The organism is Ruegeria sp. BHSC276 (assembly GCF_059612945.1).
On sequence record NZ_JBXWRP010000003.1, the window covers coordinates 1 to 56,298 of the forward strand.

Consider the following 56,298-nt stretch of genomic DNA (forward strand, 5'->3'; position numbering starts at 1 on the left):
CACACGGAATATACCGGTGCCGCGGCCGCGCAGCGGAGATGTTCGTCGCGGCGCTTGCAAGAGTATTAGCGCCAGAGCACGCGTTAGCCCAATCCTGCGCGGGTATGTAGGACGACGCGTGTGCCGATCGGAACCTGTGTGTAAAGCGGGATGACATGTGCATTGGCCAAGCGCACGCACCCATTCGAAACTTCCCGCCCAAGACCACGAACATCATGCGTGCCATGAATCCGCAGAAGACTATCCCTGCCATTCGACCGGTAGAGATAGAACGCACGCGCTCCCAGAGGGTTGTCGGGCCCGCCCGGCATTCCGGCGGCGTGGGGCCCGTAGAGCTCAGGATTGTCCCGTAGCATCGCAGCGGTCGGGGTCCACGCGGGCCATTCCCGCTTATCCCCGACGTAGAAGTTACCGCTGAAATACCGGCCAGGTCGTCCGATGCCGACCACGTAGCGCGTTGCTCGACCACCGGGATGGGTCCAAAGCAGGGTAAAAGTGTCCGGAAAAACGTGAAGCTCACCCGGGGCGTAACCAGAAGCATCGACCAGACGCGGTTCATACTCTGAAGGCAAGGGCAACTCGCTTGGATGGGTCAGGTCAACCTGCTCTAATGGCGGAGCACAGGCAGGGGCCACAGACAGCAGTCCCATTAAGAAGCTCCGACGCGTCACTTTTGTTTTCACACTCATCGCACTTTCTGACTATGCGTCCCGCCAACCCATTTGTTGCAAACTTACGGCAGTGTGATCATCTATGCACTTCATTCTCGTTGCGAAGTCGATATTGTCACGTTGAAATGGCATTTTGCTGTCTCTCTTGTGCCTCTGTTTTTGGCACGTATTCAGTTCAGCGTTTTGCAGATCAAACTAACGAAGTTTTCGAAACATAAAGTTGGTAGAGACGGGAGACTTGGTTAAATTGCCATAACATTCGGTGGTGCGATGTATAGTTCCCCCTTCCGGCGATTGAAGCCATTGAAGCTTAGTGCTTTGACCTGGGCCTGCCTGGTTGCTGTTGTGATATTACTCGCAGCTGAAGTTGCACATGCGCAGACGTCACTCGCAGAGGATACGCTCGATATCGTTTCCGCAGACAAAGAGCGAGAGTTTGGGTTTCGCGCAGGCTCTTTCATTCTGGCGCCAATCCCGTTCAGCAATCCCACAATCGGCAATGGCCTCGCTGGAGGGGGCGCATGGTTGTTCAACGCGGACAGCGGGTCCAAAACGTCATCGATTGGTCTCGGCGGATTCTACACGGATAATGACAGCAGCGGTTATGCCCTCGGCGCAAATCTGAAGCTGAACAACAACCGTTATCTGGTTTCATTCCTCGCTGGTCATGTGGATTTGAACTACGACTTTACCGCGGGCTTTTTTGACTTCCCGATTGATCAGACGGGTGACCTCTACAAGTTGGAGCTCGCGTACGGGTTTACGTCGGAGTTGTCGATCGGGATCGGGCTGCAATATGCCGACACAGAGCTATCCACTACATTTGGCGGGGTGTTGCCGCCGGAGTACGCTCTGTCGGCAGATCTTGAGGTTTTCAAGTACGGACTGATCGCGGAATGGGACCGACGGGATTCCGACATCTACCCTACAAGCGGTACGCTAGTGACGCTTGACACATACCAAGGAGAGATTACTGGAGATATCGGTTCCGATTACAGCAAAGCTGTATTGCAAGGTTCCTACTTTCGCCGTGGCTTTCGAGCGGATGACGTGCTTGGAGTGACGGCGACCGGGTGCCTGGCATCGGACAAAGCACCCTTTTTTGACGCGTGTTCGATTGGGCTGACAGACGGTTTTCGGGGCTTCTCAGTTACGGAGTATATTGGTGACAGTCTTATTTCGGCTCAGGCAGAATATCGCGGGCGCATTGGTGACAGCCGCCTTGGATATGTCGCATTCGCAGGGGCTGCATCGGTGGGTGGTACGAAGACGTCTTCGGCCGGCATTCATGGTGCAGTCGGCGTGGGCGCGCGCTATCGGTTGTCCAAGAACTTCCCCGTGGATTTCTCTGTCGATGCGACACTCAATTCCGACGGCGAGACTCTATATTACATCTTCGTTGGGCAGGCATTCTAAGATCACAGATTTTAGCCTCGCTAGTGGCGCAAAGCCCGATAATCTCTGTGCTTGACTTTGGACTTTGAGGAGAAGCGCGGCGCTGGCATCGCCACGGCGCACGCGAAGTTCTCAAAGTTGTTGTAAATCAATGTCCAAAACAGTCGGCTCGCGTATCATTTCCGACAGGGTTCTTTGAAGTGGGGGGACATGCTGATCAGAGGACTTGTTGGGATCTGCATCGCGATCCTGATTTTCACTGTGGCTACCGGGCCTGCGGTTGCCGAAGCAAATGAAATTGTAGCCGACGCTTCAGTTGGCACTGATCCGTCAGGCCAGCTTAGAGTTGGCGTCGGAATCCGCGTGGAGCAGATAGTTTTCGTCGATCAGAAGTCTGAAAACTTTTCGACTGTCGCCAACATCCGCCTTCAGTGGCACGACCCCAAACTGGCGTTCAATCCGGAAGACTATGGGCGGGATTACAAGCCATTCACCGTGGACCAATTTAGGAAAACCGCCGCGGAATTGCCGACAATTGTACCCGGGTTCGTAATCCACAACCAGCAGGAACGCCGATGGGAGCAGCAGGCAATCATAACCGTGAACAGTGACGGAACGGCAAACTACTATGAACGCGCAACCATCACACTTCAGGCCCCGCATTTCAATTTTCGAAAGTTTCCGCTGGACACACAGCCCTTCTACTTGGGAATCACGTCCTTGCATCCCAGCGACGTTGTTGAATTTTTCCCTAAAGCACTCCGCCGAAAACCTGAATCGTTGGGATTCCCTTGAAGCGTGATGTGTGATTCATCCTGTTTGGGAGGATGGATCATGTCAGCACCATTACCGGAAGCGCTTCGGGCGCGGTTTCAGCGGTTGATTGAGGAAGGGTTAAGCGGGCGTGCGGCGGCGTTGCGTCTGAAGCTGTCACCGGCGACCGGCGCGCGCTGGTCCCTGTCGATCCGGCGAACCGGGCAGGCCCGCGCAGCCCCACAAGGCCGTCCCAAGGGCAAGGGAAAGCTTGATCCACATCGCGCCTTCTTCTCGGAGATCATCGCGCAGGACGGCGACATCACGATGCTTGAGCTGGCGTCTGCTTTGCAGGACGCGACCGGCGTACGCGCCCACCCGAACGCGATCGGCAAGTTCCTTCGCAAGCTCGGTTATACGCACAAAACGTATGGCCCGCCCCGTTGGCAAGTCGATTGCGTCTGGCGTTGACAGGTCGTGCGCTAACGTATCCGGCATAGTGGCACGTTGGCCCTCGCCATGATGGATATCCGCGCGTCCTGGCCCTCATAAAAGACGCGGCGTCGAAGCGCCGTTTTTTGAACCAGGGTTCCGGGGACGCGGGTGTTCGACCCTTCCGGCCATCAGCCTCCTTTCGCCAACCTCGCTGCGCCGCGTGGGATATCGCGGCAAATCCTTTCGTTTACGCTGTCACGCTTTGCCCCCATGCCGGCTCGAAGTCGACGCCATGGCGCATGCTCGCCCAGGCGATGCGGGCGAGCTTGGCCGCGAGCGCGACGATGACCACGTTGCGGTGCACGCGCGCCAGCAGCGCTCGAAGCCAGGCACCCAGTGCCGTCTCTTGGCGCGACAGGCTCGGGAGTGCCGCCCGTGCGCCGTGGATAAGCAGCGTGCGCAGGTATCGGTTCCCTCGCTTGGTGATGCCGAGCAGCCTCGGCTTGCCGCCGGTCGTCATCTGCCGCGGCACCAGACCGAGCCAGGCCGGCATGTCGCGCGCCCGACGGAATGCCTCGCCGTCTCCGACCGCAGCAACCAGGGCTGTCGCGCCGAGCACACCGATCCCGGGGATCGACGTCAGTCGGCGCGCCGCTGCGTCGGACCGCGCATGGTCGGCCAGAGTGTCATTCAATCCATCGATCCGCTTATCAAGCGACTGCCACTCGGCGCGCATGTCTTCGATCAGCGTCACAATACGGGGCGACAGCTCCGACGGCGGTTCGGCAAGAAACGGGCCAAGCTCACGCTCGAGAACCTTGCGCCCCTGCCGGAAGGTATGCCCGCGTTCAAGCAGGATCGCGCGAAGCTGGTTCAAAAGCGCCTTGCGCGCAGTGATCAGACGGGAGCGGACCCGGTGCAAGGTCTGCAGGTCGAGCCGATCCTGGCTTTTCATCTCGACGAAACGCATCGTCGGTCGCGTCGCCGCTTCTGCGATCCCGGCCGCATCGTTGTCATCGTTCTTCTGCGCGCGGACATAAGGGCGGACATATTCCGGCGACATCAGTCGCACCTCATGCCCGTTCGCGGCGAACTGGCGACCGACATGATGCGCCCCGCAGCACGCCTCCATGGCAACGGTGCAAGCCGGAAGTTTGCCTGCAAGATCGGCAAGCGTCGCCCGCCTGACGCGTCGGCGCAGAACGATCTGCCCAGTCTCATCCAGTCCAACCACGCTGTTCAGGTTCTTGCCCAGGTCAATTCCAAGGGTCACAATAGTCATCGGTTCGCTCCTTCCTCTCTGAAACAACGGCACCATAGCCTGGTACCGGCGGGAGGGGCGGGCCATTCCATAAAAGTCGCTGGAGGCCGCCGAGCGTCGTCGATCCAAGGTAAGGCGGCAACGGGAAGACTGGTTCAGGCGCCGTATTCCAGCAGTGACGGCGCAGCCCGAACGCGTTGTCTTTATTGATGAAACCTCAGTGAAGACGAACCTGACCCGGCTCAGAGGATGGGCGCCGCGTGGGGATCGGTTGGTCATGGACGCCCCGTTCGGTTCGTGGGGCACACAGACCTTCATCGCAGGCCTCACCGCCGATGCTCTGATCGCGCCCTGGGTGATCAAGGGTGCCATGGACGGTCCGGCATTTGCGGCGTACATCGAGAAGGTGCTGGTCCCGGAACTGGCGCCTGGCACCGTGGTCGTCCTCGACAACCTCGCCACCCACAAGAACGCCGCCGCGGCCAGGGCGATGCGAGACGCCGGTTGCTGGTTCCTCTTCCTGCCGCCCTATAGCCCCGACCTCAATCCCATCGAGATGGCCTTCTCGAAGCTCAAGGCCCACCTCAGACGGATCGGCGCACGGACCTTCACAGACATGTTCGAGGCCATCGCCCAGGTCTGCGATCTCTACTCCCCGCAAGAGTGCCGGAACTACTTTAAGGCTGCCGGATATGTCTCAAGTTAATGGCGGGATGCTTTATGACCGCATTTGGACAGTCAGCTTCAGCGCATTGTGGTAAACGGGACTGCCGTCGGCCCTGAACCGGTAGTCGATTGGTGGGGGGTAGACACTCTTCGGCGATTTGCTTGCCGACCATCAAGCGCCAGAAATGACATTTCCTTCCGCTGGCTTGACATGCACCTCGACCTGCGGGAACGGTATCGATATCCCGTTTGTGTCAAAGGACTTTTTGGCCGCCGCTGTCAGTTCCCAGTACACACGCCAATAATCCGGGGTCGCGACCCAGGGTCTGCAATACAGATTTACCGCATGCTCGCCGAGCTCGCCCAGAAACACGTCCGCTTTTGGCGACTTCAGGCAGGCTGGGTGATTTTCGACAAGGTTCTTGAGCAATTCGATCGCACGATCGACATCATCTGAGTAGGAGATGCCGAATACCAAATCCACCCGCCGGGTATCCGAGGCGCTCGCGTTTGCGATCACGTCAGACCAGACTTTCGAATTGGGAATCTGAATGATCTGATTGTCCGGCGTCCTGATCTTCGTCGACATGATTGACATGCTGTTCACAGAGCCGGCTTCATTTCCGATGCGCACGAAATCGCCCAGATCGAAGGGCTTGTTCAACATGATCATCAGCCCGCTTACGGCATTGCCGATCGTATCCTGTAGCGCAAATCCAAGAATGAAGCTGACGCCGCCGAATACAGCGAGTGCGGGGCTGATACGAATACCATTGACCGATAGCAAAACCAGAAGACCCATCACCAAAGTCAGCCAAAAGGCCAGTTGCGCAATAAAACTTTTCAACAATTCAGAGGCATTGTCCGACTTGTCGATCCGCCTGGTGGCGTATCTTCTCGCAGTAGCTGACACGGCGAACAGCCCGATGATAGAACCTGCAAATAAAAGAACATCAAAGGCCACGCGGACTCCCCCGGACGGCGAGAAAAGCCAATCCTTGAAGAACAATACCAGCGTCTGCAACTCGGTGGTTCTGGTGAGATCGCTGGTCATATACCAAAGATACCGGCGATGTGGATGGATTTCATTCGGATCACCGCCGCGATCAGACCATGCATTCAGGATCCGCCGATATTTGGCCAAAAGTTCGAAAGTGATTTCCGAGTTCACGACGAGCTGTTGCCTGATGGCTTTCTGCTGATCGCTGTCAGCCTCTTGCAAGGACATGTTCAGGTCGATCCCGTGCAAAAAGACCTTCTGAATCTCCTGTTCGGTTCTGAGGGCCAGATTCTTCAGATCCGGCGCTCTCAGAAGCGCGAGAAAGATCCGGATATCCTGCGGTTCCCGGTCCGGGTCCAGAACGCGTTCGAAAAGACTTGTCATGTCTTCGCTCGTCTGGGCTTGTGCCGGAAAACTGCCGGATAAACATGAAGCTATCAGGATTGCGGCGGCGAACAGGAACCCGGCGCAGGGGAGGCGCAACTTCGGAAGACGACGACACGAAGGCGCCTGCCGAGACTTGAACGATGGCAAGACAGAGATTGCCGGTCCCTCGATTGGCCTTTGCATCATGTCATTTCAACAGATCGGATGCTATTCCGATCGCTTCGATCACGATCAACGTATCGCGCGCGGCCCGATACACCCGGTCATCGTACCGCACGTAGCCCTGCCCCTTCGGCGGTGGTGGAAATCCCCAACGAGCGTAGTCGTCAATCCAGGAATAGCCGGAAGGCAGCTTGTCGCCCTTACCGTAAATCTTCTTGTATTGCCCCGGAGGCATCTGCCCCGACTTCTTCGCAAGACCCGGGGGCGTTTTTGTGTTGCCCGGCTTTTTTTTCGTATCGCCCATCGCTCCCGATGTCACAGAGAGCAGAAGAGTGATCATTAGTAATAGTCTGATGGCCATCTTGCCTTCTCCCACCAGGCGACCGCGGCGGATTGTTATAAGAAACCGCCGCGACCGAACGCCTTCTTCTCCAGCCTCAGCTGGACATTGCTGCCGTGCAGGCTTTGGCTTCCTCGACAGCGGCGTTCAAACCGGTCAGATTGACTTGGAAGGCGTCATTCTTCTTGGGAAAGACGGTCATCGTACCTTCCTGCATGAGCGCGTTCACCATGTTGTCGTCCTTGATGACAAAGTATGCACCCCTGTAATCACCTTGCAGTTTCTTGCTCTTCATGCCGCGCGCTTTGCCGTCAAAGGTGAAGCCATTGATGTCGACATCGAACTTCTCCTTCTTCCTGATCTTCACGTCCGCGAGCGTGAATACACCCAAATAGCCATGCTTCTGATTCTTGGTGAGCCCAACCTGCACGACGTGGCCGGCGTCGTCGGAACGTTCGACATAACAGGCTTCGCGTTCCGCATCCGAGAACACGTTCCAGCCTTCAACGGTTGAATGAAATGTTATCATGTCCGCCGAACCGGGCAGTTCGCTGGCAAATGTTGTGTTCGCTGCCATCAGTGTCGCAGCGGTCAGCGCGATTGTCTTGGTCAGTTTCATATCACTTTTCTCCTTGTTTAAATGGTTGAGAACGTCATTCCGTGTTCTGCAAACTGTTGGTGTAACTCATGAGTGATTTCTCTGAGTTATCGAAAGGAGCAATCTGCTGCACAACGCCTCAGTTGATCGCGTCTCGCGTCGCGATATCGACGGCCCCGGCCAGCAGCATGTCCGGGTCGGCCTCACACACCTCCTCTAGGCGATCGATGAACTCGACCCTGAGCGTTTCACGCTGCGCCTCATCCGGTATTTCTTTCAGCACGTCGAACTCGCGGTTGAACAAGGACACCGCAACCATGAGTCCGACGATCTCAGCCACAGCTTCTTCATCGTCAGGATAGTTGGCAAGGATGCTTTCACAGCTATGGTGCATGTGCGGCATGGCAGCTTCGAGCATGCGATCCATCTCTTCGTCGGCAAGCGCAGGGGCGCCGTAGGCGATCACGCCTGCAAAAACGGTCCCGGCGCATTTTGAAAATAGTGACATGATTTGTCTCCCATTTACGTTTTTATCAATTTCGTAAGCAGTTGGCGGAGAGTGCCTAGCGTTTCTTGTTGTAACCGGCGATTGCGCCCACGACGGCACCACCGGTCGCTCCCTTGCTGCCGCCGACGATGTACCCGACGCCAGCTCCGATCGCTGCGCCACCCATGGTATTCTTCGTGCGCTTACTTAGTGCGTCAGCCGGTGTTGGTAAAACCGCGCCGGTGGCAAGTGCCGCAATGAGTAGCAAAGCCAGATGGTTGCGTGTTCTTAGCATGGTTGTTTTCTCCTTGTTCCGTTTCCAGATTCTAAATGCGCTCACCTATCTGGCCAGGTATGTCTCAAAAAGAAGGTGTGAAAACTTGCCGCCGACGAGTGCTCCAGAAGCCGTCTTCAACAGACGAATGAAACTGACCGGGTTGCAAAAATGGCGGTGAATGCTTTGTACATCCACTCATTAAAGCACACAGAAATTCGACAAACTCACTTCGCGTAGCCCCCACACCAAACTGATCTAATGGCTTACGGGTACGCCAGTTAGCGATTGTTTTCATTGATCTAAGTCAATGCTGTTTATTGCGTTGAAGTTAACCTAACCGAAGTTGATGCCACTTCAGAGACTGCGATGAAGTTTTCACCATACATTTTGGCGATTGGGTTATGGTCTGTAGCCGCCATGGCCGTAGCGCAAAGCGATGCAGAACTTGCCCGGGAAGCCGATTTGGCACAGAAACTTGCAAATCCGCTTGCCGCTATCGTTTCTGTTCCTTTCCAGTTGAACTTCGACGATAACCTCGGCCCTGACGGCGACGGGAAGCGCACGATCCTGAACTTTCAACCGGTTGTCCCCTTCAGCCTCGACAATGGCGCGACCATCGTTACCCGAACAATCGTGCCCTATATTTGGCTTGATGACGTGATCCCGGGCACGTCGCAGGAGGGCTTCGGCGACATCCTGTTTTCGGCCTGGTACACGCCCGCTCCGCGTAATGGGGTGACCTGGGGCATCGGGCCAGCCGTACAGATCCCGACCAAAACGGACGTCTCGTCCGATACGTGGGCAGCCGGTTTAACGGCGATCGCGCTCAAGCAATCCGGGCCCTGGACCTATGGCGGGCTCGCCAATCACCTCTGGGATATTGAGAGCAACCCGACAACGGAAATCAGCAAGACCTTTGTTCAGCCGTTTGTCGCGTATTCCACACCGAGCGCTTGGACTTTTTCGGTGACGAGCGAGTCGACCTACGATTGGGAAGCTAGTGACTGGAGTATTCCGATAAATTTCAGCGTCTCCAAGTTGGAACCGATCGGGCGCGTACCGGTCAACTGGCAGGCGGGCGTAGGATACTGGGTTGAAAGTCCTGATGGCGGCCCCAAAGACTGGCGCTTCCGCCTTCAGGCTCAGGTCGTCCTTCCACGCTGAGAAATTCCAACCGGTTGAAAGTACCTCCGGATCCAAAACGGCCCCTCATTGTACTGCCTCCGACAAACGACTTGATGTGAGTCAATGACGAAATGGACACAAAGACTTAGCGTCTTCTCGTAGAACCGCCGTCCGTTGAGGACGCTTTAAAGACATTTGTTGAATGAATGCATTCAAGGAATTTGGGAGGGAAAAATGGCTCGGCCGATCAAGTCCTGTTTCACGAATTTTTCTGTGGCCGCCGCAACGTTTGGCGCGGCGTCTCTTAGCCTTTTTTTGCTGAGCGCAGCCTATGCGGATAGCCTTGGAACCACGAGCGACACCGTGGAAGCTTTAGTTGAATCCCGCGAAGTCCCGGTCACCATCGATAATTTCGTGCGCGCGGCAACGGATATCGAACTCGACAAGTATGTCTCGCTCGCGGGCGGCGTGAATCGCTTCTTCCATTTCCGTGATCCGACGCCGGTGGAAAACCAGCCGACGATCCGGATGAACCGAGACACGCTCTATAGCGTTGCCGTCATCGACATCAGCGAAGGGGCGACCCTGACGCTGCCGGATGTGGGCGATCGCTACATGTCTGCGATGGTCATCAATCAAGACCATTACATCAACGAGGTGTTTCACGGCGGCGGCACCTACACTCTCGACATGGAGACCTTCGAAACGCCCTACGTCATTGTCTTTATGCGCACGCTCGTGGACGCCGCCGACCCGGACGACGTGGCCGAGGTGAACGCTCTTCAGGACCTGATGTCGCTGGATGCGGCATCAGCGGCACCCTTCATTCCACCGGACTATGATGAAGAAAGTTATGAAGCGCTAGTCGCCTCCATTCTGAGCATTGGACCGTTCGTGCCGAACAGTTTCCATATGTTTGGCGATAAGGAAGATGTTGTTGCCGTAAGACACTTTATCGGAACAGCAGGTGGTTGGGGCGGGCTTCCCGAAACGGAAGCACTGTACCTGAACGTAGATCCGGGCCTGCCACCGGACGCATTCAGGATCGAAGTGCCAGCGAACGTTCCTGTGGGCGCGTTCTGGTCAATCAGCCTGTACAATGCCGAAGGGTTCTACGAACCCAACACACTCAACGCCTACAATATCAACAGCGTCACCGGAACGCGCAACGAAGACGGCTCGATGACTGTGCATCTCGGCGAATGCGAGGACGGCCGCGTCAACTGCCTGCCGATCATGGAGGGCTGGAATTACACGGTCCGGCTCTACCAACCGGAGGCGAAACTCCTCGACGGAAGCTGGACTTTCCCGGCCGCCGAGCCTGCAAACTGAAAGGAAGAACAATGATCAGGAAGCTTTTGGTAATTGGATTGCTCGTGCCTGCTCTGGCTGCCGCTCAGGATGTCACCATCGATACCCTGATCCGCGCGGAAACAGACCACATGTTCCGCGCCAACATGGCCGCCAATGGAATGGAAATTGGGGAGCTTATCCACCATCGGGAACCGACGACACCCGACAATCAACCGGTCATCCGGATGAACCAGGACACGCTCTACTCGGCCATCCTCTTGGATCTGTCCGAGCCTGTGGAAGTAGAGATGCCCGACATCGGTGTGCGGTACATGTCCATGCATGTAGTCAACCAGGACCACGACATGTTTGTTGAGGCGCAGCCCGGAACCTATACGCTGACCGAAGAAGATGTGGGCACTCGGTTTGCATCCATTACGTTCCGAACTTTTGTCGACGTCACCGATCCTGAAGACATTGAGGCTGCTCATGCCGCTCAGGATCAGATCAAGATCAGCGGTGGCGGCTCCGGCCCCTTCGATGCACCCCGCTGGGACCTGGAAAAACTTGCGATGGCACGACGGGCGATCAACGATCTCGCCACGCTTGGTTTCGAGGCGTCCGATGCGTTCGGGCGCAGGGAAGACACGCAGCCCGTCGCGCGTCTCATAGGCGCCTTGGCGGGATGGGGCGGTCTGCCGAAGACTGCGGCTTCATACATCATCACCAGCGCCGGCGTAAACGACGGTGAGACACCCTACGTGCTCAACGTCAAGGACGTGCCCGTGGACGCCTTCTGGTCCATCACCGTCTACAATGCAGAAGGTTACCTGCAAGAAAACGACCTCGGCGTGAACAGCTACAACAACTTCTCCGCCGAACCGAACCAGGATGGTTCATTCACTATCCATTTCGGCAGTTGCGACGACGGACGGGTGAACTGCATCCCGATCACTCCGGGATGGAACTACGCCGTGCGGATGTACCAACCCAGCGAGGAGATTCTTGACGGAAGCTGGACCTTCCCGAACGCACAACCAGCGGGCTGAAACCCTCCGAAGTCCGGAATAAGCTTCTGCGGGCATTGCAACTGGAATTGCATCCTGCGACGTGCATTTCTGCACCTGGTGAGATGCTTGAAGTATTTGTTCGGTTCGTCAGCATGCGTGACATCGGGCACGGGCGTAGCGAACTTCTAGTCCGGATTTCAGTATGTCTGACGACATTGAATGTCCGGTTGAGCGAACAGCCGCTTTACTCGCTGCGTTGCAACTGAGGCTCCGTTCGATGTTAATGCTGGATCTGCGAGCTTCGGAAACGGATCACTTCCGGAATGGGCTCGACTCGGTCATCTGACTATTTTTATCAGATGACTGCTTTTCTGCGTTAAGCAGCCATTCTTCCACTGGACTTGCGGTCATAATGGAGCGGTACTGTCCATGTCGCGACGCACCCAATACTACGCCGCGCCTTCGTCGCCCGGGTTTCCGGGCTCTCCTCGGTAGCAGGTTCACTTTCAACCTGCGTGAACCAAAAGGAGAAGACCAAATGGCAACATCACCGAAACGGAAAACCAAAAAAGAAGAGCTTATTCAGATGCTGACCCGGAAGACTGGGGCGGATGTGGCTATGATCAGCGACAAGCTCGGCTGGCAGACGCACACGACGCGGGCGGCGCTGACGAGGCTGCGCAAGATTGGCTACGAAGTGGTGAGCGATAGGCCGGGCGAAGGCAAGCCCAAGCGCTACCGGATCTCGGCCACGCCCGCCAAAATTGGCGATGCTGAAGGGGCCGGGGCAACAGATGCCCGGTAAGCCGGACCCGGATCGCCCGCTGGCGATCGCCGCCTGGCAGGAGGCTTTCGGGTCTCCTCCGCCGCCGTACTTGTCGGTGGCGTTTATGCGCAAGGCGGTGGCTTATGACGCGCAGTGCCGTTCTTCGGGCGGTCTGCCGGCGGCGACACGGCGCAAGCTGCGACAAATCGCAGAAGGCAAACGGATTAACGTTACCACTGGCGGTGACCTTCGGTTCGGCGCGCACCTCGTACGGGAATGGAACGGACGGACCTACCAGGTCGAGGTGACCGAGGACGGCTATCGTTTGGACGGCAAGGACTGGCCGTCGCTCTCCGCAATCGCAAAGCACATCACCGGTACCACATGGTCAGGTCCACGGTTCTTTGGCCTGACCCGCCCGGCAGGAAATCGCAGATGAAGAATATTCGCTGTGCTATTTACACCCGCAAGAGCTCGGAAGATGGACTCGAGCAGGAGTTCAACTCGCTTCATGCCCAGCGGGAGGCTTGTGCTGCGTATGTCGCCAGCCAGAGACATGAAGGCTGGGTGCTGGTGCAAGACCAGTACGACGACGGCGGTCTCTCCGGCGGATCGTTGGAACGCCCGGCTTTGCAGCAGCTATTGGCGGACATCGGAGATGGAAAGATCGATCAGATCGTCGTCTACAAGATCGATCGCCTGACACGATCGCTGGCGGATTTTGCAAAGATCGTCGATATCCTGGATGCCGCCGGTGCTTCCTTCGTCTCGGTCACCCAATCGTTCAACACGGCAACCAGTATGGGACGGCTGACGCTGAACATGCTGCTCAGTTTCGCACAGTTCGAGCGGGAGGTGACGGCGGAACGGATCCGGGACAAGATCGCAGCCTCCAAGCGTCGTGGGCTCTGGATGGGCGGGCAGGTGCCCATGGGGTATGATCCGCATGGGCGGACACTGAAGGTCAATAAGTGTGAGGCCGAGACGATCCGGACCCTTTATGCGCTCTATGAGCAGCATGGCACAATCCGGCAGGTAAAAGAGCAGGCCGATGCGCTGGATTTGCGTACCCGGCGCAGAATACTGTCATCGGGTGAGGCCCGCGGCGGTGGCACCTTCGACAGAGGGCATATCCATCACGTTTTGACGAACCCGGTCTATGCCGGGCGCATCCGGCATCGCGACAAGGTGCATGATGGTCAGCACGACCCGATCATAGCGCCCGACCGATGGGATGACATCCAACTGCGCCTGCAGGGTACGGCCTCGCGTCTTCGCTATCGAAAGACGCCACGCCGCGTGTCGCTGCTGTGCGGGAAAATTTTCGATGAAACCGGAGACCGGCTGACGCCATCGCATTCGAAAACGAAGTCGGGGACGCGGTTGCGCTATTATGTCTCGCACCGGCTGATCGCGCGCAGCGGGGAGGAAAACCTCGATGGCTGGCGCCTGCCTGCAGATCATCTTGAGGCACAGACCAGCACTCTTACCCGTCGCCATCTCGCAGAACCAACCTTCGCGAGCCATGTTTGCCAGCAGTCCGACGCCAGCGAGATCGCCCACGTCCGAAGCAAGCTGAAGGATCTGACCAACGGGCCGAATGTCAAGGACATCCTCTCGCTGGTCGAACGCATCGAGATTGCGCCGGGAAAGATTTTGCTCAAACTAGATATCAAAGGCGTGGCGGCGATGCTGGATACCGACGCCGATGCTTTGGACGCAAACGCCCTGCAGATCGAAGCGCCGTTCCAGCTACGTAAGCGTGGCGTAGAGACGAAAATCATCCTGGCCGAAACGAACGGAAATAAAGACGAAACCCTCATCCGCAACATCGCACTTGCGCATCACTGGCTGGAGCGGATCAAGGCTGGGGAGACCTTCGGCGACATCGCGAGGACCGACGACATCTCCAAACGCCGCGTCCAGCACATGATCGATCTCGCCTTCCTCGCGCCAGATCTCGTGCGAGATGTACTGGAAGGCAAACAGCCCCTCAGCTTTACGTCCGACTGGTGCAAATCGCGGACCCTGCCATCTGATTGGCAGGACCAGCGCGCGCTTCTCGCGACTCTCTGATCCACCAAACCCACACCTGCTACCGCGAAAACGCCGAGCGCAGACTTTCGGAGATTTGCGGCCGTGTACCAACACGGTCCACGGTCTGCGCAAGCGCGCCAAGCTGCTAACCCACGGATAACACGCGAGTATTCAAAGCACACCTTGCACGGTCTGGATTTAGGGGAGTGGTTGGCTGGGGTGGTAGGATTCGAACCTACGATACACGGTACCAAAAACCGCTGCCTTACCACTTGGCTACACCCCAACGGTGAGCGGCTACTTACGATTGTTGTTGGCGGGGTTCAAGGGCTTTCGAAGAAAAAATTCGGGCGAATAAAAATTTTTTTGCACCCTCCTCATCAGGTGTGCAGCAGTGCTGCACTAACCCTGTTTTCGGCTTGGCGGTTTGGAAAGCTCGGGCTCGATCCTGAACGCCATCAATGTCCGAATGGGGCAGTGTATCATATGGGTTTCAAGTACGCGCAGGGTTGGATCAATGGCGGCGAGATCGCGGCGGGGGTGTTGAAGATTTGCGCCAATGACGGGCTGCGTTTCGTGACATTCATGCTGTCGCCCTGCCGTCGGCATGCCAGCCTGGGGACGGCAAAGGGAAGGATCCAAATGAAGGTGCTGAGCACGCCGGACCACAGGTTCAGTGACCTGCCGGACTGCGGCTTTGTACCCAACTACCTGATGGTGGATGACACCGAAGGCAGCGAATTGCGAGTCCACTATCTGGACGAAGGGCCGAAGGCTGCGTATCCGGTACCAATGATGCACGGAGAACCATCCTGGTCGTACCTGTATCGTCACATGATCCGGCCCGTCGCCGCAGCCGGACTCCGGGTCATCGCGCCCGATCGTGCAGGCTTTGGAAAATCGGACAAACCTGTCGAGCGGACCGATTTTACCTATGCGCGCCACGTGTTTCGGTTGAGGCAGGTGTTGCGTCGCCTCGATCTGCGTGACACCACCCCGTTTCGTCAGGACTGGGGCGGGCTGATCGGGCAGCGACTGTGGGCCGAAATACCGGATCGGTTCGCGCGGATCATGGTCGCGAACGCGGCGCTGCTCACAGGCGACCAGCCTCTGTAGCGCGGCGTTCGCCGCGTAGCGCCGGTTCAGCCAGGAAACGCCTGAGTTTCGCGCCGGGCGAAACGTCCATGGCGGAGCGGTGTCCAATCTGTCCGAGGCCGAGGCCTCCGACTATGACGCGCCGCTCCCGGATGATGGCTACAATGCCGATGCGCACCAGTTTACCGTGCTGGTGCCAGACCGGCCGGACGACCGGGAATCCGAGTCGAATCGCAAGGCCTTGGCCGTGAAACGAAATTTACTGACGCCGGTCCTGACGGACTTTGGCGCCGAAGACCGGATATGGCCGGCGCGGACCGCGTGTTTCAGGAACTCTGTCCGAGTGCCGCAGGACAGCCGCATCTACGTCAGCCCAAAGCCGGGCATCCTCTGCAGGAGGATGTACCCGAAGCGCTTGTTAAAACCTTATTGGGTTTTGTCCGGCGCACGTCCTGATCCCGGTTATTCGCGGATTTCGTTCGGGTCCACGCCCCATAGGTTGCTTTTGGGCGCCCAGCCGCCATAGCCGCCGGCCGAAATGCGACACCAGTCAATGTTGCAACTGCCTAGGCGGGCCACCACGCCGGATTCGAATTGCGCATTGATCAGTGCGCCCGGATCGGGGCTGGCGCGCACCGGCAGCATGTCGGCTTCGACCAGGACGGTGCGAACGCCTGACAGAAGGGCATAATGTACCCAGCCTCCGGCGCCGTCGCGGTCTTGAACTTTACGCCAGTTGCCGTATTCGGCCACCACCTGCAGCGGCATGCCGCGCCTTTTGAACACCCAGTCGATCCGGTGGGTCAGCGACGGGCCGCGGCGCACGTTGGCCTCGGCGGCCTTCATCGAGACATAGCGTGGAATCGGTAGGTTGGTGACCTGGCCGCGGACCTGCTCCGCATGGGCGGAAGAAACGCCGAGACCACTGAACAGCGCCGTCACAATGCCCAGAAGCGGGCGTTTCAGCCGGAAAAAAGCGCTCACTGCCTGCTCATACGCCTGTCGATCGTGATTCAAAAAGGTGGGGATGATGCCCCAGGGGTTCTTGTGCCCCAACTGATCCTGCGCCACGATGCCATGGCGCGCGTCGGATTGCAAAGCGGTAGGAGGGCTGAGGTGCCGAGAGAACGTCTGAGTGTTGTTGTAACGCGACGGTTGCCCGAAGTGGTGGAAACACGACTGAGCGAGCTGTTCGATGTCAGGTTGCGGGACGATGACACGCCCATGACGCGCGACGAACTGGCGGCCGCCGTGAAAGAGGCCGACGTGCTGGTCCCGACGATCACCGACTCGATCGATGCGGGGCTTTTAGGCCAGGCCGGCGAGCGGCTGCGCTTGATTGCGAATTACGGCGCCGGGGTTGACCACATCGACGTCGCCACCGCCAGGCAGCGCGGCATTTTGGTGTCCAACACCCCCGGGGTGCTGACCGATGATACGGCCGACATGACCATGGCGCTGATTCTGGCGGTGACACGCCGCATCCCCGAGGGGCTTTCGATCATGCAGAAAGGCGACTGGGCCGGCTGGGCGCCGACCGCCTTGCTGGGCGGCCGCATCGGTGGGCGGCGTCTGGGGATCCTGGGCATGGGCCGTATCGGGCAAGCCGTCGCGCGCCGTGCCGCGGCATTCGGCATGCAGATCCATTACCACAACCGTCGTCGCCTCCGCCCAGAGATCGAACAGGAGTTGCAGGCCACCTATTGGGAAAGCCTGGACCAGATGGTCGCGCGAATGGACGTGATCTCGATCAACTGCCCTTCGACCCCGTCCACCTTTCACCTGATGAATGCGCGGCGGTTGAAGCTGATGAAACCCAGCGCGGTGATCGTGAACACGTCGCGTGGCGAGGTTCTGGATGAAAATGCGCTGACCCGGATGATCCGCGCGGGCGAGATCGCGGGCGCCGGTCTGGATGTCTATGAACACGGAACCGACGTGAACCCCCGCCTGCGTCAGCTGCCGAACGTGGTTTTGCTGCCGCATATGGGGTCGGCCACGCTGGAAGGCCGGATCGAGATGGGCGAAAAGGTCATCATCAACATCAAGACCTTCGAAGACGGGCATCGCCCGCCCGATCAGGTCGTGCCTGCGATGTTGTGAGTTTGCTCCCGGCCAGTCATCGCGCGGCCGGGATTTTTTTGGGGCCCGCTAGGCGCGGCCCACAGTAAGATTTTTTTCGGGAGGACTTGAGGATGCGTGTTTTGTTTTCTGGATTGACGCTTGCGGCGCTGGCTTTGGCCGGCCCTTCGATCTCACAGGAAGCCGCCGATGCCGTGGCCCCCGAGGCCGCCTCGGAAGGTCAGGTTCAGGCGCTGACCGAACGGGCCCTGGCCGCGCTCGAGGCCAAGGCGGCCGGTCGGCCGGTTTCGGCGCAGAACTGGATGGTAGCCGCAGCCAATCCGCTGGCGGTTGAGGCGGGTGCCAGGGTGCTGCGCAACGGAGGCTCGGCGGCTGATGCCATGATTGCAGTACAGGTGGTGCTGGGCTTGGTCGAGCCTCAATCGTCAGGCCTGGGCGGCGGCGCATTCCTGGTCTGGTACGATGCGGCCACGCAGTCTTTGACCACGCTTGACGGGCGGGAAACCTCGCCGCGCGCTGCCACGCCGACCTTGTTTCAGGACGAAAATGGCGAACCGTTGAAGTTCTTCGATGCCGTTGTGGGCGGCCTGTCGGTCGGCACGCCCGGTACGCCTGCGTTGCTGGAGGACGCGCACCGGCGCTGGGGGCGTACGCCGTGGCCCGGCCTGTTCGAGGATGGCATCCGCCTGGCCGAGGAAGGCTTCGTGGTCTCGCCCCGGCTGGCCAGTCTGGTGGCCGCCGATGCCGAGCGTCTGTCGCGGTTCCCGGCCACGGCCGAGTATTTCCTGCCGGGCGGAACGCCCATTCAGCAAGGCCAGCGGCTGACCAACCCCGACTATGCCCGGACCCTGCGCATTCTGGCACGCGAGGGGTCCGCCGGTTTCTATGGCGGCGAGATCGCGGCGGATATCGTCAGCACCGTCCTAAACGCACCGGGCAACCCGGGCGTCCTGTCGGGGGTGGATCTGGCGCTGTATCAGGTGCTCGAACGCGAACCGGTCTGCGCCGAATATCGCGCCTATGAGGTCTGCGGGATGGGGCCGCCGTCCTCGGGTGCGCTGACGGTGGGGCAGATCCTGGGCCTTTTGAACGGGTTCGATCTGGCGGCGCTGGGTCCTGACAGCGCCGAGGCCTGGCGGCTGATCGGCGACGCCTCGCGCCTGGCCTTCGCTGATCGGGGCCGGTACATGGCCGATAGCGACTTTGTTCCCATGCCCACGCAGGGGTTGGTCGATCCGGACTATCTGTCGGGGCGCGCCGCATTGCTGACCGGCCCCGCGGCCCTGACCGAGGTGGCTCCGGGAATGCCCGAATTCGATCACGCCCTGAACTGGGCCGACGATGTTTCGATCGAACTGCCCTCGACCTCGCATATTTCCATCGTCGATGCCGCTGGCAACGTTCTGTCGATGACGACGACCATCGAGAACGGGTTCGGCTCGCGCCTGATGACCAACGGGTTCCTGCTGAACAACGAACTGACCGATTTTTCGTTCCGCACCCACAAGGACGGCGTACCAATCGCCAACCGGCTGGAGCCGGGCAAGCGCCCCCGGTCGTCGATGAGCCCGACCATCGTCCTGCAGGACGGAGAGCCGGTTCTGGCGATCGGATCGCCCGGCGGCAGCCGCATCATCGGCTATGTCGCCAAGTCCATCATTGCCTGGGCCGACTGGGGCATGGACGCGCAGCAGGCGGTCGCCCTGCCGCATCTGGTCAACCGCTTCGGCACCTATGACGTGGAGGCCGGGACCGAGGCCGAGGGGCTTGCCGATGCGCTGGCCGGGCTGGGGTTCGAGGTGAACGCGCGCGATCTGACATCGGGTCTGCACGCAATCGAGATCCGCGACGGGTTGCGCGGTGGAGCGGACCCCCGGCGCGAGGGCATCGCGCTGGGCGAGTGATCACGTCGCAGGGGCCGGGGATTGCCTGCCGCGCGCGGGCAATCTAGTCATTGAAACGCTTTGCGCAGAGTGGATCAGAAAAGGGGTATGCCATGGGCCGTGCAGCCACATTGGAGAGAAACGCGGCGGGGATCGAGACCGCAATCGGCATTCTCAAGCAGCGTTTCGGCGACCGTTTGCAAACCGGCGCCTCGGTGCGCGAACAGCACGGGCACACCACGACCTGGATCGAGAACCAGAGCCCGGATGCGGTGGTCTTTGCCGCCTCCACCGAAGAAGTGGCCGAAATCGTTGAAACTTGCGCCGCGCACAAGGTGCCGGTCATTCCGTTCGGAACGGGCACGTCGCTGGAAGGGCATGTGAACGCGCCGGCGGGCGGAGTCTGCATTGATCTGGGCCAGATGAACCGGATTCTGGCCGTGAACGAGGGCGATCTGGACTGCATCGTCCAGCCCGGTGTCACGCGTGAACAGTTGAACACCCACCTGCGTGACAAGGGGCTGTTCTTTCCAATCGACCCCGGCGCGAATGCCTCGCTGGGTGGCATGGCCGCAACGCGGGCATCCGGCACCAACGCGGTGCGCTACGGGACGATGAAGGACAATGTCCTGAGCCTGGAAGCCGTCATGCCCGACGGCCGGATCATCCGCACCGGCCACCGCGCAAAAAAAACTTCGGCCGGGTATGATCTGACCCGGCTGCTGATCGGCGCCGAAGGCACGCTGGGGGTGATCACCCAGTTGACCTTGCGCCTGCATGGCATCCCCGAGGCGATCACCTCAGCACGGTGTTCCTTTCCGTCCGTCGATGCGGCCTGCCAGGCGGTGATGGCCACCATCCAATACGGTGTGCCGGTGGCGCGGATCGAACTTCTGGACCAGCTGTCCGTCAGGGCCGCCAATGCCTATTCCGGCCTCGATCTGCCCGAGACGCCGCTGCTGCTGCTCGAGTTCCACGGCTCAGACGCGAGCGCCGCCGAACAGGCCGAGACTTTCGGCGACATCGCCGACGAATTCGGTGGGACCGGGTTCGCGGCAACCGCAACCGTGGAAGAGCGCAACAAGCTGTGGCAGGCGCGGCACGACATGTACTGGGCCTCGTTGCAGCTGCGGCCGGGCGCGCGCGGGATATCGACCGATGTCTGCGTGCCGATTTCGCGCCTGGCGGAATGCGTGACCGCGGCGCAGGACAAGGCGGCAGAGCTTGGCCTGTTGGCGCCCGTCGTGGGCCACGTCGGCGACGGCAATTTCCACACGCTGCTGCTGATCGACATGGACAACCCGGACGAGGTCGCCAAGGCCGAGGACTTCGTCGGCTGGCTGAACGATCTGGCCATCTCGATGGAGGGAACCTGCACGGGCGAACACGGGATCGGGCAGGGCAAGAAGCCTTACCTGACGCGGGAACTCGGGCCGGCCGTCGATTACATGCGGGCGATCAAGGCCGCGCTGGATCCGCACAACATCATGAACCCGGGCAAGATCGTCTGATCTGAACCGGATGGTCGGTCTTGGCAAAGGCAGTCGGGAACAGGTGAAAGAGGCGCGGCGCTTCATCCGCCGTTGGGTCCCCGAACCACCCGTTTTGCCGAGCATTCTCCGGCGCTGAGGGCGCGCAGGTCGGTTTTGTACCGTTTTGCGTCGGATGGACTTGGCGGTTTGCCATGCGCTTGGGCATAAACCTTGCCAAACAGACTCAATCCGGAGAGCGGGCACATGAAAACCCAAGTCAAAGCATTGATCGTTGGCGGCGGCGCCATCGGCACATCGATTGCCTATCACCTGGCCAAGGCGGGCTGGGACGATGTCATGCTGATCGAACGGGACGAACTGACTGCGGGGTCCACCTGGCACGCGGCGGGTCTGCTGCCGCTCTTCAACATGTCCTACGCGACGACCCACATCCACAAATACTCGGTGGATTTCTACAAGACGCTCGAGGCGGAAACGGGTCTGAATGCGGGCTTCTCGGTGGTGGGCAACCTGCGCATGGCCCAGACGCAGGAGCGTATGGACGAATACATGCTGTATGCCTCGACCGCCGAAACCTGCGGTGTGCCCTACGAATGGCTGAGCCCGGCCCAGATCAAGGAGCGGTGGCCGCTGGTGCGGACCGAGGATCTGGTCGGCGCGATCTATCATCCGACCGACGGCTACATCAACCCGGCCGACGTGACCATGGCGATGGCCAAGGGCGCCCGTCAGCGCGGCGTTATGATCGAGCGCAAGTGGCAGGCCGATGCCTTTGAATGGAAAGGCGACCACTGGGACGTGACCCTGACCAAGATGGTCGAGAAGGGCGGCAACCTGGTGCCGTCAGACGAGCAGATCGTCGTCTCGGCCGAGCATGTGGTGACCGCCTCGGGCAACCACGCGCAGCGCACGGCGCGGATGCTGGGGATCAAGATCCCCGCGATCCCGGTCGAGCATCAGTTCATCGTCACCGAACCCGACGCCGAGCTGGTCAAGTTCCGCGAGGCCGGCAACCCCGAGCATCCGGTTCTGCGCGACGCCGACGCCAAGTGGTATGTGCGCGAGGAACGCGGCGGCTGGATCCTGGGCCCTTATGAGCGCAACGCGCCGGCCCGGTTCGAGTATGGCGTGCCCGACAGCTTCCGCGCCGACCTCTTCCCGCTGGATCTCGAGCGGATCGAAGAGGAATACATGAGCATGATCCACCGGATTCCGTCCACGGAAACGGTTGGCCTCAAGGACGATTTCAATGGCCCGATCTGCTATACTCCCGATGGCAACCCGCTGGTCGGCCCCGCGCCGGGTCTGCGCAACATGTGGCTGGCCGAGGGCTTCTCGTTCGGTATCACCGCCGCCGGCGGCACCGGTTATTACCTGGCGCAGTTGATGGTCGAGGGCGAGGCCGAGATCGACATGGCCTCGCTGGACCCGAAACGCTACTCCAGCAACTGGATGACCACCGAGTTCGCCGCGCGCAAGAACGAGGAGTGCTACGAGCACGTCTACATCCTGCACCATCCGGACGAAGAGCGCGAGGCCTGCCGCCCGCTGCGCACCGCCCCGGCCTATGACCGCCAGAAGGCGCGCGGCGCGCAGTTCGGCTGGGTCAACGGCTGGGAGCGTCCGAACTACTACGGCCCGCTGGATGCGCCCGAGAATTTCGACCACGACGCCCGCAGCTTCCGCCGCGGCGGCTGGTGGCAATATGCCGTGGAAGAGGCCAAGGCGATCCGCAACGGGGTCGGCCTGATCGACGCCACCGCCTTTACCAAGCACATCGTCAAAGGGCCGGGCGCCACGCAGTTCCTCGACTGGTTCACCTGTAACAAGCTGCCCAAGGTCGGGCGCATCAACCTGACCTATGCCCTGACCGATCACGGCACCACCCGCACCGAGTACACCATCGTGCGCCTGAAGGAGCACGAATATTACCTCGTCTCCGCCGGTGCCTGGACCGAGTATGACGCCGACTTCCTGCGCAAGGCGGCCGAGGACAAGATGGCCGAGTTCGGCTATATCGAGATCCAGGACGTGACCACCCAGTGGGGCGTCTTTGCCATCGCCGGGCCCAAGTCGCGCGACGTGCTGAAAGAGGTCATCAAGGACGCCGAGCCCGAAACCGCCCTGTCGAACAAGCGCTTCCCGTGGCTGTCGGCCCGCCGGATCGAACTGGGCATGTGCCCGGTCAACGCGATCCGCGTGGCCTATACCGGCGAGCTGGGCTGGGAACTGCACCACCCGATCGAGATGCAGAACTACCTGTTCGACCTGCTGGAGAAAGCCGGAGAGAAGCACGGCATGAAGCTGGTCGGCGCCCGCGCCCAAAACTGGCTGCGGCAGGAGAAATCCTATCGCGCCTTCGGCACCGATCTGGGCCGCGACGCTACCCCGCTCGAGGCCGACCTGCCGCGTTTCGTCGATCTGAACAAAGAATTCCACGGCAAGGACAAGCTGATCGAGACCGGCGTGCGGGTGAAATGCTGCACCCTGCTTATCGACGGGCCCGAGGATGCCGACCCGTGGGGCCGCGAGGCGCTCTATACGCCCGAAGGCGAGCGTGTGGGCCGTCTGACCTCGGGTGGTTATTCGGTGGCCTTCGAGAAATCGATCGGCATGGGCTACGTCAAGCCCGAGCTGGCGGTGGAAGGCACCAAGCTGAAGGTCAAGATGTTCGACAAGCTGTGGGATGCGGTCGTGACCTGCGACAGCCCCTACGACCCGAAGAACGAAACCATCCGCAAGGACGGCTGATTGCTCCCCCTGTCAGGCGGCGCGCCCTGAATGCGCCGCCTGCGGCGGCCCATGCCTCCGGCGGAGGTATTTTCAAACAGAAGAAGCAGCCGGATCGAGAAATGATCCAGCCCCCCGCCTGTGGCAGGGGGCCTTCTCCTGTTGCGGTCATCGGCGCCTCCGCCTGTACCGCATCTCCAGACTTTCAGAGAATGGTAAACAAAACCCTTCTTCTGTTCAAAAATACCTCCGCCGGAGGCAAGCCTGCCTTGGCAGGCTTTCCGAGCGGGGCACCTGGCTCAGTCCGAGGTCAGTTCATCGAAACATTCCAGCGCCTTGGCCGCATACATCATTGACGGCCCGCCGCCCATCTGGATGCTCATCGCCAAAACATCCGCGACCTCTTCGCGGGTTGCGCCCGCCTTGATCAGGGCTTCGACATGCAGAGAGATACAGGGCTCGCACCGCACCGCGACCGAGATGCCGAGGGCGACGAATTCCTTGGTCTTGTAGTCAAGCGTTCCGCCTTCCTTGACGGACTTACTCAACGCGCCGAAGGCGCGGGCCGTGTCGGGGACCGCGCCGTTCAGGTTTCTCAGCCCCGATCTTGTGGCAGAGAGTTTTTCTTTCCAGCTCATGTGTAGCTACCCTTTTCAAACATATCGTTGTTGGCATGTGTATAGGGTTTTGGAGCTGTCTCCTTGATCTCGATCAGGTGGCCGGTTTTTCGGCGACAAGGGCCAGATTGTTTGCAGGCATCTCCACGACCTGCACCAGTTCCAGCCCTGCGTCCTGCATCAGGTCGATCGTGTCGAAATCGTCCTTGTAGCCGATTTCGGGATCCTGCGCGGTCAGGGTGGCGTGGAATCTGGCATCGCCTTCGCTGGTCAGTTCCCCGGCCCGCATGAACGGGCCATAGAGGACGAAACGCCCGCCCGGGGCAAGGGCGCGGGCGGTCTCGGCGATGATGGTCTCTGCCTCGGGCTGGCTGATGAGGTGCAGCAGGTTGATCAGCACGATCAGATCCTGCCCACCGTGCCGGTCCGCCCAGCCACGCTCGGTCGCGTCCAGCGCGATGGCCGGGACTACGTTCGGCAGGTCGCTTGCATAGTCGTCGATGCTGGCGCGCCGCGCGGCGTCGATCTCGGTCGGCTGCCATTCGAGCCCGGGCAGCCGCTCGGCAAACGCAGCGACATGCTGACCGGTGCCGCTGGCCAGCTCCAGCGCGCGGCCTCGGTCGGGGGCGACCTCGGATAGCAGAGCGCACAGGTGTGCGACGTTCCTGCTGGCAGCCGGGGCGACCAGCCGGGCGCCATCGCCCGGAGTGGCGACGCTTGCGCACGGGGGAAGGGGGCGCCGGGTCATGATCGCAGTCGCGCAGGGGACAGCGCCGTGACGATCTCGGGCGGCAGCTCGGGCGTCAGGCCCAGCGCCAGGTCGGCGACCAGCCGCGCGGCCGCAGGTGCGGTCTGAAACCCATAGCCGCCTTGCGCGGCCGACCAGACAAAACTGGCATCCGCCGGATCGGGCCCCAAGACCAGCGTGCCATCGGGCGCAAAACTGCGCAGACCGGCCCAATTGGTCTCCACCCGCAAAACCGGGCAGATGACCATTTCCTCGTAACGCGCCAACCCTTCGGCCAGCACCATGTCATCGGCCCAGGCGTCCTGTGGGGCAACGGGGTCGGCGTCGGCCGGGGACACCAGCAGCTTGCCGGCGTCGGGCTTGGCATACCAGGTCTCGCCCGCGCCCAGCATCATAGGCCAGTGGCGCAGGTCATGGCCGCCGGGCGCGGGCAGGCGCGCCATCGAGCGACGCCGCGGCGTGATCCCGATCGGGTCGATCCCGGCCATCGTTGCCACCTCATCCACCCATGCGCCTGCCGCGTTGACGATGGTCCGGGCTTCGAATTCCTGCTCTGCCGTCACGATCCAGTGTCCGGCCTTGCGGATACCTGTCACCGCCTGCCCGGTCAGGACCGTCCCGCCATTGGCGCGGATCGTGCGGGCGAAATCCTGCAGGACGCGGTCGGTGTCGATGTCATGGGCGGCCTCGCTAAGCGCGGCGCGGGTCACCGTTTCAGGGTTCAGAATAGGGACATGCGCCAGTGCCTCTGAAATCGGGATTTCCGTCATGTTCAATTCGGCCACGTCCAGGGCGAACTGTTCGGCCTGATTCTGCTTGGCCAACAGCATCAGACCGCGCGGCGTCAGGTATCCGCTGTCGGCAAAGAACCCGGCACTGGCCCTGTTCAATGCAACCACCGAAGCGGGGCCATACCCCTCCTCGAATAGCGCGGCCGAGCGCCCCGAGGCGTGGTAGCCTAACGCGTCTTCGGCCTCGAGAACGGTGACCGAGCCGTGTTCCGACAGGCGGGCGCCTGCACTCAGCCCCGCGACGCCGCCGCCGATGACCAGAAAGTCGATCATGTGGCCTCCTCGAGCCTGTCGGTGGCGGGTGGCGGCGATACGCTGAGCGCGGTGATGCGGGCATAAAGATCGGGGGACATTTCGAAGGTCAGCGCGGCCAGCGACGGGTCCAGTTGTTCGCGGCTGCGCGCCGAAATGATGGGGGTCGGCGCATAGGGGCTGGCGGAGACCCAGGCCACCGCCAACGTCGCCGGATCGACCCCGGTTTCGGCCGCCAGATCGGCCAACCGGGTCGCGGTTTCGGCCATCCAGTCGGCCCCGTAGCGGCTGGCATAGCGTTCATCTTCGGCCAGCCGCCCGCCGCCGCCGCGCGCATACTTGCCGGTCAGCAGACCGCCGCCCAGAGGAGAATAGGAAAACACAGCGATTCCCTGATCGGAACACATGGGCAGGATCTCGACCTCGGCCTGACGCTTGACGAGGTTGTACATCGGCTGCAGCGCGTCGATCGTCAGATCGAACTGCGCGGCGATCTGTGCGGCTTTCATCACCTGCCAGGCGGCAAAGTTTGACAGGCCCACATAGCGGATCTTGCCGGCCTGTTTCAGGCGGGCGAAACACTCCATCGTCTCGGCCAGATCGGTTCCGGGGTCGAACCGGTGCAGGTACAGCAGGTCGATCACGTCCTGCCCCAGTCGGGCGCGAGAAATGTCAAACTGGCTTTCGATATTCGCCGCCCCCGCGCCACCCGTGTACCCGACCTTGGTCGCAATCAGCAGATCGTCGCGCTCGGGCGCGATCATCTGGCCCAGCAAGGTTTCCGAGGCGCCATCGGTGTAGACATATGCCGTGTCGAAATGCGCGATCCCTGCGGCCCGGCAGGCATCATACATCGCTCGGCTCTGGTCCGCATCGGCGCGGCCGCCGAATTGCATCGTGCCGAAGGCAAATCCGCGCAAGGGTGCGCCGTTCAGGGTGGTAAGGTACTGGGTCATGTCTGCGTCCGATTGGTGATCGTTTGGACGAAACGCCGGAACAATCCGTCCCCCTTGTTTAAGCGGGGTTGAATTTGCGCATCAACCCATCCAGTCCTTTTCTGCAGGATTTTCCGGAGGCGGATTGTACCGGCGCAGATATTCACCCGATGGCCACGGGGCATATCCCCTCGTATGTGACAGAGGCGGTTGGAAGCGACTTTCTGTTCACCTTCATTGTGTTTTTCACCGTCGGCGTGGTCGTTCTGATCGGGGTCGGGTACCTGACCCTGAATTCGGTGCCGGAAAAGATGGCGCATGAAAACAACCACCCTCAGTTTAAATTGGTTAGGATTCTGGCGCTGCTGGCACTGTTCATCCACGACGGCATCTTCTGGATTGCGGCGATCCTGATGGCGGGTTTCCAGTTTCCGAACTTCGCTGCTCCCCTGCGTTCGATTGCCGATGCCATCCGGTCATTGGCACCGGGCCGCGGCCAGCCACCCGACCCAGAGGCCCCGCGGCACCCGTGACCGCCCTGGGGACGCGCACTGACGGAGCTGCGGCCGATGCTTGAAACACTGATGTGCGCGCTGGTCACCGTGCTGCGGGATTTCCTGTTCCGCAGGTTCGTGCAGGGCAAGCGGATCGGGCATGAAATCACCCTGTTCACCATGTGGTACGAGCTGCGCTGGGACCTGACCACCTGCGCGATCCTCGCGCTCGTGATCACCATGTTGTTCGACTTTCATCCGGTCAGCAAGACCGCGGTGTCGTATTTCCGCACGGTGACGATCCTGCCAAAGCTGGGCGGGCGGGTGTCCAAGGTCTATGTGACCAACAACCAGATCGTCACCGCGGGGCAGCCGATCTTCCGGATCGAGGATTTCACCCAGAAGGCCCAGGTCGAGGCGGCGCATGCGCAGATCGCCCAGATCCAGGCCTCGTTGAAAGTGGCCGAGAGCGACTTGGCCGAAGCCGAGGCTGGCATTGCGGCGGCCAAGGCTGCGCTGGATCAGGCCCTTGAGGACCTCGAGCGCAACACGACACTGCGCGACGAGGGCTCCAGCGCCGTGCGGCTGGCCGAGATCGACCGGCTGGAAAACCTGGTGGCCGAGCGCCAGGCCCAAGTGCGTGCGGCCGAATCGAAGAAGGCCGCTGTCGTTCAGCAGATCGAGGAATTGATCCCCGCCCAACTGTCCAGCGCCAATCCGCAGTTGGACGCGGCGTTGGGTGAGTTGGACAAGGCGGTCGTCAGTGCCGGCGTGACCGGCCGGGTCGAGCAGTTCGGGCTGCAGGTCGGCGACTATGTAAGCCCGCTTCTGCGTCGGCGGGCATTCTGGTGCCCTCAAACTCGGGGCGCGACAGGTTCCAGGCCGCGTTCAACCAGATGAGCGCACAGGTGATCGAGCCCGGCAAGATCGGAGAACTGGGCTGCATGACCAAGCCGTTCACGGTGATCCCGGCCGTGGTGGTTCAGGTGCAGGACGTGATCCCATCGGGGTAGATCCGGCCCACGGACGAGTTGCGTGACGTGCAGGTCAATACCAATCCGGGTTCGATCCTCGTCTATCTCGAGCCGCTGTATGGCGGCATGGCCGACACGCTCCCGCCGGGCAGCAACTGCCTGGCCAATGTCTATACCGACAATCACCACAAGCTCGAGGATGAAAGCCTAGGGTTCTGGCAGAAGGCGTTTTACCACGTGGTCGACGCGATCGGTGCCTTGCATGCGGCGGGCCTGCGCCTGCGGCTGATCCTGATGCCGGTTAACACATTGGTGCTCAGCGGGCACTAGCCGCGTGCAGCGACTGCGCGCTCGCGCCATTGTGTCTGGCCAAAATCGGGATCGCAGGCTAGGAGCCGCGCATGTTCGATGCACAGATCCGACCCATTATTGATCCGGTGCTGAACGCGCAGGGGCGTGTTCTTGCCCGGCTGGGCTTTACCGCCAACCAGATCACGCTGATCGGGTTGGGGCTGGGGCTGGTGGCCTGCGGCCTGATCGCCGTTGGGGAAACGGCGTGGGCCTTGCTGCCGCTGCTGTTGTCGCGCTTGGCGGATGGGCTGGATGGCGCGGTGGCCCGCGCGCGCGGTGGGACCGATTTCGGCGGTTACCTTGATATCACCTGCGATTTCCTGTTCTACGGCGCGGTCCCGTTCGCATTCGTCGTCGCCGACCCTGCGGCCAACGGCTTTGCCGGGGCCTTTCTGCTGCTGTCCTTCTACGTTAACGGCACCAGCTTTCTGGGCTTTGCCCTGCTGGCCGACCGTCACGGACTGCGGTCCGAGGCGCGGGGGAAGAAGGCGCTGTATTTCACCGGCGGCCTGCTGGAAGGGGCAGAGACGATCGCTTTCCTGGTTCTGCTTTGCCTGCTGCCGCAGGCATTCGCGCCCATGGCTTGGGTGTTCGGGGGGCTGTGTTTCCTGACGGCGGCGTCGCGGGTTCTTCTGGCCTGGCGCAGTTTTCGGGACCAACTGTAAATAAAAAAGCCCGCCAGATGGGGCGGGCTTTCCGGTGCTTTTCCGATCCGGCTTACTGCGGAATTTCGCCTTCCAGGCCTTCGACATAGAAGTTCATGCCGGCCAGCGTGCCGTCATCGGCCACTTCGCCTTCTGCCAGCCAGGCGCTGCCGTCCTGCTTGTTCAGCGGGCCGGTGAAAGGATGGTATTCACCCGATGCGATCGCGTCCTTCAGAGCCAGAGCTTCAGCCTTGACGTCGGCCGGAACGGCATCGGAGATCTCGCCGATCTCGACCATGCCTTCCTTGATACCGTCCCAGGTGTTCACCGACTCCCAGGTGCCATCCATCACAGCCTGGGTGCGCGCGATGTAGTAAGGCGCCCAGTTGTCGATGATCGAGCTGACGCGCGGCATCGGAGCATATTCGCTCATGTCCGAGGCCTGGCCGAAAGTGATCACGTTGCCGGCTTCTTGTGCGGCAGCCTGCGGTGCGGTCGAGTCCGTGTGCTGCAAGATCACATCGGCGCCCTGTTCGATCAGAACCTTGGCGGCATCAGCCTCTTTCGCCGGATCGAACCAGGTGTAGGCCCAGACGATTTTGAACTCGACATCCGGGTTCACCTTCTTGGCGTGAATGAAGGCCGAGTTGATGCCGCGGATCACTTCGGGGATCGGGTACGAGCCGATATAGCCGATGATGTTCGACTTGGTCATCTTGCCGGCGATATGACCTTGGACAGCGCGACCCTCATAGAAACGCGCCGAGTAGACCGACACGTTGTCGGCGGTCTTGTAGCCGGTGGCGTGCTCAAATTTCACGTTCGGGAATTTCTTGGCCACGTTGATGGTCGGGTCCATGTAGCCGAACGAGGTGGTAAAGATCAGGTCGGCCCCTTCCAGCGCCATCTGGGTCATGACGCGCTCGGCATCCGGGCCTTCGGGCACCGATTCCACGTACACGGTTTCGACCTTGTCGCCAAAGTGCTTCTCGACAGCCTGACGGCCCTTGTCGTGCTCGTAGGTCCAGCCGCCATCGCCCACCGGGCCGACATAGACGAACCCGACCTTTGTCTTGTCCTCGGCCACGGCGCCCGTGGCAAGGCCAAGTGCCATGACGGCGCTTGCCAGAAGTGAAGTGAATTTCATTTAGTTACTCCCCAATTTGGTACAGTTGGCCCCTAGTGCGAGGCGTGGAAGGTCCGGCCAAGTGAGGCAGGTGCCCTGCTCTTGTCGGCCGAAAGGATCACGAGCACAAGGATCGTTATGATGTAGGGCGACATTGCCAGATACTCGACAGGGATGGCAACGCCCGCTGCCTGCAAATTCAGCTGCAGAACGGTGATGCCGCCGAACAGATAGGCACCCAGCAAGGTGCGCCACGGTTTCCAGCTGGCGAACACCACCAGTGCCAGCGCGATCCAGCCGACGCCGGCGGTCATGCCTTCGGTCCATTGTGGTACCCGGATCAGGCTGATATAGGCCCCACCCAGCCCGGCGCAGGCGCCGCCGAAGAGGATGGCCAGAATGCGGATCCGCACCACCTTGTAGCCCAGCGCATGGGCGGCATCGTGGTTTTCCCCCACCGCGCGCAGGATCAGACCCGCTCGGGTGTATTTCAACATCGCCCACACCCCTGCGGTCAGCGCGATGCCCACATACAGGATCGGATCATGCTGGAACAGGATGGGGCCGATCACCGGCAGGTCGCTCAGGACGGGGATGTGGATGTCGCCCATGCTGGGCGGCTTGATGCCCACATAGCTTTGCCCCAACAACGCGCTGAGGCCCAGGCCGAACAGCGTCAGGGCCAGGCCGCTGGCCACCTGGTTGGCCAGTGCGAACTGGGTCAGCAGCACGAACAGCAGCGACAGCAGCGCGCCGCCGATGGCCGCCGCCACGAAACCCAGCCAGGGCGAGCCGGTCTCGACCGAGATCGCAAAGCCGCTGATCGCGCCCACGATCATCATGCCTTCGACGCCAAGGTTCAGTACGCCAGCTTTCTCGACGACCAGCTCTCCGATTGCGGCCAGCAACAGCGGGGTGGCCGCCACCATCAGCGAGGCGATCAGCAGAATGGGGTTGATTTCACCAAGGTTCATGGGTCACGCCACCTCGCTGCGGGCCGCACGGATGCGGTAGTTGGTCAATAGGTCAAAGGCCAGCAGGAAGAACAGCAGCATCCCCTGAAACACCTGAATCGCGGCGGCGGGCAGCCCCAGCTGAGACTGCGCGATCTCGCCGCCGATATAGGTCAGCGCCATCAGGCCGCCGGCCAGAAGGATGCCCACCGGGTGCAGACGGCCGAGGAAGGCCACGATGATGGCGGTAAACCCGTAGCCCACGTTGAAGTCGATGCTCACCACGCCCGCGGGGCCGGACACTTCGAACATGCCCGCCAAGCCCGCCAGGGCACCCGAAAGCCCCAGGCAGAACAGGATCAGCCGGGGCGGGTTCACGCCTGCGAATCTTGCTGCGCGGGGGGCCTCGCCCGTCAGGCGGATGTGAAAGCCCAGCATGTGCCGGTTCAGCAGGACATAGGCAAAGATCACCGCAACGAAGGCCGCGACCACACCCCAGTGCATGCCCGATCCTGCGATCAGTTCCGCGTTGTGCGCGGCGTCATAGGATTGCAGGTTGCGCGAGCCCGGAAAGCCGAACCCCTCGGGGTTTTTAAGCAGCCCCAGCGAGACCGAGGCCAGGAATTGCTCGGCCACATAGACGAGCATCAGCGAGACAAGAATCTCGTTGGTGCCAAAGCGCACTTTCAGAAAGGCCGGGATCATCGCCCAGATCCAGCCCCCAAAGGCCCCGGCGAGGACCATCAGCGGAAATACATACCAAGCATCAAGCGGATAGAAGGCCAGCCCGATGCCCGCGCCGAAAATCGCCCCCATGATGTACTGACCCTCGGCGCCGATGTTCCAGATCCCGGCGCGAAAGCCCAGCGACAGCCCGATGGCGATCAGGACCAGTGGCGCGCCTTTCACCAACAATTGCGGCCGGTAATAGAATGAGAACTCGCCGAACAGGGGCTCCCAGAAGATCGTGCCGATCGCCTCGACGGGGTTTTTGCCCAAGATGGCGAACAGCAGCCCGCCGAACACCATCGTGGCCACCACCGCCACCAGCGGCGTGGCGTAGGACCACGCCTTGGACGGCTGTGGGCGTTTCTCCAGCACGATCATCCCGTGATCCCCCTGCCTGTTGCGTTCTTGTTGATGTGCGCCGGTCGAAAGCCGCGCCGAGGCCTATACATGCGCCACCTCCATGCCATGCGCGCCGCCCATCATCAGGCCGATCTCTTCGACGCTCAGGTTGGCCGTGGGCCGCGGCGCGCTCAGTCGCCCCTCGTTCAGCGCGGCGAAACTGTCCGAGATCTCCATCAACTCGTCCAGGTCCTGGCTGATGCAAACCACAGCCGTGCCCTGGGCCGCAAGGTCCAGAATAGCCTGACGGATCGCGGCGGCTGCGGCGGCATCGACCCCCCAGGTCGGCTGGTTCACCACCAGAACCTCGGGGTTTTGCAGCACCTCGCGGCCGATCACGAATTTCTGCAGGTTGCCGCCCGACAGCGACCGCGCGGCGTTCTCAGGGCCGGGCGTGCGGACGTCGAAGGTTTTGATGATCCGCTCGGCGAAATCCCGGGCTTCGCTCCATTTCAGAAAGCCCCGGGTTTCGAGGTTTTCCCGCACCGACCCGGTCAACAGGGCGTTCTCGGTCAGGCTCATGTCCGGTGCCGCCGCATGGCCCAGACGTTCCTCGGGCGCGGTTAGTACACCCAGCTCGCGCCGTGCAGTGGGCCCCAGCCGGCCGATGGGCTGGCCGTTGAATTTGATGGCGTCGGCCGTGGTCAGGATTTCGCCCGACAGCGCACCCAGCAACTCGTCCTGCCCGTTGCCGGCGACGCCGCCGATGCCCAGAACCTCGCCCTTGCGCACGGTCAGGTGCACGTTTTTTAGCGCCGTGCCGAACTCGGACGGAGACGGCACCGACAGGCCGGTCACATCCAGCGCCACCGGGCCGAACGCGCGCCCCGCGCGTTCCGGTGTCTGCAAGGCCGAGCCAACCATCCGTTCGGCCATGTCGCGGGCCGAGGTCTCGGACGGTACGCATTCGCCCACATTCTTGCCCAGCCGCAGGATGGTGGCGTGGTCGCACAGCGTGCGGATTTCTTCGAGCTTGTGCGAGATGTACAGGATCGAGGTACCCTCCGAGCGCAGCTTTTTCAGCGTCTCGAACAGGATCTCGACCTCCTGCGGCGTCAGAACCGAGGTGGGTTCATCCATGATCAGCAGCTTGGGGTCCTGCAACAGGCAGCGGATGATCTCGACCCGCTGGCGTTCGCCCGCGGACAGGTCGCCCACGGTCCGGTACGGGTCGAGCGGCAGGCCGTAATTCTGCGAAACTTCGCGAATACGCGCAGCCAGGTCGCCCATGGGAGGTGGGTTTTCCATGCCCAAGGCGATGTTCTCGGCCACGTTCAGCGCGTCGAACAGCGAGAAATGCTGGAACACCATCGCGACGCCGTCGGCGCGCGCCGCGCGCGGTTCGCTTGGGGCGTAGGGCTGGCCGCGCATCAGCATCGTGCCGCTGTCGGGCTTGACCAGCCCATAGATCATCTTGACAAGAGTGGACTTGCCGGCGCCGTTCTCGCCCAGCAGGGCATGGACTTCGCCTTCCGCTATGTCGAAGGACACATGGTCATTGGCCACGACGCCGGGATAGGCCTTAGTCAGTCCCTGCAGGCTCAGAAGTGGAGTGGTCACGCGCTCTGGTCCTTCTTCAAGTCATTCTGCCGGGCGGGGCGCAGGATATGTGCCGCCACACCGATTGCGATCATCTGCGGGTGCTTGCCCAGGGCCGGGTCCCCGATGGGGCAGGTGATCCGGCTGATCTGCGCCGGTGAATGCCCCAGCGCGGCAAGGCGCGAACGGAATCGCGCCCATTTCGTAGCCGAGCCGATCAGCCCCGCAAAGCGGAAATCATGCCAAAGCAGCCGGTTGCACAGTTCAAAGTCCAGATTGTGTGAATATGTCAGCACCAGGTGCTCGGCATCTGGCGGAGCGTGGTGCACCAGATCCGCCGGATTGGCTGCCGGCACTGCGGTAACACCCGGCGGAACCATCTCGGGAAAACGGTCGGGCGCGGTGTCCACCCAGGTGATCGCCAGATCGGGCAGGGGGGCCATCACACCGACCAGCGCCCGCCCGACATGTCCGGCCCCCCAGATCCACAGCTGGCTGAGGGGGCTGTGCACCGGTTCGATCATCCAGCCGTCGATCAGTTGGGGCTCGGGGCGCTGGCCCTGGTTGCGGGCCTGTGCCAGCAGCCGTTTCACCGAAAGCGGCATCGGAGCATCCGTGACGGGGCGGGCGATCACCTCGCGGTCCAGCTGCGCGACAGCTTCCGCGTCATAGACCTCGCTCAGCAGCTTGACGGCGCCGCCGCAGCATTGCCCAAGGTCCGGCCCCAGCGCATGTCGGGACAGGCGGGACCGGTCTTGCTGGGTCCGGGCCGCCTCGGCCGCCTGAAACTCGAGCGTGCCGCCGCCGATCGTGCCCGACTGCCCGCCGTCCCAGACCAGCATCGCGGCGCCGACCTCGCGCGGGGACGACCCGCGTATCGCCGCGATGACCACGCGTGTCACCTTTCCGTGTTTTTCGACTGCCTCCCTCAATGTCTCCAGGTCAAATCCCATCAGGTGCCTCCACGCAGGCGTTGAATGGCACGCCAGACTTCTTCGGCGGTGGCCGGAGCGTTCAGACCCGGGTATCCATCGCCACAGGCCGCAACGGCATTCGACAGCGCCAGCCAGGCCGAAATTCCCAGCATGAAGGGCGGCTCGCCCACCGCCTTCGAGCGATAGATCGTGTCCTCGCGGTTCGCGCCATCCCAGAGCGCCACGTTGAACACGCCCGGCCGGTCCGAACAGGCGGGGATCTTGTAGGTCGATGGCGCATGGGTGCGCAGCCGGCCCTTGTCGTCCCACACCAATTCCTCGGTCGTCAGCCAGCCCGCGCCCTGCACATAGCCTCCTTCGACCTGCCCGATATCCAGCGCCCGGTTCAGCGAGGCGCCGGCATCATGCAGGATATCCGCCCGCAGAATCCGGTTTTCCCCGGTCAGGGTATCCACCGCCACCTCGGTCACCGCCGCGCCATAGGCGAAGTAATAGAACGGACGCCCCTGACCCTTGATCCGGTCCCACTCGATCTTGGGCGTCTTGTAGAACCCGGTCGCCGACAGGCTGACGCGCCCCTGATAGGCCAGCGCCGCCGCCTCGGCAAAGCTGTAGCTTTCCTCGCCCACGGTAACCCGGCCGTCGGCAAAGACGACCGCCGATGGGTCGGCCTGATGCCGCTGGCCCAGATAGGCGGCCATCCGGTCGCGGATCGTGTCGCAGGCGGCCTTAACGGCCATCCCGTTCAGATCGCTGCCCGACGACGCCGCCGTGGCCGAAGTATTCGGCACCTTCGCGGTATCGGTCGCGGTGATCTTCACCGTCTCCAGCGGAATACCGAACCGCGCGGCCGCCACCTGCGCCACTTTCTGGAATAGCCCCTGACCCATCTCGGTGCCGCCATGGTTCAGATGCACCGAGCCATCCTGATACACATGCACCAGCGCCCCGGCCTGGTTCAGATGGGTCAGCGTAAAGGAAATCCCGAATTTCACCGGCGAAAAGGCGATGCCCTTCTTGACAACGCGGTTCTCGGCATTCCACGCCGCGACCGCCGCCTTGCGCGCGGCATAGTCGCTCGACGCCAGCAGGGCTTCGGTCATCCCGTGCAGCTCGAAATCCTCGACCACCTGCCCATAGGGCGTGGTATTCCCCTTCATCTTTTCGGAAATACTCCGGGGGGAGGCCGCAGGCCGGGGGGCAGAGCCCCCCTCAGCCGGAGCCGCATAGTAATTCCGCCGCCGCAGCTCGACCGGGTCCAGCCCCAGCACATGCGCTGCGTGATCCATCACCCGCTCGATCCCCACCATGCCCTGCGGCCCGCCAAAGCCGCGAAACGCCGTCGCCGATTGGGTGTTGGTCTTCAGCCGATGGCTCTCGATCCGCGCGTTGGGCAACAGATAGGCGTTGTCGGCATGCAGCATCGCCCGGTCGGCCACTGGCAGCGACAGGTCCTGCGCCCAGCCGCAGATGGCGTAATGCTTGAACGAGACACCCTGAATGCGCCCCTCCGCGTCGAACCCGGCCTTGTAGCTGATGCGGAAGGCATGCCGCTTGCCGGTGATGATCATGTCGTCGTCGCGGTCATAGCGCATCTTGCAGGCCCGCCCGGTCGCCCGCGCCGCGATGGCGCAGGCCACGGCCAGCGCATTACCCTGACTTTCCTTGCCGCCAAAGCCGCCGCCCATCCGCCGGGTCTCGACCCGCACGGCGTTCATGGGAACACCCAGCGCCTCGGCCACCTTGTGCTGGATCTCGGTCGGGTGCTGGGTCGAGGAATGCACCAGCATGTCCCCGCCCTCGTTCGGCACCGCCAGCGCGGCCTGACCTTCCAGGTAGAAATGCTCTTGCCCGCCGATCTCGAACGTGCCTTCGATCACATGCGACGCCTGCGCGATGGCGGCGTCGGCGTCGCCCTTGGCGTAGATCCGCGGGCCGTCCTCGAACCGGCTGTCCGCGGCCAAGGCCTCCTCGATGGTCAGGATCGGCGTTTCCTCGGCATAGTCGATCCTGCCCAGCCGCGCCGCCTTGCGCGCCGCCAGATGGCTGGTGGCGACGACCAGAAACACGGGCTGGCCCACATAGTTCACCGTCCCGTTCGCTAGCAGCGGCTCGTCATGGACCGAGGGCGAGACGTCATTGGCAAAGGGGAGGTCCTCAGCCGTCATCACCATCACGACGCCCTCGGCGGCCTTCACCGCCGACAGGTCCATCGCCGTGATCCGGCCCTTGGCGATCGGGCTGAACCCAAAGGCCAGGTGCAGCGTGCCTTTGGGCGTCGGAATGTCATCCACGTAACGCGCGGTTCCCGACACATGCAGATGTGCTGCGTCATGGGGCAGGGGCTTGGTCACGCTCATGCCGACACCTCAAGCACGTTGGTCAACTCGCCCTGATCCTCTGCGAAATACCGCTCCAGCATCGCCCTGGCCGTCTCCAGCCGGTATTCGGCCGAGGCGCGCATGTCGGTCAGCGGGGTGAAATCCCCGTCAAACGCCGGCAGCGCGGCCTGAACGGTCTCATGCGTCCACGCCTTGCCGACCAAGGCGGCCTCGACCGCCGCGGCCCGCTTCGGAATGCCCGCCATGCCACCGAAGGCGATGCGCGCCTGCGCCACGACGCCATCCGAAACGGTGACATTGAAACAGCCACACACGGCCGAGATATCCTGATCGAACCGCTTGCTCAGCTTGTAGCATTTCAGCCGGTCCGATTGACGGGCAAAGCTGACCGCCTCGACGAACTCGCCGGGCGCGCGGTCCTGCTGGCCGTAATCGACAAAGAAATCCTCCAGCGGGATCGACCGCCGCGCGTCCCCTTTGCGCAGATGCAGCGTCGCCCCCAGCGCGATCAGCGCGGGCGGGTTGTCCCCGATGGGCGAGCCGTTGGCGATGTTGCCCCCCACGGTGGCCGCATGGCGCACCTGCACGCTGGCATAGCGCCGGATCATCTCGGCATAGGAGGGGTGCAGATCGGCCATCGCCGCGCCCATGCGGTTCATGTCCACCATCGCACCGATGCGGACCTCGTCTTCGGTGATCGAGATCTCCTTCAGATCGTCGCAACCGCCCAGAAAGATCACCGGGTCCAGATCGCGCAACTGCTTGGTCACCCACAGGCCCACATCAGTGGCGCCGGCCACCAGAGTCGCCTCGGGATGGCTGGCATAGACCTCGGCCAGCTCGTCGGACGAGCGCGGCATCATCGGCGAGGCGGGTTCGACCGCCACCGGCGTGTCCCTGATCCAGACCGGCACCGGCTGGTCTTCGACGGCCTTTGCCGCGCGGATGATCGGGGCATAGCCGGTGCAGCGGCACAGGTTGCCGGCCAGTTGCGTGTCGTGATCGGTCGCGCCATTCGCATGGCTGGCCACCATAGACATCACGAAACCCGGCGTGCAGAAGCCGCATTGCGAGCCGTGATGTTCCACCATCGCCTGCTGAACCGGGTGCATCTGGCCATCCGGCCCGCTCGCGCCTTCGACAGTGCGCACCGCCTTGCCATGCAGCTGCGGTAGAAACAGGATGCAGGCATTCAGCGCCTTGGCGCCGCCCTCATCCGTCACCATCACGGTGCAGGCGCCGCAGTCGCCCTCGTTGCAACCTTCCTTGGTGCCGGTCAGGCCGCGGTCCTCGCGCAGCCAATCCAGCAATGTGGCCGTCGGATCGACATCCGCCAACTCCACAGTCTCTCCGTTCAGAAGAAACGTGATGTTCATTATAGAAACCCGTCGCGTTACCCCGTTGCGCCCATGGGTGCCCTCTCTCGATGCGACGTAGAGAAAGAAGCGGGCTTGTAGCTTGCCGAAAGATGTTAGAAACAGCGCCGGACGGCTGGCAAGAAAAACCGCCCCTGGAATGCACCATTCCTATTCGTCTTGACAGGTGTATCGACCGCCTGATCCGGGCACGACTTTGAAACAAAACACCTTTTTGCCATTACTCCCCGATCTCAAGTGAAGCACCTTCTGAAAAACCCGAATAATCGCTGATTATTGTTTGAGCAACCCGCCGGTATCCTTCTGTCTTTTGCCCGCGCGCCGAGTGGGATAGCCTGCGCTCATGAGCAGTTCTCCACGATTCATCCACCTCCGTGTTCATACCGAATATTCCCTGCTGGAAGGCGCTGTGCGGCTGAAAAAGCTGCCCGGTCTGTGCGAGCAGATGGACATGCCCGCCGTTGCGGTCACCGATACCAACAACATGTTCTGCGCGCTGGAGTTTTCCGTCACCGCCAGCGGCGCGGGCATCCAGCCGATCATCGGCTGCCAGGTGGACCTCAGTTATGTGACCGCACAGCCGGGCGACAAGCCGACGCTGCCTGCGCCCGTGGTGCTGCTGGCCCAGTCCGAGACCGGGTATGAGAACCTGATGAAGCTCAGCTCGTGCCTCTATGTGGACAAGGGCGGGCAGCTGCCGCAGGTCACTCTGGATGAACTTCAGCGCCATTCGGCGGGCCTGATCTGCCTGACCGGCGGCCCGGACGGCCCCGTGGGCCGCCTGCTGCAGCAGGGCCAGCGCCCGGCGGCCGAGGCGCTGGTGGACCGGCTGGCCGCGATGTTCCCCGATCGCCTGTATATCGAACTGCAACGCCACCCCGGCGAGGATGGCCAGCCCGAGGCCGAACGCCTGACCGAGCGCGGCCACGTGGAGATGGCCTATGCCAAGAACCTGCCTCTGGTCGCCACCAATGACGTCTATTTCCCAACCTCGGACATGTACGAGGCGCACGACGCCCTGATCTGCATCGCCGAGGGCGCCTATGTCGACCAGCAAGAGGGCCGCCGACGCCTGACCGCGCAGCACTATTTCAAGTCACCGCAGGAAATGGCCACGCTCTTCGCCGACCTGCCCGAAGCGATCGAGAATACGGTCGAGATCGCCAAGCGCTGCGCCTTCATGGCCTACAAGCGCAACCCGATCCTGCCGAAATTCGCCGATGACGAGGTCGAGGAACTGCGGCGTCAGGCCAACGAGGGGCTGCAGAAACGCCTGGCGGTGATCCCCCATGCCGTCCCGCCCGAGGAATACCAGAAGCGTCTGGATTTCGAACTGGGCATCATCGAAAGCATGGGGTTCCCCGGCTACTTCCTGATCGTTGCCGACTTCATCAAATGGGCCAAGGAGCACAACATTCCGGTCGGGCCGGGGCGGGGCTCGGGCGCGGGCTCGCTGGTGGCCTATGCGCTGACGATCACCGACCTTGACCCGCTGCGCTACAGCCTGCTGTTCGAACGCTTCCTGAACCCCGAGCGGGTCTCGATGCCCGACTTCGACATCGACTTCTGCATGGACCGCCGCGAAGAGGTGATACGCTACGTTCAGCAGAAATACGGCCGCGACAAGGTGGGCCAGATCATCACCTTCGGTGCGCTCTTGTCCAAGGCGGCGGTGCGTGACATCGGGCGGGTGCTGCAGATGCCTTACGGCCAGGTGGACCGCCTGTCCAAGATGATCCCGGTTGAAGGGGTCAAGCCGGTCTCGATCGAAAAGGCGCTTAAGGACGAACCCCGCCTGCGCGAAGAGGCCCGCAACGAAGAGGTGGTGGACCGCCTTCTGACTTACGGCCAGCAGGTCGAGGGGCTGTTGCGCAACGCCTCGACCCACGCCGCCGGCGTGGTGATCGGCGACCGGCCGCTGGACGAGCTGGTGCCACTCTATCAGGACCCGCGCTCGGACATGCCCGCGACCCAGTTCAACATGAAATGGGTGGAACAGGCCGGTCTGGTCAAATTTGACTTTCTGGGCCTGAAAACCCTGACCGTGATCCAGAACGCGGTGGACCTGATCCGCAAGTCGGGCCGCGACCTGCACATTGCCGCCGACGGGAGGCAGCTCTATGACCCGCCCGAAGGCGCGGTGAACGAGATCAACGCGATCCCGCTGGACGATCCGGCCACCTACAAGCTCTATTCCGCGGCCAAGACCGTGGCGGTGTTCCAGGTTGAAAGCTCGGGCATGATGGACGCGCTCAAGCGCATGAAACCCACCTGCATCGAGGACATCGTGGCGCTCGTGGCGCTCTACCGCCCCGGCCCGATGGAGAACATCCCCACCTATTGCGAGGTCAAGAACGGCCAGCGCCAGATCCAATCCGTTCACCCGCTGATCGACCACATCCTGGAAGAAACCCAAGGCATCATCGTCTACCAGGAACAGGTGATGCAGATCGCGCAGGTCATGGCGGGCTACAGCCTTGGCGGCGCCGACCTGCTGCGCCGCGCGATGGGCAAGAAGATCAAAGAGGCGATGGACGCCGAACGCCCGAAATTCGAGGCTGGCGCGGCCAAGAACGGCGTGGACGCCAAGAAGGCCTCCGAGGTGTTCGACCTGCTGGAGAAATTCGCCAACTACGGCTTCAACAAATCCCACGCGGCGGCCTATGCGGTGGTCAGCTACCAGACCGGCTGGCTCAAGGCGAACCACCCGGTCGAGTTCATGGCCGGCGTCATGAACTGCGATATCCACCTGACCGACAAGCTGGCGGTGTATTTCGAAGAGGTCCGCAAGGGGCTGGGCCTGCCTTACGTGCCGCCCTGCGTGAACCGCTCGCTGGCGACCTTCGACGTGGTGGATGGCCAGCTGGTCTATGCTCTGGGCGCGCTGAAAAACGTGGGCGTCGAGGCGATGAACCTCGTGGTGCAGGGGCGGGGCGACAAGCCTTTCGTCAACCTCTTTGACTTCGCCCGCCGGGTCGACCTGAAGAAGGTCGGCAAACGGCCGCTGGAGATGCTGGCCCGCGCGGGGGCCTTCGACGAACTGGACAAGAACCGCCGCCGGGTGTTCGAAAGCCTCGAACAGCTGGTGCAGTATTCGGCGGCGATCCACGAGCAGAAGAATTCGAACCAGGTCTCACTGTTCGGCGAGGCGGGCGACGATCTGCCCGAACCGCGCCTGTCGAAATCGCCCGACTGGTTGCCCGCCGAACGCCTGAGCGAGGAGTTCAAGGCCATCGGCTTCTACCTCTCCGGCCACCCGCTGGACGACTACATGCCCGCCCTGAAACGCAAGCAGGTGATGACGCTGGACGAGGTCACCGAAAAGGCACGCTCGGGTCCGTTGATCGCCAAGATGGCCGGTGTGGTCGCCGGACGACAGGAACGGAAATCGGCCAAGGGCAACCGGTTCGCCTTTGCCCAGCTGTCCGACCCGACGGGGGCATACGAGGTGACGCTGTTCTCGGAAACCTTGGAGAAATCACGCGAGTATCTGGAAACCGGCGCGCAGGTCGTGCTGACGGCCGAAGCCACGATGGAGGCCGACCAGCTGAAGCTGCTGGCGCGCTCGGTCGGTCCGGCGGATTCGGTGGTGGCCGAGGCCGGGGCAACGGGTCTGCGCATCTTCGTCGATCAGCCGCAGGTGGTGTCCACCGTGGCACGGGTTTTGCAGGACGCGGCGGGGGCGGCCCGAAATGCCGCGAAGGGGCCGGTTCACCTGTGCCTGATGGACCCGGGCCTGCCGGGCGAAGTCGAGATGGATCTGGGGCAGGATTTCCCCATCAACCCGCAGATCAAGGGTGCGATCAAATCGCTCGATGGCGTGATGGACGTGCAGGAGGTCTGACGCCCCTTCAATAATGCGGCGGGCGTTCGTCGCCCAGGATGACCCCGCCGGACCCCTCCTGCGCGCGTTCGGCCTCGCGCTGCATCAGCATCGCGACATGGCGGGTCAGGCGATCGATCTCGTCCTGCTGCTTGGCGACGACCATGCTCAGGTCATCCACGGTGCGGGTCAGGTGGGCGATTTTCTCTTCCAGATGCTGCATCGCTGGGGCTCCTGTGATCTGGTGCGGTCATACCGCTGTGGCGCACGCAATGCCAGCGCTGGCTTGCCCCGACCCAGACCATGGGATAGACCGCGCGCGCAAGTGATGAAATCCCAAGGACGCCCCACATGGCCAAGCCCAAGAAACAGCCCCGCCCCAAGGCCGTCACGCCGAAAGGGTTCCGCGACTATTTCGGCCAGGAAGTCACGCAGCGCACCGAGATGCTGCGGACGATTGCGGACGTCTATCATCGCTATGGGTTTGATGCGCTGGAAAGCAGCGCCGTGGAAACGGTCGAGGCGCTGGGCAAGTTCCTGCCCGATGTCGATCGCCCCAACGAAGGCGTGTTCGCCTGGCAGGAGTTTGACGAGGGCGGCAACGGCGACTGGATGGCGCTGCGCTATGACCTGACCGCGCCGCTGGCCCGGGTCTATGCCCAACATCGCAATGACCTGCCCACGCCCTATCGCCGCTATGCGATGGGGCCGGTCTGGCGCAACGAAAAGCCGGGGCCGGGGCGATATCGCCAGTTCTATCAGTGTGATGCGGATACTGTGGGAACGGCTAGCATGGCCGCCGATGCCGAAATCTGCGCCATGCTGTCCGATACGCTGGAAACCGTGGGCATTCCGCTCGGCGACTATCTGGTGCGGGTCAACAACCGCAAGGTCCTCAACGGCGTGCTCGAGGCCATGGGCCTGGGCGCGGACGCGGCGGCGCGCGATGACGTTCTGCGCACCATCGACAAGTTTGACAAGGTGGGCGAGCAGGGCGTGCGCGAGTTGCTGACCAAGGGTCGGCTGGACGCCTCGGGCGCGTTTATCGAGGGCGTTGGCCTGTCCAACGATCAGGCCGAGCCGGTGATCGCCTTCCTGACCTCGAAAGCCGATGACGCCGCCGGAACGCTGGCCAACCTGCGCGCGGCCGTGGGTGACAGCAAGATCGGCGCTGAAGGCATCTCCGAGCTGGAGCAGATCGGCGAATTGCTGGCTGCGGGAGGCTATGGCGCCGATCGCATCCAGATCGACCCCTCGGTCGTGCGAGGGCTGGGATACTACACCGGTCCTGTCTACGAGGCCGAGCTGACCTTCGAGATCTTCGATGAAAAGGGTCGCAAGCGGCAATTTGGTTCCGTCGCAGGCGGCGGGCGCTATGATGATCTGGTCAAGCGCTTCACCGGGCAGGAAGTGCCCGCGACCGGTGTCTCGATCGGGGTCGACCGGTTGCTGGCCGCGCTGCGCGAGAAAGGGCGGATCAAGTCACATGACACCGGGCCGGTCGTCGTGACCGTGATGGACCGGGACCGCATGGCCGACTATCAGGCGATGGTGGCCGAACTGCGCAATGCCGGCATCCGAGCCGAGGTCTACCTGGGCAACCCCAAGAATTTCGGCAATCAACTGAAATACGCGGACAAGCGGAACTCGCCCGTCGCGGTGATCGAGGGCGGGGACGAGAAGGACCGCGGCGTGGTTCAGATCAAGGACCTGATCCTGGGCGCCAAGATCGCTGAAAGCGCTACGCTTGAGGAATGGAAGGAACGCCCCAGCCAGTTCGAGGTGCCGCGCGCCGATCTGGTCGCCAAGGTGCGCGAGATTCTGGACAGTCAGGACTGAGCCATGCCCAACCGATCCCAGATCCAGGCCCGGGCCGCGATGATGCGCGTGCGTTTCGAGGCCGCCGGGGCGCAGGTCGTCGATACGCCGCTGCTGCAATCGGCCGAGACGCTGCTGGACCTTTACGGCGAGGATATCCGCGCGCGCGCCTATGTCACCTCGGACGCGCTGCGCGGCGAACAGATGCTGCGCCCGGATTTCACTCTGCCGGTGGTGCAGATGCACATGCGCGACGGCGCCGAACCGGCCCGCTATACCTATTCGGGCGAGGTGTTTCGCCGTCAGGAACACGACCCCGACCGCGCCAATGAATACATCCAGGTGGGCTATGAGGTCTTTGACCGCGACGATCCGGCAGGCGCCGATGCCGAGGTGTTCTCGCTGTTTGCCCTGCAATTGCGGGGCCTGCCGCTGCGCGCGGCGACCGGCGACATCGGCATTCTGACGGCTGCAGTACAAGGCCTGCGCACCTCCGACCAACGCAAGGCTGCGCTGATGCGCCATCTGTGGCGGCCGCGTCGGTTCCGGGCTCTGCTGGACCGGTTCGCGGGCCGCAAGCCCGAGCCGGACCACCGCGCCGCGTTGCTCGCTGCGGCCGACCCGATGGCATGCGACGCGCCGATGATCGGCAAGCGCCGACCGGCCGAGATCGCCGCCCGCATCGACGCCCTGCGCGCCGACCGCGACACACCGCCGATTTCAGACACGGAGATGGCCGGGCTGGACGCGCTGCTGGGCGTGCGCGAGACCATGCCCTATGCGCTGGAGCATCTGCGCGACATCGCCGTCGATCTGCCCCAGATCACCCCCGCGCTGGACCGGCTCGAGGCGCGGATCGCTGCCCTGCAGGCGCGTGGCGTTGATGTCGGCAAGCTGGATTTCGAGGCCTCGTATGGGCGCACCTCGATGGAATATTACGACGGGTTCGTTTTCGGCTTCTACGCCGAGCGCCGCCCCGATCTGCCGCCTATCGCTACCGGTGGGCGCTATGATGCGCTGACGCGGCGGCTGGGCAACGGGGCCGAGATCCCGGCGGTGGGTGGCGTGCTGCGCCCCGACCTGATGCTGGAAATCGAGGAGGCGGGCCAATGACCCTGAAGCTGGGCGTGCCGTCCAAGGGGCGGCTGATGGAGAAAACCTTTGCCTGGTTCGCCCGCCACGGGATCGAGCTGTCGCGCGCCGGGTCCGACCGGGAATACGCTGGCAAGGTGGACGGGATCGAGGATGTCTCGCTGATCCTGCTGTCGGCCGGAGAGATTCCGCGCGAGCTGGCTGCCGGGCGGATTCACTTGGGCGTGACAGGCACCGACCTGGTGCACGAAAAATTGCCACGCTGGGAACAGCAGGTCGAAGAAATCGCACCGCTGGGCTTCGGCCAGGCCGATCTGGTGATCGCGGTTCCGGCCTGCTGGGTCGATGTCGAGACGCTGGATGACCTGGACGCCGCCGCCGCCGCCTTTCGGGCCACGCATGGGCACCGTCTGCGGATCGCCACCAAGTACCACCGCCTGGTGCGCGAGTTCCTGACCGATTCTGGGGTTGCCGATTATACGCTGGTCGACAGCCAGGGGGCGACCGAGGGAACGGTGATGAACGAAACCGCCGAGGCGATCGCCGACATCACATCGACCGGCGAGACCCTGCGTGCCAACCACCTTAAGATCCTGTCAGATGGGTTGATCCTGCAATCGCAGGCCACTTTGTGGCGCAGCCGGGTTGCGGAGTACGGGGGGGGCGAAAAGGCTGCTCTGGCAGAAGTAATGCGCCGTTTGGGCTGAGGCTAGAGCACGCCGATTTCAGCCAGCGCGCGGTTCAGATCCTCGGGCAGGGCGTCGTCCTGCGCGCGGCTTTCGGGCAGGTCTGCGGGGCTGTCCTCGGGTTTCAGATAGCGCCAGCCTTGAAAGGGCCGTTTTTGCGCGCCCTGTGTGCGATGGACCTGCGGGTCCAGCACGATGGCGCAGCGGCGGATGCCATCCTCACCCGTCACCTCGTCCAGCCGCAAAATGCGCTGGCGGCACTGGATGACGCCCTTGATGACCCAGAAGATCGATCCGCCGTTCAGAATCTCGGCCTCGCGCTTGGGCCACATGCGGGTGATGTGGCGGGGCAGGCCGTCCGCAAAGCGCCGGCGATAGCTGTCCTGCCAGGCGATCAGGCTATCCACGCTCTCGGACCCGACCGAGAGTTTCACGAGGTTGATGTACTTATCCACAGCTTTCCCACAGAGTCGTCCCATGGACTATCCTTATATTGTAGCCTACCGTTGCGCGCTATCAAGCTGTTGTGGTTCAGCGCGGGTTTGGTCTAATCTGGGTGCCTCTTTCAGAACAGGGAATCACCAATGAGCCGCTTTGCCGCCCCCATCGCCGAGCAGATCTGGGACATGAAATACCGCTTCAAAAAAGCGGATGGCACGCCGATCGACAAGTCGGTCGAGGATACGTGGCGGCGAATTGCGCGCGATCTGGCACGGGTGGAAAAGGACCCCGCGCATTGGGAACAGAAGTTCTACGAGGCGCTTGAGGACTTCAAATACCTGCCCGCCGGGCGGATCACGGCCGGGGCAGGCACCGCGCGGCAGGTGACCCTGTTCAACTGTTTCGTGATGGGCACGATCCCCGACAGCATGGGCGGCATTTTCGACATGCTGAAAGAGGCTGCGCTGACCATGCAGCAGGGCGGGGGGATCGGCTATGATTTCTCGACCATCCGGCCGCGCGGCGCGGATGTGCACGGGGTGGCCGCCGATGCCTCGGGGCCGCTCTCGTTCATGGATGTGTGGGACGCCATGTGCCGCACCATCATGTCGGCGGGCTCGCGCCGGGGCGCGATGATGGCGACCATGCGCTGCGACCATCCGGATATCGAACAGTTCATCACCGCCAAATCCGACCCGGCCCGCCTTCGTATGTTCAACATGTCGGTTCTGGTGACGGATGCCTTCATGGACGCGGTCAAGGCCGATGCTTCGTGGGACCTGGTCTTTGACGGCAAGGTCTACCACACGGTGCAGGCCCGCGACCTGTGGAACAAGATCATGCAGGCCACCTATGACTATGCCGAGCCGGGCGTGATCTTCATCGACCGGATCAACCAGGCCAACAACCTGAGCTATTGCGAGACCATCGCCGCCACCAACCCGTGCGGAGAGCAGCCACTGCCGCCTTATGGCGCCTGTCTGTTGGGTTCGATCAACCTGGCGCGGCTGGTGTCAGCACCGTTCGAAGACGCGGCTCGTCTGGACGAGGCGGCATTGCAGGAGCTTGTCGCCACGGCCGTTCGCATGATGGACAACGTGGTGGATGCCTCGAAATTCCCGCTGCCGCAGCAGGCCGCCGAGGCGCAGGCCAAGCGCCGCATTGGGCTGGGCGTGACCGGATTGGCGGATGCGCTGTTGATGCTGGGTCTGCGCTATGGCTCGGACGAGGCGGCGCGTCAGACCGAGCGCTGGTTGCACGCGATCGCTCGCGCCGCGTATCTGGCGTCGGTGGACTTGGCCAAGGAAAAAGGGGCCTTTCCCCTGTTCGATGCCGAGAAATACCTGGCCAGCGGCACCATGCAGCAGATGGATGACGATGTCCGCGAGGCAATCCGCGAACACGGCATCCGCAACGCTTTGCTGACCTCGATCGCGCCCACGGGGACGATCTCTCTGTATGCGGGCAACGTTTCGTCGGGGATCGAGCCGGTCTTTGCCTATGCCTACACCCGCAAGGTGCTGCAGAAGGACGGCTCGCGCACCGAGGAAGAGGTGGTGGACTATGCCGTTCAGATGTGGCGCGACAAGTTCGGCGACGTCGAACTGCCCGACTATTTCGTGAACGCCCAGACCCTGACGCCGGCCGAGCATGTCAAGATGCAGGCTGCCGCGCAGAAATGGATCGACAGCTCGATCTCGAAGACGATCAACTGCCCCGAGGACATCGCGTTCGATGCTTTCAAGGACGTGTACATGCAGGCCTGGGATCAGGGCTGCAAGGGCTGCACCACCTATCGCCCGAACGACGTGACAGGTTCGGTGCTGACCGTTTCGGAAAGCGACGACAAGGTGCCAGGTGAAAGCGCGGATGCGCCGCACGAGGTGGATGGCGGCGATGTCATCTACATGTCCGAACCGCTGGACCGGCCGCAGTCGCTGGAAGGGTCGACCTACAAGCTGAAATGGCCCGATAGCGAGCACGCGATCTATTTGACGATCAACGACATCGTCATCGGTGGTCGGCGGCGTCCGTTCGAGGTGTTCATCAACTCGAAGAACATGGAGCATTACGCCTGGACGCTGGCCCTGACCCGGATGATCTCGGCCGTGTTCCGACGCGGTGGCGACGTGTCCTTTGTGGTCGAGGAACTGAAGGCCGTGTTCGACCCGCGCGGCGGGGCCTGGGTGCAGGGCAAGTACATCCCCTCGATCCTAGCGGCGATCGGTGGCGTGATCGAGCAGCACATGATCGCGATCGGGTTCCTTGAGGGGGAAGGGATGGGACTGAAATCCGACCCGCAGGCGCAGGTGGTCAATATGGACGCTCCCCGCGGCAAGGCCTGCCCGTCCTGCGGTCAGTATGAGATGCGCATGATCGAAGGCTGCATGACCTGCGCAAGCTGCGGCCATTCAAAATGTGGTTGATGGGGGAAGGGCGGAGTTGAGGTGAAATAACCAGAAATTTTTGGCCATTTGGCGCGTCTAAATGACCTTCTTCCTAGCATTTGGTATCCATTTTTCAGTTTCAGGCCCGGGTGCCAATGTGTGTGTGGTCATAATGCTGAATTTTCTTGAACCCGCCACCTCGGTTGCTTGAGAATGGCCGACAAGCACCTCAACCTGCCGTGTGATTGGGGCTTGCGCGGCCCCATTCGGGCCACGGTCCCCTCACACCGTGACAATTTCTTCCGGCTTGTGTCTCCCCGTTGCCATTCCGATCCTCCGTTTTCCTAAACATAACGGCGGATCACTTCTTTGGGGGAGGGTCACCGGTACCTGATATTTTAAAACACGCGGAGACCGCATTCATCGTTGGAAATGCAGACACCCGATCAGGCATATCTCAACCCGTCGTCACCAATCGCGGCGGCATAACCGAGCGGAAAACCAACCTACGAAACGGTTCAAACAGACCGAACCACCTCTCTGCACAAGCATCTTTCGCGGCGGGAATCCTGATCGAATGCCGGTTTCGGCATCAATCATTGGTCCGAGCAGAACAACTCGTACACCGTTTCGATCATCTTGCGCGGACGGTCGTCGGCCAGGCTATAGTAAATGGCTTTCCCCTCGCGGCGGGGAACCACCAGCCCCTCGAAGCGCAGACGCGCCAATTGCTGGGACACGGCGGCTTGTCGTGCGGACAGCAGTTCTTCGAGTTCGGTCACTGATTTCTCGCCCGAGGCCAAATGGCACAGGATCATCAGCCGCCCTTCGTGGCTTATGGCTTTCAGAAAACCCGCCGCACGGGCCGCGTTTTCTGCCATGCGGTCCATTTCTTCGTTGGACATGTCCGAAGAAAGCTTGGGAAGCGTCATCCTGTTTGACCTTTTTGACTGTAACTCGACGAGGGCGGCGTGCCCAAGGCTCCATGGGTATTGCTGGCGGTCGTTTACACTTAGTAATCGGGAATTTCCATAAGAACGCTTCGCAATCTTGTAATGCGAGCACAAGCAGCCTGGGCAGTTCGGCCTGTTGCGCGGATTGCAGAGGATGGCATACGGGCAACGTAGATTGGCGGTCATGTCCGCATCGCGAACTCTGGCGCGGCTGACCCCTTGCAGCCCCTCGGCGCCGACACTAAGACTCGTGTAACGTCTTTCCGGGTATGGTCCCGGTCCATAGCAAATCAGGCAGGTTCCGAATGTTCGATCCAGTTGACACCTACATGAACACGCTCGTCCCGATGGTCGTCGAGCAGACCAGCCGCGGAGAGCGTGCCTATGACATCTTCTCGCGCCTTCTGAAGGAGCGGATCGTGTTCATCAACGGCCCGATCCACGACGGGATGAGTCATCTGATCGTCGCGCAGCTGCTGCACCTCGAGGCCGAGAATCCGAACAAGGAAATCTCGATCTACATCAACTCGCCCGGTGGCGTGGTGACCAGCGGGTTGGCCATCTACGACACAATGCAGTACATCAAGCCGAAATGTTCGACCCTGGTGATCGGCCAGGCAGCCTCGATGGGGTCGGTTCTGCTGGCCGGGGGCGAGAAGGGGATGCGTTTTGCGCTGCCCAACAGCCGCATCATGGTGCACCAGCCCAGCGGCGGCTATCAGGGTCAGGCCAGCGACATCATGATTCACGCGGCCGAGACGCAAAAGCTGAAGGATCGCCTGTACGATATCTATGCCAAGCATACCGGACAGTCGAAAAAGACCATTGAAAAGGCGCTGGATCGTGACAATTTCATGAGCCCGGAAGAGGCCAAAGAATGGGGCCACATCGACGAAATCGTCGAAAGCCGGACGAAGGCCGAGCCCGACGAAGCGTGATGCCGAAACCCCGCACCCACAGGTGCGGGGTACGATTTTGAGATTGTAGCTGCCTTGGCGCTGGCCTAAGCTCGGTCCAAGGTGGCAAGCGCGGTCCGCACGGGGCCGCAGGGATGAAGCCCGAAAGGTAGATCATGGCGACGAATTCAGGCGGTGACAGCAAGAACACGCTCTATTGCAGCTTCTGCGGCAAGAGCCAGCACGAGGTGCGCAAGCTGATTGCTGGTCCGACCGTATTCATCTGCGATGAATGCGTCGAACTGTGCATGGACATCATCCGCGAGGAAACCAAGGCCAGCGGGCTGAAATCCACCGACGGCGTGCCGACGCCCAAAGATATCTGCGAGGTTCTGGACGATTATGTCATCGGCCAGGCGCGGGCCAAGCGCGTGCTGTCGGTAGCGGTGCACAACCACTACAAACGCCTGAACCACGCGCAGAAGGCCGGCAGTGACATCGAACTGGCCAAGTCGAACATCCTGCTGATCGGCCCGACGGGCTGCGGTAAGACCCTTCTGGCGCAGACTCTGGCGCGGATTCTGGACGTTCCGTTTACCATGGCCGACGCGACCACGCTGACCGAGGCCGGTTACGTGGGCGAGGATGTCGAGAACATCATCCTCAAACTGCTGCAAGCCAGCGAATACAATGTCGAACGCGCGCAGCGCGGCATCGTCTATATCGACGAGGTCGACAAGATCACCCGCAAGTCGGAAAACCCCTCGATCACCCGAGACGTTTCGGGCGAGGGCGTGCAGCAGGCGCTGCTGAAACTGATGGAAGGCACCGTGGCCAGCGTGCCGCCGCAGGGAGGCCGCAAGCACCCGCAGCAGGAATTCCTGCAGGTGGACACCACCAACATCCTGTTCATCTGCGGCGGCGCATTCGCGGGCCTCGACAAGATCATCGCGCAGCGTGGCAAGGGTTCGGCCATGGGCTTTGGCGCCGATGTGCGCGACAATGACGAACGCGGCGTGGGCGAGATTTTCCAGGATCTGGAACCCGAGGATCTGCTGAAATTCGGTCTGATCCCGGAATTCGTCGGCCGTTTGCCGGTTCTGGCCACGCTCGAGGATCTGGACGAGGACGCTCTGGTTACTATCCTAACCAAGCCCAAGAACGCGCTGGTCAAGCAGTATCAGCGCCTGTTCGAGCTGGAAAACGTCGAGCTGGACTTTACCGAGGACGCGCTGAAGGCAATCGCCAAGAAGGCGATCGAGCGCAAGACGGGTGCGCGCGGTTTGCGCTCGATTCTGGAAGACATCCTGCTGGACACGATGTTCGAACTGCCGGGCATGAAGAACGTGACCAAGGTGGTCGTGAACGAAGAGGCGGTGACCTCGGACGCGCAGCCGCTGATCATCTATGCCGACGCTGAGCCGGAAACGGTATCGGCAGGCTGATCCACGTGAAATTGGAAAACCTGCGGCGCGGCATTGTCCGCGCCGTTTTCGTATGAGGGCAAAATGACGATTCGGCGAATTTCCTCGGGGGGCGAGTTCGAGGCGAAGGTCGGCTATTGCCGGGCCGTGGTCGCCGGCGGCTGGGTGCATGTGGCCGGTACCGTGGGGCAGGGCGATGACGTTGTCGATCAATGCCGCTCGGCCCTGGAGGTCATCGGCAAGGCGCTGTCCGAGGCCGGAGCATCGTTTGCCGACGTGGTCCGCGTGACCTACATGCTGCCGGACCGCACCGAGTTCGCGCCCTGCTGGCCCATTCTTGCCGACACCTTCGGGCCAAACCCGCCGGCGGCCACGATGATCGAATGTGGCCTGATCGACCCGAAATACCGGATCGAAATCGAGGTGACGGCCTTGCTGCCGACATGACGGGTGCGGTCTTTGTGGCACTGGACCTCTGCGAGGGTTTGGTCCATATCTGCGGGGACAGAAATGCCGGAGGCAGCCGATGGGAATCCTGAACACTCTATTGCGGGCCGTGACCTGGTGGAACGGAGCAACCCTGAACACCCAGATCTACACCGCGCGCAAGGGGATCAAGGTGGGCGAGGACGATCAGGGCAACGTGTTCTATCGCAATGCCGATGACAGCCAGCGCTGGGTGATCTTCAACGGCGAGGCCGAAGCCAGCCGAATCGATCCAGAATGGCATGGCTGGCTGCACCGGACATGGGACGAGCCGCCCACCGAAAAACCGCTGCGCCACAAGTCGTGGGAGAAACCGCATCAGGAAAACCTGACAGGCACGCCGATGGCCTATGTGCCGGCCGGATCCCTGCGCCGCCCCGAACCGGTGGAGCGCAAGGATTACGAGGCATGGCGCCCGGAATAAGCGAGGCATAGATGTCGACCCACAACATGACCGAAGTTCTGGTCGGCGGCGTCGTGCTGGCCTTCGCCATCGGCTTTGGCGTTTATGCCAGCCAGTCGACCGGTTGGTCTCAGGATACCTCTGGCTATGAACTGGGCGCCTCGTTCCGGTCGCTAGAAGGGGTTGGCGTGGGCACCGATGTACGGCTGGCCGGGGTCAAGATCGGTACGGTCACGAACGTCAAGCTGAACGCGGAAACCTACCGCGCCGATACCACCATCTCGGTGGCTGATGACATTCAGATCCCCGATGACAGCGCCATCGTGATCTCGTCCGAGGGCCTTCTGGGTGGCAACTTCGTCGAAGTCATGCCCGGTGGTTCGCCGTTCTATTTCGAGCCCGGCGATCAGATCGAGGACACGCAGGGCGCGGTCAGTCTGATCTCGTTGCTGGTCAAGTTCGTGGCCGGGGACAGCGCCGAATGATGATGCGTGCGGCCATGTTTGTGCTGCTGGCGGCCGGCGCGGCCCAGGCACAGCAGAAGGTCACCTCGGGGGCCGGGGCGCTGCTGCGCGGGCTGGACAAGGTCAATGGCCAGACTGTCGACGTGCAGATGAAACCCGGCGAGACGGCCTCGATCTTCGGGCTGGACGTGGCGCTGGGGGATTGCCGGTATCCGACCGAGAACCCGACCGGCGACGCCTTTGCCTTTCTGACGATCTGGGAAAAGGGCGAGGCTGAACAGCTGTTCGATGGCTGGATGATCGCGACGTCGCCCGCGCTGAACGCCTTGGACCATTCCCGTTACGACGTCTGGGTGATCCGCTGTATCACGCCCTGAGGCGTTTGTGACAGCGGTGCGGTGAAATCAGCGCTGCCGGCGGTGGCCTGATCCAGAAGCCTGCGATATTCGTGCCGGGGAACCTCAATCGCCCCCAATGACGCCAGGTGCGCGGTCAGGAATTGCGTGTCGAACAGCTGAAACCCTGTCTGGCGCAGTCGGTCGACCAGATAGGCCAGTGCGATTTTTGATGCGTCCCTGCGGCGTGAGAACATGCTTTCCCCGAAGAAGGCCGCCCCCAGCGTCACACCGAAAACACCGCCGACCAAAGTGTCGCCCTCCCACAATTCCAGTGAATGGGCGTGGCCCGTCTCGTGCAGCTGCGCATACAGGCGGCGGAGTTGGCCGTTGATCCAGGTGTCGGCCCGGTCGGCGCAGCCGTCCACGACGGCCTGGAAATCGCGGTTGACGGTGGCGGAGAACCCACAGTTGCGGATGCGTCGACGCAGGCTGCGCGAAATATGGAACCCGTCCAGAGGGAACACGCCGCGCAGCCGAGGATCGACCCAGAAAAGCTCCGGATCGTTTCGATGCTCGGCCATCGGGAAGATGCCGACGGAATAGCCATGCAGCAGAAGGTCGGGCGTCAGGCTCATGCGGAGCCCGAGCGAAAGGCGCCCGGAGAGCATTTCTCCGGGCGGCCTGAATTACTGGGACATGTTCTCCGCAAGCCAGTGCTCCAGCCAGTGGATGTTGTAGTCGCCGCTGTGGATGTCGGGCTCTTGCAGCAGGGCGCGGAACAGCGGAATGGTGGTGTCGATGCCGTCCACGATCAGTTCGCCCAGGGCCCGGTTCAGGCGCGCCAGGGCTTCGGGGCGGTCGCGGCCGTGCACGATCAGCTTGCCGATCAGAGAGTCGTAGTAGGGCGGGATCGAGTACCCGTCATACAGGGCTGAATCCATCCGCACACCCAAGCCGCCCGGCGCGTGGTAGGCCGTGATCTTGCCCGGGCAAGGCGAGAAGTTGGGCAGTTTTTCCGCGTTGATCCGCACCTCGATTGCATGGCCATTGATCTTGAGGTCGTCCTGACCGAAGGACATGGGCTCGCCCGCGGCTACAAGGATTTGCTCGCGCACCAGATCGACGCCGAAGATGGCCTCGGTCACGGGGTGTTCCACCTGCAGGCGGGTGTTCATCTCGATGAAATAGAACTCGCCGTTCTCATAGAGGAACTCGATCGTACCGGCGCCGATATAGTTGATCTTGGCAACTGCCTCGGCGCAGATCTTGCCGATGCGCGCGCGCTCCTCGGGGGTGATGCAGGGGCCTGGGGCCTCTTCGAACACCTTTTGGTGGCGCCGCTGCAGCGAGCAGTCGCGCTCGCCCAGATGGACCGCGTTGCCCTTGCCATCGCCAAAGACCTGGATCTCGATGTGGCGGGGCGTCGTCAGGTATTTCTCGATATAGACCTCGTCATTGCCGAAGGCGGCCTTGCCTTCGGCCCGCGCGGTCATGAAGGCGCTTTCCATCTCGTCGGCGGTCTGGGCAACCTTCATGCCGCGCCCGCCGCCGCCGGCGGTGGCCTTGATGATGACCGGATAGCCGATTTCTTCACCGATCCGCTTGGCCGTGGCCAGATCGGGCACACCTCCGTCCGAGCCGGGCACGCAGGGCACGCCCAGTTCCTTCATCGTATCCTTAGCGGTGATCTTGTCGCCCATGATGCGGATGTGTTCCGCAGTGGGGCCAATGAAGGTGATGCCGTGGTCTTCGACGATCTGCACGAAATCGGCGTTTTCAGACAGGAAGCCATAGCCGGGATGGATCGCCTGCGCGCCGGTGATCTCGCACGCCGAGATGATGGCGGGAATGGATAGATAGCTTTGCGGGCTGGGTGCCGGGCCGATGCAGACGGATTCGTCGGCCATGCGCACATGCATGGCGTCGCTGTCGGCGG

52 protein-coding genes, 1 tRNA gene and 2 pseudogenes (1 of these 55 only partly in view) are annotated in these 56,298 nt (G+C 61.9%); 30 read left to right on the plus strand and 25 right to left on the minus strand.

What is annotated here, in order from left to right:
- Positions 1-83 precede the first annotated feature (83 nt).
- Positions 84-689: a L,D-transpeptidase gene (locus AC2FMD_RS03675; RefSeq protein WP_496794675.1), complete on the minus strand. Its 606-nt coding sequence runs from the start codon at positions 687-689 to the stop codon at positions 84-86.
- Between the two features lie 252 nt (positions 690-941).
- Here AC2FMD_RS03675 and AC2FMD_RS03680 point away from each other — a divergent pair, with 252 nt between their 5' ends.
- The 3 genes from AC2FMD_RS03680 to AC2FMD_RS03690 all read left to right on the plus strand — a co-directional run bounded on the left by AC2FMD_RS03680 (position 942) and on the right by AC2FMD_RS03690 (position 3,290).
- Complete coding sequence (locus AC2FMD_RS03680) at positions 942-2,087, plus strand: BamA/TamA family outer membrane protein (protein WP_496794676.1); 1,146 nt, start codon at positions 942-944, stop codon at positions 2,085-2,087.
- 189 nt (positions 2,088-2,276) lie between these two features.
- The gene (locus tag AC2FMD_RS03685; RefSeq protein ID WP_496794677.1) at positions 2,277-2,861 is read left to right on the plus strand and encodes a ligand-gated ion channel; all 585 of its coding nucleotides are present in this window, start codon (positions 2,277-2,279) and stop codon (positions 2,859-2,861) included.
- A gap of 39 nt (positions 2,862-2,900) precedes the next feature.
- Positions 2,901-3,290: a transposase gene (locus AC2FMD_RS03690; RefSeq protein WP_496794678.1), complete on the plus strand. Its 390-nt coding sequence runs from the start codon at positions 2,901-2,903 to the stop codon at positions 3,288-3,290.
- 211 nt (positions 3,291-3,501) lie between these two features.
- Here the strand turns inward: AC2FMD_RS03690 and AC2FMD_RS03695 are convergent, their stop codons facing one another.
- Positions 3,502-4,536, minus strand: coding sequence for an IS110 family RNA-guided transposase (locus tag AC2FMD_RS03695; RefSeq protein WP_496794679.1), 1,035 nt, complete (start codon positions 4,534-4,536; stop codon positions 3,502-3,504).
- Between the two features lie 73 nt (positions 4,537-4,609).
- On the opposite strand from AC2FMD_RS03695, the pseudogene AC2FMD_RS03700 reads away from it, so the two are divergent.
- Positions 4,610-5,221: pseudogene (locus AC2FMD_RS03700) on the plus strand (IS630 family transposase); the annotation flags it as partial.
- A gap of 132 nt (positions 5,222-5,353) precedes the next feature.
- On the opposite strand, the gene AC2FMD_RS03705 reads toward AC2FMD_RS03700, so the two are convergent.
- From AC2FMD_RS03705 to AC2FMD_RS03725, 5 genes are all read right to left on the minus strand, one after another.
- The gene (locus AC2FMD_RS03705; protein WP_496794680.1) at positions 5,354-6,715 is read right to left on the minus strand and encodes a mechanosensitive ion channel family protein; all 1,362 of its coding nucleotides are present in this window, start codon (positions 6,713-6,715) and stop codon (positions 5,354-5,356) included.
- Positions 6,716-6,755: 40 nt separating this feature from the next.
- Complete coding sequence (locus tag AC2FMD_RS03710) at positions 6,756-7,091, minus strand: RcnB family protein (RefSeq protein ID WP_496794681.1); 336 nt, start codon at positions 7,089-7,091, stop codon at positions 6,756-6,758.
- Positions 7,092-7,167: 76 nt separating this feature from the next.
- On the minus strand, positions 7,168-7,689 hold the full coding sequence (locus AC2FMD_RS03715; RefSeq protein ID WP_496794682.1) for a hypothetical protein: 522 nt from the start codon (positions 7,687-7,689) through the stop codon (positions 7,168-7,170).
- Positions 7,690-7,807: 118 nt separating this feature from the next.
- Positions 7,808-8,176: a YmgD family protein gene (locus AC2FMD_RS03720; RefSeq protein WP_496794683.1), complete on the minus strand. Its 369-nt coding sequence runs from the start codon at positions 8,174-8,176 to the stop codon at positions 7,808-7,810.
- Between the two features lie 55 nt (positions 8,177-8,231).
- Positions 8,232-8,423, minus strand: a complete 192-nt coding sequence (locus AC2FMD_RS03725; protein ID WP_496794846.1) for a YMGG-like glycine zipper-containing protein — start codon at positions 8,421-8,423, stop codon at positions 8,232-8,234.
- Here AC2FMD_RS03725 and AC2FMD_RS03730 point away from each other — a divergent pair.
- The 7 genes from AC2FMD_RS03730 (at position 8,341) to AC2FMD_RS03760 (ending at position 14,702) form a co-directional block, all read left to right on the plus strand.
- Entirely contained in the window at positions 8,341-8,610 is a 270-nt protein-coding gene (locus AC2FMD_RS03730; RefSeq protein ID WP_496794853.1) for a hypothetical protein, read from the plus strand. The two genes, AC2FMD_RS03725 and AC2FMD_RS03730, sit on opposite strands and share 83 nt — an antisense overlap.
- A gap of 239 nt (positions 8,611-8,849) precedes the next feature.
- Positions 8,850-9,596: a transporter gene (locus tag AC2FMD_RS03735; RefSeq protein WP_496794684.1), complete on the plus strand. Its 747-nt coding sequence runs from the start codon at positions 8,850-8,852 to the stop codon at positions 9,594-9,596.
- 195 nt (positions 9,597-9,791) lie between these two features.
- Entirely contained in the window at positions 9,792-10,889 is a 1,098-nt protein-coding gene (locus AC2FMD_RS03740) for a DUF1214 domain-containing protein (RefSeq protein WP_496794685.1), read from the plus strand.
- A gap of 11 nt (positions 10,890-10,900) precedes the next feature.
- Entirely contained in the window at positions 10,901-11,899 is a 999-nt protein-coding gene (locus tag AC2FMD_RS03745) for a DUF1254 domain-containing protein (protein ID WP_496794686.1), read from the plus strand.
- Between the two features lie 499 nt (positions 11,900-12,398).
- Positions 12,399-12,665, plus strand: coding sequence for a DUF3489 domain-containing protein (locus AC2FMD_RS03750; protein ID WP_496794687.1), 267 nt, complete (start codon positions 12,399-12,401; stop codon positions 12,663-12,665).
- On the plus strand, positions 12,655-13,065 hold the full coding sequence (locus tag AC2FMD_RS03755; RefSeq protein WP_496794688.1) for a DUF2924 domain-containing protein: 411 nt from the start codon (positions 12,655-12,657) through the stop codon (positions 13,063-13,065). Before AC2FMD_RS03750 ends, AC2FMD_RS03755 begins: the two co-directional genes overlap by 11 nt.
- Positions 13,062-14,702: a recombinase family protein gene (locus tag AC2FMD_RS03760; RefSeq protein WP_496794689.1), complete on the plus strand. Its 1,641-nt coding sequence runs from the start codon at positions 13,062-13,064 to the stop codon at positions 14,700-14,702. Before AC2FMD_RS03755 ends, AC2FMD_RS03760 begins: the two co-directional genes overlap by 4 nt.
- 172 nt (positions 14,703-14,874) lie before the next feature.
- Here AC2FMD_RS03760 and AC2FMD_RS03765 read toward each other — a convergent pair.
- Positions 14,875-14,949, minus strand: a tRNA-Gln gene (locus tag AC2FMD_RS03765).
- Between the two features lie 200 nt (positions 14,950-15,149).
- Between AC2FMD_RS03765 and AC2FMD_RS03770 the strand changes: the two genes are divergently transcribed.
- A complete protein-coding gene (locus AC2FMD_RS03770) occupies positions 15,150-15,779 on the plus strand; it encodes an alpha/beta fold hydrolase (RefSeq protein ID WP_496794690.1) in 630 nt (209 codons plus the stop codon).
- A gap of 441 nt (positions 15,780-16,220) precedes the next feature.
- On the opposite strand, the gene AC2FMD_RS03775 is transcribed toward AC2FMD_RS03770, so the two are convergent.
- Positions 16,221-16,709 carry an SH3 domain-containing protein gene (locus AC2FMD_RS03775; protein WP_496687414.1) on the minus strand — a complete coding sequence of 163 codons (489 nt, stop codon included), beginning with the start codon at positions 16,707-16,709 and terminating at the stop codon, positions 16,221-16,223.
- A gap of 165 nt (positions 16,710-16,874) precedes the next feature.
- Here AC2FMD_RS03775 and AC2FMD_RS03780 point away from each other — a divergent pair, with 165 nt between their 5' ends.
- From AC2FMD_RS03780 to AC2FMD_RS03795, 4 genes are all read left to right on the plus strand, one after another.
- Positions 16,875-17,861 (plus strand): 2-hydroxyacid dehydrogenase, encoded by a 987-nt coding sequence (locus AC2FMD_RS03780; RefSeq protein WP_496678522.1) that lies wholly within the window; start codon positions 16,875-16,877, stop codon positions 17,859-17,861.
- A gap of 92 nt (positions 17,862-17,953) precedes the next feature.
- Positions 17,954-19,744: a gamma-glutamyltransferase gene (gene ggt, locus AC2FMD_RS03785; protein ID WP_496743014.1), complete on the plus strand. Its 1,791-nt coding sequence runs from the start codon at positions 17,954-17,956 to the stop codon at positions 19,742-19,744.
- Between the two features lie 92 nt (positions 19,745-19,836).
- Entirely contained in the window at positions 19,837-21,234 is a 1,398-nt protein-coding gene (locus tag AC2FMD_RS03790; RefSeq protein ID WP_496794691.1) for an FAD-binding oxidoreductase, read from the plus strand.
- A 225-nt stretch (positions 21,235-21,459) separates the two neighbouring features.
- Positions 21,460-23,967 carry a GcvT family protein gene (locus tag AC2FMD_RS03795; RefSeq protein ID WP_496743013.1) on the plus strand — a complete coding sequence of 836 codons (2,508 nt, stop codon included), beginning with the start codon at positions 21,460-21,462 and terminating at the stop codon, positions 23,965-23,967.
- 278 nt (positions 23,968-24,245) lie between these two features.
- Here the strand turns inward: AC2FMD_RS03795 and AC2FMD_RS03800 are convergent, their stop codons facing one another.
- From AC2FMD_RS03800 to AC2FMD_RS03815, 4 genes are all read right to left on the minus strand, one after another.
- Entirely contained in the window at positions 24,246-24,584 is a 339-nt protein-coding gene (locus AC2FMD_RS03800; RefSeq protein ID WP_496687299.1) for a carboxymuconolactone decarboxylase family protein, read from the minus strand.
- Positions 24,585-24,657: 73 nt separating this feature from the next.
- Positions 24,658-25,311, minus strand: a complete 654-nt coding sequence (locus AC2FMD_RS03805; RefSeq protein WP_496743012.1) for a DUF938 domain-containing protein — start codon at positions 25,309-25,311, stop codon at positions 24,658-24,660.
- Positions 25,308-26,375 (minus strand): NAD(P)/FAD-dependent oxidoreductase, encoded by a 1,068-nt coding sequence (locus AC2FMD_RS03810; RefSeq protein ID WP_496743011.1) that lies wholly within the window; start codon positions 26,373-26,375, stop codon positions 25,308-25,310. Before AC2FMD_RS03810 ends, AC2FMD_RS03805 begins: the two co-directional genes overlap by 4 nt.
- Entirely contained in the window at positions 26,372-27,310 is a 939-nt protein-coding gene (locus AC2FMD_RS03815; protein ID WP_496743010.1) for an aldo/keto reductase, read from the minus strand. The genes AC2FMD_RS03810 and AC2FMD_RS03815 overlap by 4 nt, the downstream gene beginning before the upstream one ends.
- 149 nt (positions 27,311-27,459) lie before the next feature.
- Between AC2FMD_RS03815 and AC2FMD_RS03820 the strand changes: the two genes are divergently transcribed.
- The 3 genes and pseudogenes from AC2FMD_RS03820 (at position 27,460) to AC2FMD_RS03830 (ending at position 29,773) form a co-directional block, all read left to right on the plus strand.
- The gene (locus AC2FMD_RS03820) at positions 27,460-27,822 is read left to right on the plus strand and encodes a hypothetical protein (RefSeq protein ID WP_496794692.1); all 363 of its coding nucleotides are present in this window, start codon (positions 27,460-27,462) and stop codon (positions 27,820-27,822) included.
- A 36-nt stretch (positions 27,823-27,858) separates the two neighbouring features.
- A pseudogene (locus tag AC2FMD_RS03825) lies at positions 27,859-29,087 on the plus strand (HlyD family secretion protein).
- A 71-nt stretch (positions 29,088-29,158) separates the two neighbouring features.
- Positions 29,159-29,773: a CDP-alcohol phosphatidyltransferase family protein gene (locus tag AC2FMD_RS03830; RefSeq protein WP_496687306.1), complete on the plus strand. Its 615-nt coding sequence runs from the start codon at positions 29,159-29,161 to the stop codon at positions 29,771-29,773.
- Between the two features lie 52 nt (positions 29,774-29,825).
- On the opposite strand, the gene AC2FMD_RS03835 is transcribed toward AC2FMD_RS03830, so the two are convergent.
- From AC2FMD_RS03835 to xdhA, 7 genes are all read right to left on the minus strand, one after another.
- Complete coding sequence (locus AC2FMD_RS03835) at positions 29,826-30,899, minus strand: BMP family ABC transporter substrate-binding protein (protein ID WP_496743008.1); 1,074 nt, start codon at positions 30,897-30,899, stop codon at positions 29,826-29,828.
- A 32-nt stretch (positions 30,900-30,931) separates the two neighbouring features.
- The gene (locus AC2FMD_RS03840) at positions 30,932-31,852 is read right to left on the minus strand and encodes an ABC transporter permease (RefSeq protein ID WP_496687307.1); all 921 of its coding nucleotides are present in this window, start codon (positions 31,850-31,852) and stop codon (positions 30,932-30,934) included.
- A 3-nt stretch (positions 31,853-31,855) separates the two neighbouring features.
- Positions 31,856-32,938 (minus strand): ABC transporter permease, encoded by a 1,083-nt coding sequence (locus AC2FMD_RS03845; RefSeq protein WP_496687308.1) that lies wholly within the window; start codon positions 32,936-32,938, stop codon positions 31,856-31,858.
- A 63-nt stretch (positions 32,939-33,001) separates the two neighbouring features.
- Positions 33,002-34,519, minus strand: a complete 1,518-nt coding sequence (locus AC2FMD_RS03850) for an ABC transporter ATP-binding protein (protein ID WP_496794693.1) — start codon at positions 34,517-34,519, stop codon at positions 33,002-33,004.
- Positions 34,516-35,451: a xanthine dehydrogenase accessory protein XdhC gene (gene xdhC, locus AC2FMD_RS03855; RefSeq protein ID WP_496794694.1), complete on the minus strand. Its 936-nt coding sequence runs from the start codon at positions 35,449-35,451 to the stop codon at positions 34,516-34,518. Before xdhC ends, AC2FMD_RS03850 begins: the two co-directional genes overlap by 4 nt.
- On the minus strand, positions 35,451-37,793 hold the full coding sequence (xdhB, locus tag AC2FMD_RS03860; RefSeq protein ID WP_496794695.1) for a xanthine dehydrogenase molybdopterin binding subunit: 2,343 nt from the start codon (positions 37,791-37,793) through the stop codon (positions 35,451-35,453). The genes xdhC and xdhB overlap by 1 nt, the downstream gene beginning before the upstream one ends.
- Positions 37,790-39,151, minus strand: coding sequence for a xanthine dehydrogenase small subunit (xdhA, locus tag AC2FMD_RS03865; protein WP_496743236.1), 1,362 nt, complete (start codon positions 39,149-39,151; stop codon positions 37,790-37,792). The genes xdhB and xdhA overlap by 4 nt, the downstream gene beginning before the upstream one ends.
- 343 nt (positions 39,152-39,494) lie before the next feature.
- Between xdhA and dnaE the strand changes: the two genes are divergently transcribed.
- On the plus strand, positions 39,495-42,995 hold the full coding sequence (dnaE, locus tag AC2FMD_RS03870; RefSeq protein WP_496743237.1) for a DNA polymerase III subunit alpha: 3,501 nt from the start codon (positions 39,495-39,497) through the stop codon (positions 42,993-42,995).
- A gap of 7 nt (positions 42,996-43,002) precedes the next feature.
- On the opposite strand, the gene AC2FMD_RS03875 is transcribed toward dnaE, so the two are convergent.
- On the minus strand, positions 43,003-43,197 hold the full coding sequence (locus AC2FMD_RS03875) for a SlyX family protein (RefSeq protein ID WP_093964614.1): 195 nt from the start codon (positions 43,195-43,197) through the stop codon (positions 43,003-43,005).
- A 128-nt stretch (positions 43,198-43,325) separates the two neighbouring features.
- On the opposite strand from AC2FMD_RS03875, the gene hisS reads away from it, so the two are divergent.
- From hisS to hisG, 3 genes are read left to right on the plus strand one after another with little or no spacing between them, the layout of a single operon-like run.
- Positions 43,326-44,813 carry a histidine--tRNA ligase gene (hisS, locus tag AC2FMD_RS03880; RefSeq protein ID WP_496743238.1) on the plus strand — a complete coding sequence of 496 codons (1,488 nt, stop codon included), beginning with the start codon at positions 43,326-43,328 and terminating at the stop codon, positions 44,811-44,813.
- Between the two features lie 3 nt (positions 44,814-44,816).
- Positions 44,817-45,905, plus strand: a complete 1,089-nt coding sequence (locus AC2FMD_RS03885) for an ATP phosphoribosyltransferase regulatory subunit (RefSeq protein WP_496727603.1) — start codon at positions 44,817-44,819, stop codon at positions 45,903-45,905.
- A complete protein-coding gene (gene hisG, locus AC2FMD_RS03890; RefSeq protein WP_260064940.1) occupies positions 45,902-46,591 on the plus strand; it encodes an ATP phosphoribosyltransferase in 690 nt (229 codons plus the stop codon). Before AC2FMD_RS03885 ends, hisG begins: the two co-directional genes overlap by 4 nt.
- Before the next feature lie 2 nt (positions 46,592-46,593).
- Here the strand turns inward: hisG and AC2FMD_RS03895 are convergent, their stop codons facing one another.
- Positions 46,594-47,025 carry a DUF1489 family protein gene (locus tag AC2FMD_RS03895; RefSeq protein ID WP_149776173.1) on the minus strand — a complete coding sequence of 144 codons (432 nt, stop codon included), beginning with the start codon at positions 47,023-47,025 and terminating at the stop codon, positions 46,594-46,596.
- 129 nt (positions 47,026-47,154) lie between these two features.
- On the opposite strand from AC2FMD_RS03895, the gene AC2FMD_RS03900 reads away from it, so the two are divergent.
- Positions 47,155-49,437 carry an adenosylcobalamin-dependent ribonucleoside-diphosphate reductase gene (locus AC2FMD_RS03900; RefSeq protein WP_496794696.1) on the plus strand — a complete coding sequence of 761 codons (2,283 nt, stop codon included), beginning with the start codon at positions 47,155-47,157 and terminating at the stop codon, positions 49,435-49,437.
- A gap of 557 nt (positions 49,438-49,994) precedes the next feature.
- Here AC2FMD_RS03900 and AC2FMD_RS03905 read toward each other — a convergent pair.
- Positions 49,995-50,330, minus strand: coding sequence for an ArsR/SmtB family transcription factor (locus tag AC2FMD_RS03905; RefSeq protein WP_496713318.1), 336 nt, complete (start codon positions 50,328-50,330; stop codon positions 49,995-49,997).
- Positions 50,331-50,656: 326 nt separating this feature from the next.
- On the opposite strand from AC2FMD_RS03905, the gene AC2FMD_RS03910 reads away from it, so the two are divergent.
- The 6 genes from AC2FMD_RS03910 to AC2FMD_RS03935 all read left to right on the plus strand — a co-directional run bounded on the left by AC2FMD_RS03910 (position 50,657) and on the right by AC2FMD_RS03935 (position 54,401).
- Complete coding sequence (locus AC2FMD_RS03910) at positions 50,657-51,289, plus strand: ATP-dependent Clp protease proteolytic subunit (protein ID WP_149777001.1); 633 nt, start codon at positions 50,657-50,659, stop codon at positions 51,287-51,289.
- 134 nt (positions 51,290-51,423) lie between these two features.
- Complete coding sequence (clpX, locus tag AC2FMD_RS03915) at positions 51,424-52,692, plus strand: ATP-dependent Clp protease ATP-binding subunit ClpX (RefSeq protein ID WP_496678483.1); 1,269 nt, start codon at positions 51,424-51,426, stop codon at positions 52,690-52,692.
- Positions 52,693-52,755: 63 nt separating this feature from the next.
- On the plus strand, positions 52,756-53,118 hold the full coding sequence (locus AC2FMD_RS03920) for a RidA family protein (protein ID WP_496687325.1): 363 nt from the start codon (positions 52,756-52,758) through the stop codon (positions 53,116-53,118).
- Between the two features lie 79 nt (positions 53,119-53,197).
- A complete protein-coding gene (locus tag AC2FMD_RS03925; protein ID WP_496678479.1) occupies positions 53,198-53,581 on the plus strand; it encodes an NADH:ubiquinone oxidoreductase subunit NDUFA12 in 384 nt (127 codons plus the stop codon).
- An 11-nt stretch (positions 53,582-53,592) separates the two neighbouring features.
- Entirely contained in the window at positions 53,593-54,045 is a 453-nt protein-coding gene (gene mlaD, locus AC2FMD_RS03930; RefSeq protein ID WP_496678477.1) for an outer membrane lipid asymmetry maintenance protein MlaD, read from the plus strand.
- Positions 54,042-54,401 (plus strand): DUF2155 domain-containing protein, encoded by a 360-nt coding sequence (locus AC2FMD_RS03935; protein ID WP_496743239.1) that lies wholly within the window; start codon positions 54,042-54,044, stop codon positions 54,399-54,401. Before mlaD ends, AC2FMD_RS03935 begins: the two co-directional genes overlap by 4 nt.
- On the opposite strand, the gene aat is transcribed toward AC2FMD_RS03935, so the two are convergent.
- On the minus strand, positions 54,365-54,997 hold the full coding sequence (gene aat / locus AC2FMD_RS03940) for a leucyl/phenylalanyl-tRNA--protein transferase (protein WP_496743240.1): 633 nt from the start codon (positions 54,995-54,997) through the stop codon (positions 54,365-54,367). The genes AC2FMD_RS03935 and aat overlap by 37 nt on opposite strands.
- 51 nt (positions 54,998-55,048) lie before the next feature.
- Positions 55,049-56,298: the 3' portion of an acetyl-CoA carboxylase biotin carboxylase subunit gene (gene accC / locus AC2FMD_RS03945; protein WP_496678473.1), read on the minus strand. It continues 100 nt past the right edge of the window; 1,250 of the gene's 1,350 nt are visible here — the last part of the coding sequence; its start codon lies beyond the right edge, outside the window; the stop codon is at positions 55,049-55,051.

What these genes read in the sequence shown, in the direction of transcription:
- AC2FMD_RS03675 (WP_496794675.1), bottom strand. Translation starts at nt 689, where the DNA reads ATGAGTGTGAAAACAAAAGTGACGCGTCGGAGCTTCTTAATGGGACTG.
- AC2FMD_RS03680 (WP_496794676.1), top strand. Translation starts at nt 942, where the DNA reads ATGTATAGTTCCCCCTTCCGGCGATTGAAGCCATTGAAGCTTAGTGCT.
- AC2FMD_RS03685 (WP_496794677.1), top strand. Translation starts at nt 2,277, where the DNA reads ATGCTGATCAGAGGACTTGTTGGGATCTGCATCGCGATCCTGATTTTC.
- AC2FMD_RS03690 (WP_496794678.1), top strand. Translation starts at nt 2,901, where the DNA reads ATGTCAGCACCATTACCGGAAGCGCTTCGGGCGCGGTTTCAGCGGTTG.
- AC2FMD_RS03695 (WP_496794679.1), bottom strand. Translation starts at nt 4,536, where the DNA reads ATGACTATTGTGACCCTTGGAATTGACCTGGGCAAGAACCTGAACAGC.
- AC2FMD_RS03710 (WP_496794681.1), bottom strand. Translation starts at nt 7,091, where the DNA reads ATGGCCATCAGACTATTACTAATGATCACTCTTCTGCTCTCTGTGACA.
- AC2FMD_RS03715 (WP_496794682.1), bottom strand. Translation starts at nt 7,689, where the DNA reads ATGAAACTGACCAAGACAATCGCGCTGACCGCTGCGACACTGATGGCA.
- AC2FMD_RS03720 (WP_496794683.1), bottom strand. Translation starts at nt 8,176, where the DNA reads ATGTCACTATTTTCAAAATGCGCCGGGACCGTTTTTGCAGGCGTGATC.
- AC2FMD_RS03730 (WP_496794853.1), top strand. Translation starts at nt 8,341, where the DNA reads ATGGTATTCTTCGTGCGCTTACTTAGTGCGTCAGCCGGTGTTGGTAAA.
- AC2FMD_RS03735 (WP_496794684.1), top strand. Translation starts at nt 8,850, where the DNA reads ATGGCCGTAGCGCAAAGCGATGCAGAACTTGCCCGGGAAGCCGATTTG.
- AC2FMD_RS03740 (WP_496794685.1), top strand. Translation starts at nt 9,792, where the DNA reads ATGGCTCGGCCGATCAAGTCCTGTTTCACGAATTTTTCTGTGGCCGCC.
- AC2FMD_RS03745 (WP_496794686.1), top strand. Translation starts at nt 10,901, where the DNA reads ATGATCAGGAAGCTTTTGGTAATTGGATTGCTCGTGCCTGCTCTGGCT.
- AC2FMD_RS03750 (WP_496794687.1), top strand. Translation starts at nt 12,399, where the DNA reads ATGGCAACATCACCGAAACGGAAAACCAAAAAAGAAGAGCTTATTCAG.
- AC2FMD_RS03755 (WP_496794688.1), top strand. Translation starts at nt 12,655, where the DNA reads ATGCCCGGTAAGCCGGACCCGGATCGCCCGCTGGCGATCGCCGCCTGG.
- AC2FMD_RS03760 (WP_496794689.1), top strand. Translation starts at nt 13,062, where the DNA reads ATGAAGAATATTCGCTGTGCTATTTACACCCGCAAGAGCTCGGAAGAT.
- AC2FMD_RS03770 (WP_496794690.1), top strand. Translation starts at nt 15,150, where the DNA reads ATGGGTTTCAAGTACGCGCAGGGTTGGATCAATGGCGGCGAGATCGCG.
- ggt (WP_496743014.1), top strand. Translation starts at nt 17,954, where the DNA reads ATGCGTGTTTTGTTTTCTGGATTGACGCTTGCGGCGCTGGCTTTGGCC.
- AC2FMD_RS03790 (WP_496794691.1), top strand. Translation starts at nt 19,837, where the DNA reads ATGGGCCGTGCAGCCACATTGGAGAGAAACGCGGCGGGGATCGAGACC.
- AC2FMD_RS03795 (WP_496743013.1), top strand. Translation starts at nt 21,460, where the DNA reads ATGAAAACCCAAGTCAAAGCATTGATCGTTGGCGGCGGCGCCATCGGC.
- AC2FMD_RS03800 (WP_496687299.1), bottom strand. Translation starts at nt 24,584, where the DNA reads ATGAGCTGGAAAGAAAAACTCTCTGCCACAAGATCGGGGCTGAGAAAC.
- AC2FMD_RS03805 (WP_496743012.1), bottom strand. Translation starts at nt 25,311, where the DNA reads ATGACCCGGCGCCCCCTTCCCCCGTGCGCAAGCGTCGCCACTCCGGGC.
- AC2FMD_RS03810 (WP_496743011.1), bottom strand. Translation starts at nt 26,375, where the DNA reads ATGATCGACTTTCTGGTCATCGGCGGCGGCGTCGCGGGGCTGAGTGCA.
- AC2FMD_RS03815 (WP_496743010.1), bottom strand. Translation starts at nt 27,310, where the DNA reads ATGACCCAGTACCTTACCACCCTGAACGGCGCACCCTTGCGCGGATTT.
- AC2FMD_RS03820 (WP_496794692.1), top strand. Translation starts at nt 27,460, where the DNA reads ATGGCCACGGGGCATATCCCCTCGTATGTGACAGAGGCGGTTGGAAGC.
- AC2FMD_RS03830 (WP_496687306.1), top strand. Translation starts at nt 29,159, where the DNA reads ATGTTCGATGCACAGATCCGACCCATTATTGATCCGGTGCTGAACGCG.
- AC2FMD_RS03835 (WP_496743008.1), bottom strand. Translation starts at nt 30,899, where the DNA reads ATGAAATTCACTTCACTTCTGGCAAGCGCCGTCATGGCACTTGGCCTT.
- AC2FMD_RS03840 (WP_496687307.1), bottom strand. Translation starts at nt 31,852, where the DNA reads ATGAACCTTGGTGAAATCAACCCCATTCTGCTGATCGCCTCGCTGATG.
- AC2FMD_RS03845 (WP_496687308.1), bottom strand. Translation starts at nt 32,938, where the DNA reads ATGATCGTGCTGGAGAAACGCCCACAGCCGTCCAAGGCGTGGTCCTAC.
- xdhC (WP_496794694.1), bottom strand. Translation starts at nt 35,451, where the DNA reads ATGGGATTTGACCTGGAGACATTGAGGGAGGCAGTCGAAAAACACGGA.
- xdhB (WP_496794695.1), bottom strand. Translation starts at nt 37,793, where the DNA reads ATGAGCGTGACCAAGCCCCTGCCCCATGACGCAGCACATCTGCATGTG.
- xdhA (WP_496743236.1), bottom strand. Translation starts at nt 39,151, where the DNA reads ATGAACATCACGTTTCTTCTGAACGGAGAGACTGTGGAGTTGGCGGAT.
- dnaE (WP_496743237.1), top strand. Translation starts at nt 39,495, where the DNA reads ATGAGCAGTTCTCCACGATTCATCCACCTCCGTGTTCATACCGAATAT.
- AC2FMD_RS03875 (WP_093964614.1), bottom strand. Translation starts at nt 43,197, where the DNA reads ATGCAGCATCTGGAAGAGAAAATCGCCCACCTGACCCGCACCGTGGAT.
- hisS (WP_496743238.1), top strand. Translation starts at nt 43,326, where the DNA reads ATGGCCAAGCCCAAGAAACAGCCCCGCCCCAAGGCCGTCACGCCGAAA.
- AC2FMD_RS03885 (WP_496727603.1), top strand. Translation starts at nt 44,817, where the DNA reads ATGCCCAACCGATCCCAGATCCAGGCCCGGGCCGCGATGATGCGCGTG.
- hisG (WP_260064940.1), top strand. Translation starts at nt 45,902, where the DNA reads ATGACCCTGAAGCTGGGCGTGCCGTCCAAGGGGCGGCTGATGGAGAAA.
- AC2FMD_RS03900 (WP_496794696.1), top strand. Translation starts at nt 47,155, where the DNA reads ATGAGCCGCTTTGCCGCCCCCATCGCCGAGCAGATCTGGGACATGAAA.
- AC2FMD_RS03905 (WP_496713318.1), bottom strand. Translation starts at nt 50,330, where the DNA reads ATGACGCTTCCCAAGCTTTCTTCGGACATGTCCAACGAAGAAATGGAC.
- AC2FMD_RS03910 (WP_149777001.1), top strand. Translation starts at nt 50,657, where the DNA reads ATGTTCGATCCAGTTGACACCTACATGAACACGCTCGTCCCGATGGTC.
- clpX (WP_496678483.1), top strand. Translation starts at nt 51,424, where the DNA reads ATGGCGACGAATTCAGGCGGTGACAGCAAGAACACGCTCTATTGCAGC.
- AC2FMD_RS03920 (WP_496687325.1), top strand. Translation starts at nt 52,756, where the DNA reads ATGACGATTCGGCGAATTTCCTCGGGGGGCGAGTTCGAGGCGAAGGTC.
- AC2FMD_RS03925 (WP_496678479.1), top strand. Translation starts at nt 53,198, where the DNA reads ATGGGAATCCTGAACACTCTATTGCGGGCCGTGACCTGGTGGAACGGA.
- mlaD (WP_496678477.1), top strand. Translation starts at nt 53,593, where the DNA reads ATGTCGACCCACAACATGACCGAAGTTCTGGTCGGCGGCGTCGTGCTG.
- AC2FMD_RS03935 (WP_496743239.1), top strand. Translation starts at nt 54,042, where the DNA reads ATGATGATGCGTGCGGCCATGTTTGTGCTGCTGGCGGCCGGCGCGGCC.
- aat (WP_496743240.1), bottom strand. Translation starts at nt 54,997, where the DNA reads ATGAGCCTGACGCCCGACCTTCTGCTGCATGGCTATTCCGTCGGCATC.